A 57671-nucleotide genomic window follows, 5' to 3' on the forward strand; every position below is an offset into this window, starting at 1 on the left:
GTTCGAGTCCCGTCCGGACCGCCATTTGGCTCGGTAGCTCAGTCGGTAGAGCAGAGGACTGAAAATCCTCGTGTCGGCGGTTCGATTCCGTCCCGAGCCACTTTAGTAGTTTTAGAGTGTTGCCGACTTAGCTCAATTGGTAGAGCAACTGAATCGTAATCAGTAGGTTGGGGGTTCAAGTCCTCTAGTCGGCATTTCTTATTTTGAGCCATTAGCTCAGTGGTAGAGCATCTGACTTTTAATCAGAGGGTCGAAGGTTCAAGTCCTTCATGGCTCACATTTATGCGGGTGTAGTTTAATGGTAGAACTCCAGCCTTCCAAGCTGATAGCGTGGGTTCGATTCCCATCACCCGCTTTTTATTTAAAGGGCCTATAGCTCAGCTGGTTAGAGCGCACGCCTGATAAGCGTGAGGTCGATGGTTCGAGTCCATTTAGGCCCACCATATTTATTTAAAAATTATTCCGCAATAGCTCAGCGGTAGAGCAATCGGCTGTTAACCGATAGGTCGTAGGTTCGAATCCTACTTGCGGAGCCATATAGAGAAGTACCCAAGTGGCTCAAGGGGCTCCCCTGCTAAGGGAGTAGATCGGGTAACCGGTGCGAGGGTTCGAATCCCTTCTTCTCTGCCACGGCCCGTTGGTCAAGCGGTTAAGACACCGCCCTTTCACGGCGGTATCACGGGTTCGATTCCCGTACGGGTCATATTAAGAGTCAGCATATGCTGGCTCTTTTTACATGTTTTCTTTAGATTTCATCTATCTCCACTTTATGCCGCTATTTAAGCGGAGTAATGCCCTTACCTTATTTCTTTCTTCAGAAAAAACACTGACTATCTTCACAGTATTTATGTGAATCAATTCACAAAAACATCACAAAAAAAGAATAGAATAAAAAACATTTATGCTAAAATGTAATTGTTCAGAAGAAATTACACAGAATATAGAATGAATGGATTTATAAAGAAAACATAGAGAAAAAAGGAGAGTTTAACATGAAACAAAAAATTAATCGTGTTGTTTTAGTCGGAACTGGTGCCGTTGGTTGTAGTTACGCTTATTCAATGCTTAATCAAGGAGTAGCAGAAGAACTTGTACTCGTTGATGTAAATGAAGCAAAAGCAGAAGGCGAAGCAATGGATTTAAATCATGGTATTGCTTTCGCTCCATCTCCAACAAAGATCTGGAAAGGAAGCTATGCAGACTGCAAAGATGCAGATTTAGTTGTTATTACTGCTGGACTTCCACAAAAACCAGGTGAAACACGTTTAGATTTAGTTGAAAAGAATACAAAAATCTTTAAGCAAATCGTTCGTGGAATTATGGATAATGGTTTTGATGGAATCTTTTTAATTGCTACAAATCCAGTTGATATCTTAACATATGTTACATGGAAAGAATCTGGCCTACCTAAAGAACGCGTAATTGGTTCTGGTACTACTCTTGATACAGCACGTTTCCGCTATATGTTAAGTGATTATTTTGACGTTGATGCTCGTAACGTGCATGCTTATATTGTTGGTGAACATGGAGATACAGAACTTCCAGTATGGAGCCATGCTTCTATTGGTGTTCAAAAATTAGAAAAAGTATTAAAAAATGAACAGTATAGTCAAGAAGATTTAGATGCTATATTTGTAAATGTTCGTGATGCTGCTTACGATATTATTAATCGTAAAGGTGCAACATTCTATGGAATCGGCATGGCTCTCATGAGAGTTACAAAGGCGATTTTAAATAATGAAAATTGTATCTTAACAGTATCTGCCCATTTAAATGGAGAATATGGACAAAGTGATATATATGTTGGTGTTCCAGCTATTATAAATCGTAGTGGTGTACGTGAAGTAGTTGAAATTGAAATGAATGCAGATGAACGTGAAAAATTTGATCATTCCGTAAAAGTGTTAAAAGAAACAATGAGTCCTGTATTATAATACTAAATGGGAAAGTATAGTTTTATTAAAAGCTTCTCAAAATTTTTCATTTTGAGAAGCTTTTTTGTTACAATTTTTTGTATTTACAATTAATTTTCCCTTTTCTTACATTCCCTTTACACATCTGATTTACTATTAATGTATATAACTGATGATTTTATCTAGCATCAATCGACATTGGTTAGTTAGAATTAGATACTTTTATAATATAGTTCTTTCCGTAAAAGGACGGGATTCTGTATTATGAAACGCTTTCAATAAATATGCAGAATAAATACATCTCGTTTTAAAGAGGTTATAACTCTCACTGTAAGACACATAGAGACATAATATAAGTTTATTGTCTATATTTTGAACATCTGCATTTTTTTATGAAATATAGTACGTGTTTTCCCCTCTAGTAAAAGGAATATGAAAGCCTTTTGTAGAATAATAATTATAGTATTTGAAATCTTATGTACTTGAGAGGTGAAAGCTGTGGTCTTGACTCATCCTACAGATTATGACATACATCTGTTCCACGAGGGAAGTCTTTACAAGAGTTATAATATGCTTGGTGCACATCTCTCTTCAGAAAATGGAATAGAAGGAACCGTGTTTTCTGTTTGGGCGCCCCATGCAACTACTGTTAGTGTAGTAGGAAATTTTAACAATTGGGTTGGAAAAGAACATCACATGATTAAAGTCACCGAGGAAGGAATATGGTCATTGTTTATTCCTCAATTAAGGGAAAACGAGTTATATAAGTATGAGATACAAACGTCATACGGTAAAACAATTCTAAAATCAGATCCTTATGCGTTTTATTCAGAACTTCGCCCCCATACTGCCTCCATAGTTTATGATATCGGGAAGTTTGAGTGGAATGATGACAAGTGGTTCCGTAATAAAAAACGAAAGTCAATTTATGAAGAGCCATTTGCAGTATACGAACTACATTTTGGAACTTGGAAGAAAAAAGATGATGATTCACTCTACTCTTATAGAGAAATGGTAGATCTATTAATTCCGTATGTATTGGAGCATCATTTCACACATATTGAAATTATGCCATTAGTGGAACATCCTTACGATCGTTCTTGGGGATACCAAGGTACAGGATATTATTCTCCTACAAGTAGATACGGTACACCAGAGGATTTGATGTACTTTATTGATCAATGTCATCAAAACGGATTGGGCGTTTTATTAGATTGGGTACCTGGACATTATTGTAAAGATGCACATGGTCTATATATGTTTGACGGAGAACCCACATATGAATATTACGATTTCGATGTTCAGGAAAATCCGGTTTGGGGAACTGCAAACTTCGATTTAGGAAAGCCCGAAGTGCAATGTTTTCTCATTTCAAATGCTTTATTTTGGTTTGAAAACTATCATATAGACGGATTTCGCGTTGATGCTGTAGCAAATATGCTATATTGGAACGCTAATGGGCAGTTCAGTCGAAATGAAAATGCCGTGTTATTCTTACAAAAGCTAAATGAAGCAGTTTATGCAGCGCACCCCCATGCATTAATGATAGCGGAGGATTCAACGGATTGGCCGCTTGTTACAGCTCCTACCTACGACGGGGGACTTGGCTTTAATTATAAATGGAATATGGGATGGATGAATGACATCTTAAAATATATGGAATGTGAGCCTCAATATCGCAAGCATCTTCATGATAAAGTTACATTTTCACAGCTATATGCATATTCAGAAAATTTTATTTTGCCTTTATCTCATGATGAAGTTGTACACGGGAAAAAGTCCCTCCTAAATAAGATGCCAGGGGATTACTGGAGAAAGTTTGCACAACTGCGACTTTTATATGGATATTTCATTGCGCATCCTGGCAAGAAGCTTCTATTTATGGGCGGGGAATTTGGGCAGTTTGATGAATGGAAGGATCTTGATGATTTAGATTGGAATCTGCAGGAGTTTGAATTACATCGACTGATGCAAGTGTATTTTAAAGAGTTAATGAGTATTTATAAACGCTCTAAGCCTTTATATGAATTGGACCATAAGCAAGATGGATTCAGATGGATTGATGCAGATAATCGTGATCAAAGTATCTTTTCGTTTATTCGTTATGGTTCAAAAGAAAACGAATTATTAGTAATCATTTGTAATTTTACAGAATATGTTTATGAAAATTACAAAGTTGGCGTGCCATTACATGTTTCATACAATGAAATTTTAAATAGTGATGATATTCAATACGGCGGCTCTGGCCAAATAAATAAAAAAAGATTAAAACCAGTCAATAAGGAATTTCACAGTCAACCAGCTTATGTTGAAATGACAATACCGCCTTTTGGCATTTCTATTTTGCGACCAGTGAAAACAAGGAAGGGGAAGAGCGATGGCAATGAAAAAGAAATGCGTAGCAATGTTACTAGCAGGGGGAAAAGGTAGTCGGTTAAGTTCTTTAACAAAGAATTTAGCAAAGCCAGCTGTCCCATTCGGTGGAAAGTATCGTATTATTGATTTCACATTAAGCAATTGCGCCAATTCTGGTATCGAAACAGTTGGGGTTCTAACACAATATCAGCCGCTCGTTTTGCACTCCTACATTGGAATCGGAAGTGCTTGGGATTTAGATAGAAACGATGGAGGGGTTACTGTACTACCTCCTTATTCAGAATCCTCAGGCGTGAAATGGTATAAAGGAACTGCGAGTGCGATTTTCCAAAATTTAAATTATTTGAAGCAATACGATCCTGAATATGTCCTCATCTTGTCAGGCGATCATATATACAAAATGGACTATGATAAAATGCTTGATTATCATATGGAAAAAGATGCAGATGTTTCGATTTCTGTTATCACGGTACCTTGGGATGAAGCAAGTCGTTTCGGTATAATGAATACGAACGAAAATATGGACATTATAGAATTTGATGAAAAGCCTCAGGTGCCAAAAAGTAATTTGGCTTCCATGGGAATTTATATTTTCAAATGGTCTGTATTGAAAGAATTTTTAGAAATGGATGCACGAAATCCTGAATCTACCAATGATTTTGGTAAGGATGTTATTCCATTGTTATTAGAAGAAAACAAGAAGGTTGTAGCGTATCCGTTCGAAGGGTATTGGAAGGATGTAGGTACAGTTAAAAGCTTATGGGAAGCTAATATGGATTTGCTTAGTGAGGAATCTACATTGAATATGTATGATCGTAATTGGCGCATTTATTCTGTAAATCCAAATCAACCTCCGCAATATATTGCTCCATCAGCAACTATTGAAGAATCCCTTTTAAATGAAGGCTGTGTAGTCGAAGGGGAAGTTAAGCATTCTGTTTTATTTCAAGGCGTGTTAGTCGGAGAAGGATCTGTTATTACGGATTCCGTTATTATGCCGGATGCGGTAATAGGAAAAAATGTAACGATTGATCGCGCTATTGTAGCACCAGGTATGGTGATTGAAGATAATGCCATTATTCGTCCGTTAAAAAATGTAGAGGATGTAATACTAGTAGCTGAAGCTGAATAACATTTGAGAAGGAATGAGGAGGAGGATTTATGCTAGGAATAATAAATGCAACCAATGAATTTGATTCTTTAAGTAAACTAACGAAACATCGCTCATTAGCGGCGCTCCCTTTCGGAGGACGTTATCGGTTAATCGATTTCATGTTATCGAATATGGTGAATTCCGGAATACACAGTGTAGCCATTTTTACTGGACATGAGAATCGCTCGATTATGGACCATCTTGGCTCAGGAAAACAATGGGACTTAGACCGTAAACGAGATGGTTTATTTGTATTTACCCCAAATAGTAGATGTGGAAGAGTTGAATTTGGATCGTTTTTCCACCTTTTTCGCAACATCGATTATTTATTAAGAAGTAAGCAAGAATATGTGGTCATTTCAGCAGCACATATTGTAACCTCCATTAATTTTAAACCAATATTATTACGTCACATTGAAATGCAATCAGATATTACAGTAGTACAGTACCAGGATCGCTCTTTACAAACTTATATTATAAAGAAGGAATTGTTACTTTATTTAATTCAAGAGTATAAAGACGTAGAAAATATGAGCATTATGGATATCGTACGAAATAATCCTACTTCTCTTCGCATTCATCCATATGAAGCACAAGAATATGTTGCAATCATTGACTCAATCGAAAGCTATTATGAAAATAGTTTGGCTTTATTAAATCCAACTGTCTGGAAACAACTGTTTCATAATGAAGCCCCTATTTATACAAAAGTAAAAGATGAACCTCCTACAAGATATGGCAAGGATGCAAAAGTAAGCAATAGTATGATTGCTAATGGTAGCATTATAGGTGGGAAAGTAGAAAACAGCGTGTTGTTCCGTTCGGTGAAAATTGGAAAAGGATCTGTTGTTCGAAATAGCATTATTATGCAAAAGACTGTAATTGGAGAAAATTGCATTTTAGATGGAGTTATTTTAGACAAAGATGTAAAGATTGCAGATGGAACGGTTATAACAAAAGAAAACCAAGTCGAGTATCCATATGTTGTACAAAAAGGATTAGAACAAGGAGCGCTGATGAATTCGTGAAGATTTTATTCGCAGTATCCGAGTGTGTCCCCTTTATAAAATCTGGGGGATTAGCAGATGTAGCGGGCGCACTTCCTAAGGAATTAAAAAAACTAGACAATGATGTCCGAGTCATACTACCTAATTACAGTCTTATTCCTTGGCATATTAGACAAAATAGTGTTTTAAAAAAAGTCATATATGTCCAAATTGGTTGGAGAAAGCAATATTGTGCTATTTTAGAAACAAAGTATGATGGTATTACTTACTATTTACTTGATAATGAATACTACTTTAAACGTGATTCCTTATACGGTCATTACGATGATGCAGAACGATTTTCTTATTTTTCCAGAGCGGTGCTAAATTGCATTCCGCATCTGGATTTTGTTCCAGATGTATTGCACTGTCATGACTGGCATACAGCAATGATCCCTTTCTTACTTCGCGAGCAATATAAACATTTACCCATGTACGAAAACATTAAAACAGTTTTTACAATTCATAATTTGCAATTCCAAGGAATATTTCCTCGTAGTGTAATGGGAGAATTACTTGGTTTAGATGACAGATATTATTCAAATGATTATTTAGAATTTTATGGGAATATTAATTTTATGAAAGCTGGCATTGTGGCATCTGATGTAATTACGGCTGTAAGTCCAACATATAAAGAAGAAATTCAATATCCCTTCTTTGGAGAAAAGCTTGATGGTTTGCTTCGGGCGAATAACTACAAGCTTAAGGGTATTGTGAATGGGATAGATGATTCATTCTACAATCCTGAAACAGATGCATCCATTACATCACATTATGATGCGGATTCTTTAGAATCTAAGCAACTGAATAAAACGGCATTGCAACGTCAATTTGGGCTACCTGAAAAGGTACATACACCAGTCATTGCTATGGTGACACGTCTTACGAAGCAAAAAGGAATTGATTTAGTCCGTCATGTATTTCATGAAATGATGCAAGAGGATGTTCAATTTATAGTACTTGGATCCGGTGACCGTGAATATGAGGATTTCTTTAACTATATGGCCTATTTATATCCAGAAAAAGTTAAGGTGTATATTGGATTCAATGAATCACTTGCTCATCATGTTTATGCAGGGTCAGATATTTTTCTTATGCCTTCCTTATTTGAACCATGTGGGCTTGGACAACTTATTGCACTGCGTTACGGATCTATTCCAGTTGTAAGAGAAACAGGTGGATTAAATGATACTGTCCAGTCCTTTGATGAAATAGAAGAAACAGGAAATGGATTTAGTTTCAAGAATTTTAATGCTCACGATATGTTATATACGGTTCGACGTGCATTGTATTATTATCATCAACCGGACAAATGGACCAAGCTTGTAACAGGGGCGATGAGTCAAGATTATAGCTGGAAAGCATCAGCACAAAAGTATCTATCCCTATATGAAGAACTAGTTGACAGGAGTGAATAGGATGTTCTCAAGTAAAGAGGGCTTCAAAGCTGCATTTTTAGAAAAGTTGGAAACGACGTATGGGAAAAGCTTTAAAGACTCTACGACTCGTGATCAGTACAACACACTAGGTCATATGGTGCGAGAATATATTAGTTCACGATGGATTGATACGAATGAAAAAATCCGAACAGATAACAATAAACAAACCTATTATTTATCCATTGAATTTCTACTTGGAAGATTACTTGGTAGCAATTTATTGAATTTAGATATTTTAGAGATAAGCAGAGAAGGGTTAGCAGATCTAGGAATTAGTTTAGATGAATTGGAAGAGAACGAATCAGATGCAGGATTAGGAAACGGCGGTTTAGGGCGCCTTGCAGCTTGTTTCTTGGATTCACTTGCATCACTTAACCTTCCAGGACATGGTTTTGGTATTCGGTATAAACACGGTTTATTTGATCAAAAAATAGTGGATGGATACCAAGTTGAGCTGCCAGAACAATGGTTACGAAATGGGAATGTATGGGAACTGCGGAGACAAGATCAGGCAGTGGAAGTTAACTTTTGGGGACAAGTAGAGTCCTCGAACGTGAATGGAAGACTAGAATTTTATCATAACAATCCGGAGACAATTATGGCGATTCCGTATGATGTACCTATTGTTGGGTATCATACGGATACCGTGAATACACTTCGTCTGTGGAGTGCGGAGCCTACGCCATTCCCGCCGAATAATAAAAATGTACTCGTTTATAAGCGAGAAACGGAATCTGTATCTGAATTTTTGTATCCAGATGATACGCATGACGAAGGAAAAATACTTCGTTTGAAGCAGCAATATTTTCTTGTTTCTTCTAGTTTACGAAATATTATACGTCTGCATAAGGATCGCAATGGTACATTAAAGAATCTACATGAAAAGGTAGCCATTCATATTAACGATACACATCCCGTGCTTGCTATTCCTGAATTAATGCGAGTGTTGCTAGACGAGGAACGCATGGATTGGGATGAAGCATGGTACATTACGATGAATACTATTTCATATACCAATCATACTACTCTCTCAGAAGCACTTGAAAAGTGGCCGATTCATATTTTTCAGCCACTTCTGCCACGTATTTTCATGATTGTGAATGAAATTAATGAAAGATTTTGTCGTGATTTATGGAATCGGTATCCTTATGATTGGAAACGAATTGAGAATATGGCTATTATCGCTGATGGTCTTGTGAAAATGGCACATCTTGCTGTTGTGGGTAGTCATAGTGTAAATGGTGTGGCACACATTCACACAGAGATTTTGAAGAAGCGGGAGATGCGATTGTTTCATGAGTTTTATCCAAATAAGTTTAATAATAAAACGAATGGAATTACGCATAGAAGATGGTTATTAAAAGCCAACCCGGAACTTACAAAGCTATTAGTAGATAGTATTGGTTCTGATTGGATAGCAGATCCAACAAAGCTCAAATCTTTATTAGCATATAAAAAGGATGCTTCATTTTTACAGGAATTCGAGGCTGTAAAGAAGCTTCGTAAAGAAAAGTTAGCACAGCGTATATTACAAAAGACAGGCATTGTCATTGATACACAGTCTATTTTTGATGTACAAGTAAAACGACTCCATGCGTATAAACGCCAGCTTTTGAATGTACTTCATATCATGTATTTATACAATCGGTTAAAAGAGGATTCAACGTTTACAATGCAACCACGTACCTTTATATTTGGAGCTAAGGCTTCTCCAGGTTATTATTATGCAAAGAAAATTATTAAATTGATAAATGATATCGCTGTTAAGGTCAACCATGATCCGCAAACAAATAGTGTTTTGAAAGTTATCTTTTTAGAAAATTACCGTGTATCTCTTGCAGAAGAAATTTTCCCAGCATCTGACGTAAGTGAGCAAATTTCAACAGCTAGTAAGGAAGCTTCTGGAACAGGAAATATGAAGTTTATGATGAACGGGGCGATTACTGTTGGAACTCTTGACGGTGCTAACGTCGAGATACGCGATGAAGTCGGGGATGAAAACATATTTATTTTCGGGCTTACAGCTGAAGAAGTGCTACATTATTACAGCAATGGTGGATATCGATCAAGTGATTATTATCATCATGATCTACGAATTACAAAAGTTGTGAATCAGTTTGTAAATGGATTTTTCTCTGATGGGGATGATGAATTTGGAACCATTTATGATTCTCTCATCACACAAAATGATGAATATTTTGTATTACGAGATTTTGCTCCGTATATAGATGTGCAGGAAAAAGTGGGAAAAGCCTATCAAGATCGCAAGAAATGGTTAGAGATGAGCATAACGAATGTTGCAAAGTCAGGATATTTCACGAGTGATCGTACCATTAAGCAATATGCAGATGAAATATGGAATATCAAACCGATTTTTTGAGGGAACAGGTGCCTATAAGCACCTGTTTTTTTTATGCCCATGTTTGTATAGCATTCATGTAGGATGAAATATCATGATTTTTAGTAATGGATCCTAAGTTAGAAGTAAAGGTTACGGCATGATTTATATGGTAATACTCCCATATACGATTGATTTTTTCAATCTTCACATTTCTTGGGGGCAAAAGAGGAACAATATCAAATAAATTGACAAATCGAATGCTGTTTGCAACCTGTAGGTTATAATAGTTTCGAAATGCAAGATCTCCTACTTTTGGAGCACCGAAGTTATAGAGAATATATTTGCTAAACGAAGTATTGACTCTGGCATCTAACATGTGGAGGACAGCAAGTGCTCCCCCTAAACTATGACCAGTTATCAGAAGAGATTTATCTGAGGAAAGAGTAGCTAGTGTATCCATAATGGTGTCACGACACGTTTCATATATAGAAAGAAAGCCACTGTGAACATTGCCGCTGTTTGGGGTATATGGATATTCCCGTTGATTGACTAAAGAATCTGCAATCCAATCTGGATCAGATTGTGTACCGCGAAAGGCAACAATAATATAATCATCTGATTCTAGAATAAAGCCAAACCATTCCAACGCCTCAATTGCCTTTGCCTTGAAGCCTAAAACATATTGAAATCCATCCGGAATAGAAAAGTGACCATCTTGTCTATTCTGCTCATAGGTTAATGCGCAGCAATTCGCAAGTAAAAAGCTTAGGTCTTTGTCGATGGTAGAAAATGTGAGCAAGGAAGAACCTCCCATATGAGTGTAGTGTTGCTTACATGAAAGCAACACTACATTATATGAAGGCTCAATATAATCCATTCGTTAGTCAATCAAACGTCCCAATCCGCCAAGAACGCTACCTTCATCGGTTTTTACTCCAGCCGATCCATTAATACGCTGTGCAAGACGACTCAATGTGAGGGATTGAACCCAAACGGTACCAGGTCCTTCTAGTGTAGCAAAAAATAACCCTTCACCACCAAACAATGCTGTTTTCACATTTCCTGCAAGTTGGATATCGTAGTGTACGTCTTTCGTTAATGCTACTAAGCAACCTGTATCAACGCGAAGTCGCTCCCCGCGTTGCAGCTCTTTTTGAAAAATTGTGCCGCCTGCATGAATAAATGCTAAGCCGTCACCTTCAAGTTTTTGCATAATAAATCCTTCGCCCCCGAAGAATCCAGTACCAAGTTTCTTAGTAAACTCAACGCCAATAGAAACTCCTTTTGCTGCACAAAGAAAGGCATCTTTTTGGCAAATTAATTTCTCATTGTATTGACTTAAGTCAATAGGGATAATTTTCCCTGGATAAGATGCTGCAAAGGAGACAGAACGCTTTGCATTATCGGTATTTGTAAATACTGTCATGAACAGGCTTTCTCCGGTTGCCATTCGTTTTCCAGCACCAAGTATCTTACCAAAAAGCCCCTTTTGTTCGGAGCCATCTCCGAAAATAGTTTCCATTGTAATGCCGTCTTCCATCATCATAAGTGCGCCAGCTTCGGCAACTACACTTTCTTGAGGGTCCAGTTCAATTTGAACAAACTGCATATCATCGCCATACAACTTATAGTCAATCTCATGGGATCTCATGGATTATCTCCTCTCTATTCAAAAATAAATGTACCAATTCTATTGTAACGAAAGAACAACCGAGAAAAAATGAATTTTTTGTTAATATTTCCATTACACACATTATTTGTTTGACGGAATTTATTTAATTATGATACATTAAAAGTACTATTGAACTGCATATACTGGTACGGAAGTAGGTCAAATTTCTCATGTTCTTAGCATGCTAGACTTGAACAATTTCTTTATTTTCTTCCTTCGTATGTAGCGCAATTAGTTTTATTTTTTCAATTTTAGGAGGTAATACAATGCAAGTGGGTAAAGTAAAATGGTTTAATGGTGAAAAGGGCTATGGATTTATTCAAGGAGAAGACGGTAATGATGTATTTGTGCACTTCTCTGCTATTCAAGGTGAAGGATTTAAAACTTTAGAAGAAGGTCAAGAAGTTACTTTTGAAGTCGTTGAAGGAAACCGTGGACCTCAAGCTGCTAACGTTGTAAAAAAATAAAAAGTTATGAGCATTTCGCTTTGGTGAAATGCTCTTTTTGTAGGGATTGAATCATATTGATTCAACTAACTACCAGCGAAATAGGAATGGGCTGGTAGTTAGCTCTACTTTTTTTATAACGAAACTACTTATGTTTTATCTTGTTGTTTGTTGGAGAAACCTCATCATTGTCTAACATTTGTTCATATGCTTCATGATCATCTCCCAGATATGCTTTTGGATTCTTCCCATATATATCTGTTCCGATAAAATTTTCAAAATCCTCAACAACACCTCTAGGCTCATCACTATCTGTATACATCGTATTAAATTCTTTATAGTCTTGCCCACTTAAATCTGAAGGAGTATCAGAACTTCCATAACTTGCTACATCTTGCCATGCATCTTCTTCATCATAACCGATAAAGGAGTCTCGTTGTTTCTTCGTTACTACAGGTGTAATGATTTCTTCTTCTACTGGTCTGCTATCTTTTAATAAGCGATCGTTGGCGTGTTCCTTAGTTGTTACTGCAGTTGGCATGGCTTCTAGTCGCTCAAGTGGTATGATTTCACCGGATACTTCACAAATGCCATAATTGCCAGCTTCTATTCGTGCTAACGCATACTTAACATCCTCTAGTTGTTTATGGTGAAATTCCAGTAAACCAAAGTCTTTTTCCCGCTCGTACAATTCAGTGGCAATATCTCCAGGATGGTTATCGTAAAGGGAGAGTTCTCCTATGGATTCACTATGCGTTTGTCGATCTTCAGTTTCACGATTAGAAATACTTCTTTCTAGTTCTTCCTTTTCATGGGTTAATACTCGTTTAAAATGTTCAATTTGTCTTGGAGTTAGCATTAAGGCACCTTCCTTTTTTTTATATTGGTACTAGTATTTGCAACCGTATCAAAATTATAAGGAAAGGTGTTGAAACGAAAAAAAGGCAGCTATCTCTAGCTGCCTTTTCCATTGAGTCGTTTAGTATAGGAAAAATCCAAGTAACAGACCTATAGCAAATAAAAACCCAAAGATTGTGTTCATTTTTGAAGTGGCAATCATTGCTGGCATCATCTCGGCAGGCAAGCTTTTTCCGATAAATCCTCTTACTGCAGAAATGGCTTGCGGAAGGCTTAGGAATACGACTAAGATCCAAGGAGATACAATTCCACTAAATAGTAGAAATAACGCCCACGCATAGGATATGAAGAATATTGTTCCTAAAACAAAAATTGCATTTTTTCTTCCCACAAGAATAGCTAATGTTTTCCGACCATTTTCTTTATCTCCGTCAAGATCGCGAATATTATTCGCTAATAGAATCGATCCAATTAAAAGAGAAGCTGGTATGGCAATTAAAATTAAGTTGCTTGTAACTTCCCCTGTTTGAATAAAGAATGAAATTCCGATAATAACAATCCCCATAAATAATCCCGAAGTAAGTTCACCAAAAGGTGTGTAGGCAATCGGAATGGGACCCCCTGTATACAAATATCCAACTATAATACTGACTATGCCAACCAATGCAAGCCACCAGCTACTTTGTATACAAATAATAATTCCTAATAACAAAGCAGATGCAATGCATCCATACGCTAAATATAGGACGGTAGTCGGTTTAAATCCTTCGCGGACAATCGCACCGCCAATGCCGACGGATTTTTCATTGTCCAGTCCTCTTTTGAAATCAAAATATTCATTAAAAAGGTTCGTGGCCGTTTGAATGAGCATACATGCTAGTAGCATAATGATAAATAAAGGAAGATTGATTTTCATTGATCCCATCATTTGCAAAGCATATACAGTTCCGATTAAAACGGGAACAAAGGATGCAGTAAGGGTATGAGGACGAAGTAAGTTCCACCATACTTTAAAACGACTTTGCTTTGTTGTAGTATGCGTTAACGAAGAATTCGCTTCTGCTTTCATATGTTTGAATCCCCCAGTTCATAATAAGTACACAATTAAGTGTAGGAAAAGCCATGAGTAGTGTCAATGTTTAATTTATAGGAAACGACATGGTTTCTTACTAAAATGCTAATGATTGACACGGCTTTTATTAGGGGTGTAAATTAAACTTAAGTAGAGTTTTTTCGTAAGGAGGAGACACATATGATCGATATGAAACAACACAGAATGCAGCAATCGCTCCTCACTGCTGTAGATACACGAGAAGAAATGATTATAAGTACGGTTAAACAAGTGGAATGGATTGATCCACTCCTTTTTTATGCAGCCGGACGAAAATTAGGATATAAGGAGCGCTTTTATTGGTCCGATCCTACCCAGCGTATTACCATGGCAGGAATAGGATCTGTTTTAACATTTACTGCATCTTCAAAAAAGCGTTTTCATGAAATTCAAAACTTGTGGGAGAAAGTAAGTATAGACCACTCTCCATATGCATTCGGAACGGGACCGCTGTTGTTCGGTGGGTTCACGTTTGATCCGTTACAGGAAAAAACAGAAACGTGGAACTCATATTCCGATTCCACATTATGGCTACCGTCCTTTATGATTACATTAAAGGATGGTGAAGCGTGGTTAACTATAAATAAAATTGCACGTAAAGATGATCACGCACAAGATTTGAATGAAGAAATGAAAGAAGCAGTCCATCATTTACTTCAGCTAAGTAAGGAGCCATTATCTGATCATACCGTTTCTTATATACGTAAGCACGAGGGAAAGCTTGAGGACTGGGTTCAAACAGTAACCGCAGTTCAGACGGAAATGGAAGAAAAGAATGTTCCTAAGGTTGTTTTAGCGCGCGAAATGAAATTGGAAACGGATCGTGAAGTAGATTCAGCTAATGTGCTGGAGGCACTTCGAATCGGTCAACCTGGTTGCTATGTATTTGCGGTTGATTATAATGGATCATGTTTTTTAGGAGCAACTCCTGAGCGATTAGTTAAAAAGGAGAGAACAAAGTATACTTCAATGTGTCTTGCTGGCTCAATTGGTCGGGGAAAAACGGCAGAAGAAGATGAACGAAATGCAAAAGAATTATTATATGATGAAAAAAACCGAATTGAGCATGGATATGTTGTTGATAGTATACGAAAGATGATGGAAGAAGTATGTGAAAACATAGTCATTCCGCAAACACCGGGTATTATGAAAACAAAACATTTGATTCATTTGTATACACCCGTTGAAGCAAGTGGTACAAGCAGTTTATTGACTATGGTTGAAAAGTTGCATCCAACTCCTGCGCTAGGTGGAACGCCTCGTAATGAGGCGATGAGAATGATTCGTCAGCAGGAACAGATTGATCGTGGTTTATATGGCGGCCCAATTGGCTGGTTAGACAGCGAAGGAAACGGAGAATTTGCAGTAGGCATACGTTCGGGTTTAATTAAAGGAAATTATATTACTTTGTTTGCAGGATGTGGCATTGTAGCAGATTCGAAGGCTGAACTCGAATATGAAGAAACAAAAATGAAGTTTAAGCCTATGCTTACGGCCTTAGGAGGAAACACAGAATGAGTCATACAGAAGCATTGACCTATTATTTGGGATCGTTTGTTGATGAACTCGCGTACTTACATGTACGCGATGTTGTCATTAGCCCTGGTTCCCGTTCAACACCGTTAGCCTTGTTAATGGCTGAGCATGCAGACATTACTACATATTTACATGTAGATGAGCGTTCAGCTGCTTTTTTTGCACTTGGTATGGCAAAAGCAAAAAAACAGCCTGTTGTCTTGCTTTGTACTTCAGGTACGGCAGCAGCAAATTATTTTCCTGCTGTATGCGAAGCATTTCATTCTCGTGTACCACTTTTAGTATTAACCGCGGATCGTCCTCACGAGCTGCGCGACGTAGAAGCACCACAAGCAATGAATCAGATTGAGCTTTATGGTTCATTTGTAAAAAAATCATTTGAACTTGCACTTCCTGAGTCATCAGATAAGATGTATCGTTATATCCGTTCTTCAGCAAAGCGAGCTATTATGCTTAGTAAAGACGTACCAAACGGACCTGTTCATTTAAATTTTCCAATTCGTGAGCCGCTATTACCGGATTTTTCATTACCAGATATATGGAATAAAGGGAAAGTGTCTAGTCTGGAAATGGATGAAACAAGTATTCGTGTTCCATCTAAGCATTATGTTGAGACTTTAGCAAATCGCTTAAGTTATTTGGATAAAGGAATAATCGTTTGTGGAGATCAAAATGATCCCTTGCTGGCACAGGCTGTTACGGAATTGGCCCGAACATTACAATATCCAATTCTTGCAGATTCATTATCACAACTTCGATGCGGATACCATGATAAAACATTTATTATCGATTGTTATGATACGTTTTTACGAAATGAAAGCATCTCATCCAATTGGAAACCTGATGTAGTCATTCGTCTCGGCGCAATGCCTGTTTCAAAAGCACTTTCACAATTTATTAGCAAGCAAGATGCAGCTTTACATATTACGGTTGACGAAGCTGTCGCATGGCGAGATCCAGGGCGTATAACGAATGAAATGATTCATGCGAATGAAACACAATTTTGTAAGGAATTAGCGGAAAAGACTAAAGAGAAAAGGGAAAGCAATTGGATTCGCTCTTGGAAGATGATCAATCAAGTGTCCAAGAAACATCTTCTTGCCGTTCAAGATGATGAACACCCATTTGAAGGTAAGGTTATTACAGAAGTTGCACATTTGCTTCCAGACAAGGGAGCGTTATTTCTGAGCAATAGTATGCCAATTCGAGATGCAGATACCTTTTTACTCAATGAGGACAAGGAGCTTACTATCTACGCAAATCGTGGTGTAAATGGAATTGATGGTGTTATCTCCACTGCACTTGGTACAAGTATTTCGTCTGAACCTCTTGTTCTTGTTATTGGTGATTTAGCCTTTTATCATGATTTAAATGGCTTGCTTGCGGCGAAACTTCATCAACTGAATGCGACGATTGTTATCGTGAATAATGATGGAGGTGGAATCTTTTCTTTTCTTCCACAGCATGAGCAACAGAAACATTTTGAAACATTATTTGGAACGCCGCTTGGTTTAGATTATGAACATGTAGTTAAGATGTATGGCGGTACATTCAGTCGCCCGCAATCATGGCAGCAATTTCGTGAATACGTGAAGGATGGAATAGCCCTACAGGGACTCCATGTTATCGAATGGCGGACTGATCGTGAAAGTAATATGCGTATGCACCGTGATCTTTGGACAACCATATCGAAGGAAATTGACAATGTGTTGCGGCATGATTAAACTTGGCGGGGTTATGTACGATGTGGAAGAGATTGGCGAGGGGGAGCCCCTTCTTCTTCTGCACGGTTTTACGGGAAGCAAAGAAACATGGCAGTCCTTTCTTTCTTCATGGAGCAAACACTTTCGTGTGATCGCCGTTGATTTGCTAGGACATGGAAAAACGGAGCATCCAGTAGATGAAGCACGGTACAATATAGAAGTAGTTGCACAGGATTTATGTATGTTAGTAGATCGTCTGCATGTAGAGCAGGTACATATTCTTGGTTATTCCATGGGGGGAAGGCTTGCCATTACATTTGCAAGTTTGTATCCTAAGCGGGTTTGTTCCCTCGTTTTAGAAAGTACGACTGCAGGTTTAGAAGAAAAGGAAGAACGGAAAGCACGTGTGCAAAAAGATCGTAAGCTAGCAGATTTTATTGAAACAGCTGGTATCCCCGCTTTTGTTGACAAATGGGAAGAGGTTCCATTGTTTGCTTCGCAAAAACATTTATCAAAATCATCTCGTGATCGTCTTCGTAATGAACGATTGCGAAACAATGAGATTGGACTTGCAAATAGCTTACGAGGTATGGGGACAGGAGTTCAGCCTTCCTGGTGGCATCAGTTACATAAGTTTCAAATGCCTGTATTACTTCTTTGCGGTGAATATGATAAAAAGTTTATAGGGATTCTATCACGTATGGAACATATGCTGCCAAATGCAAAGTTTATACAAATTTCTGATGCAGGCCATGCAATTCATGTGGAACAACCGGAAAAGTTTGATACAATAGTAATGGGATTTTTGAATAGTTTGACGAATTAGGAGGTAATTTGATGACAAGAGAGTGGAATATTCAAGGTTCATATGAAGATATCATTTATTCTACATACAATGGTATTGCTAAGGTTTCTATCAATCGCCCTCATGTGCATAATGCATTCCGACCAAAAACCGTTATGGAAATGATCGATGCATTTGCGCGTGCTCGCGATGATGAAAATATTGGCGTTATTATTTTAACAGGTGAAGGCGGACGTGCATTTTGTTCCGGCGGAGACCAAAAGGTTCGCGGCAATGGTGGATACGTTGGAGATGATCAAATCCCTCGCTTAAACGTGCTTGATTTGCAACGCCTAATGCGTGCAATTCCAAAACCAGTTATTGCGATGGTTGCAGGTTATGCAATCGGCGGTGGTCATGTTCTTCATATTGTAGCTGACTTAACCATTGCAGCTGAAAATGCTGTCTTTGGACAAACTGGTCCGAAGGTAGGAAGCTTTGACGGTGGATATGGTGCTGGTTACTTAGCACGTATCGTAGGACATAAGAAAGCACGTGAAATTTGGTACTTATGCCGTCAATACGGTGCACAGGAAGCTCTAGATATGGGTCTTGTAAATAAAGTAGTACCATTAGAACAATTAGAAGATGAAACGGTACAATGGGCAGAAGAAATTCTAGAAAAAAGTCCGATGGCAATCCGCTTCTTGAAGGCTGCATTTAATGCTGATACGGATGGTCTAGCAGGTATTCAACAATTAGCAGGTGATGCAACACTTCTTTACTATACTTCAGATGAAGCAAAAGAAGGACGCGATGCCTTTAAGGAAAAACGTTCACCAGATTTCGGACAATTTCCTCGTTTTCCTTGATGATAAGATAATAAGGACTGGTGCTCATTTGAGTGCCAGTTTTTTTGTTGGTATATAATAATACATATAGAAAATGGTTCTAGAAAGAAGGGGATAGGATGAAAATGATGCCAAACTGGTTAAAGCAGCGTGCTTTTTTAACACCGGAGCGAATTGCACTCGAAGAGGGAAATCAGGTACTGACCTTTCGTGATTTAGATAAACGGGTAGCTTCTCTTGCTGAGCATCTTTCTTTCGCTGGAGTAGGCAAGGGACATCATGTTGCCGTTTTAATGAGAAACAGTATTGAAATGGTATATGTAATCCATGCACTATCATACATAGGCGCAATTGCTGTTTTACTAAATACACGGCTTTCACAGGAAGAGCTTTTTTGGCAAATAGAGAATGCTGAAGTACATCTACTTATAACAGATGACAATCAGCATATCATGGTAGATAACCATCGTATATATAAGTATACATATGAACAGCTACTTGCTTTACCTTCCGTTGCTGTTCCTTTTATGGAAGAATTTGCGGAAGAGGAAACGATGACAATCATTTACACATCAGGTACCACTGGTAATCCAAAGGGTGTGAAGCTAACCTATGGAAATCATTGGTGGAGTGCGGTTGGATCTGCCTTAAACTTAGGTCTTACAGAGAAAGATTGTTGGTTAGCTTGCTTACCGTTTTTTCATGTGGGTGGGTTATCTATTTTATTGAAAAATGTTATCTACGGCATGCGCATTGTCATCTTAAAACGGGCAGATGCAAATCAAATTAATGAGAAGTTGTTACAATGTGATATTACGATGATTTCTGTTGTTTCAAAGGTTCTTACCGATATGATTCGGTTACTCTTAAATCAAGATTATCCGAAAACCCTTCGCTGTGTATTGCTTGGGGGAGGTCCTGCACCGAAGCCGCTTCTTGAGGCTTGTGTAGAAAAGCATATTCCTGTATTTCAATCGTATGGTATGACTGAAACTGCATCGCAAATTTGTACATTATCTAGCGATTATATGCTTTTAAAGGTAGGATCAGCTGGGAAGCCTTTATTTCCTTGTCAATTTCGAATTGAAAAGGATGGAAAGACGCTGTCAGCAGGTGAAGCTGGTGAAATTGTAGTAAAAGGCCCAAATGTAACAAATGGATATTGGAAACAGGATGATGCGACGAAACAGAGTATTGTAGATGGATGGCTGCATACAGGAGATATCGGATATTCAGATGAAGAAGGATTTTTATATGTATTAGACCGCCGCAATGATTTGATAATTTCGGGCGGGGAAAACATTTATCCTGCACAAATCGAGGAGGTTCTTCTTGCTCATCCACTCGTTTTAGAGGCAGGCGTGGTGGGGATTGACGATGAAAATTGGGGACAAGTCCCAGTCGCTTTTGTAAAAGTAGAAAAGGAACTAACTGAGAAAGATCTATTAGTATTTTGCCAAGAACGGCTTGCCCGTTATAAAGTTCCCAAACACATTTACTATGTTAATGAATTACCGCGCAACGCATCCAATAAGCTATTACGCCGTGAGTTGAAGGGACTCTTACGATGAACATTCAGCGCGTGACACTCTATTACACAAATATGAACCTGGTTACTCCGTTTCAGACGAGTTACGGCTTGTACAAGGAGCGAGAAAGTATTTTAATCCAATTACATGATGAAGACGGTAGAAGCGGCTGGGGAGAGGTTGTCGCATTCTCACAGCCTTGGTATACAGAAGAAACAATTCAAACTGCATCGCATATGCTAACTGACTATTTAATTCCTGCCTTGCTTCGAACTCCGCTTGCACATCCGAGTGATGTTCAGAAACTATGGCAAGTAAAACGTAATCATATGGCGAAGGCGGGCATAGAAGGTGCTCTATGGGATTTGTATGCACAACAGACAAATCAATCGTTAAAAGGTGCACTAGGTGGTTTAAAAGAGGAGATTGAAGTTGGGGTTGTGATTGGGCTGAATTCATTGCCTGTAATGCTACGACATATTGAACAATATGCAAGAGATGGCTACAAACGATTTAAAGTAAAAATAAAACCAGACCGAGACTATGAAATTGTTTCAGGTATTCGTAAGGAATTTCCAGACATCCCTCTCATGGTAGACGCGAATTCAGCTTATACCTTAAATGACCTAAATAAGTTGAAGCGATTAGATGAATTTAGGCTGATGATGATTGAGCAGCCGCTTGGGGATCATGATTTTCTTGATCATGCTACTCTTCAACAGCAAATTGAAACGCCTATTTGCCTAGATGAAAGCATTCATACACTAGAAGATGCAAGGGTAGCCATTCGGTTAGGGAGTTGCCAAATTATTAATGTAAAACCGGGACGGGTCGGTGGGTTAACAGAAGCAATTCGTATTCATGATTTCTGCATGGAACAACATATTCCTGTTTGGTGCGGAGGAATGATTGAAACCGGAATTTCTAGAGCTCAAAATATAGCCCTCAGTACTTTGCCTAACTTTTCGATTCCAGGAGATATTTCCGCATCGGCACGTTACTGGGAAGAGGATATTATTTGTCCAGAGGTTACGGTGAAAAACGGAAAGGTAACTGTTTCAACTCTAAACGGGTTAGGCTATGAAATAAATCAAAAACGATTAGAAACCATTACGATGCATACGCGTCATTTTACATAAGAAAAGCGCATGACATCATGTCATGCGCTTTTCCTCTACTAAGGAGTATTAATGATATCCCTTTGCTGAGTTTTTAGTAATCTTTTCTTTGAAAACGGTATAGCTCCATATTTGATAACCGATAACAATTGGTACCATGATAATAGCTACAACGAACATAATTTGTAGGGTTAACTGGCTACCTGATGCATTGTATAATGTTGTACTAAATACATCATTAATGCGAGAAGGAAGCATTCTTGGGAACATTCCTGCAAAGCCTGTTGCCATAAACATAGTGATTGTTAAAGCTACGGAAGTAAAGGCTAATCCGATTTTTTTCTTTGCCACCATCCAGATAGCAAGTATGCTTAGAAGCATAGCTAGGATTGGTAGTAAATAAAGAACTGGGTATTGATTGGAATTTTCAAATAGCTTAGTTCGATTTGCAGTTGCAACGAAGAAGATAGCAAGCAAGATGGCTGAAACCATAGATGCTGGTCTTGCTATCTTATAGGACCGATCTGCCACTTCTCCTGTTGTTTTCAATATCGTCCATAGTGCACCTGAAAGAGTGAAGATTGCGACGAATAGAATACCACCAAGTAAACCATAAGGATGAAGAAGACTGAGTAATGTTCCTTCATATCCATTTTGACCAATTAATAGGCCGTAGTATAGATTCGCAAACGCTACTCCGAATAATAGGGCGATTAAAAAGCTGCCAATGGCAAATGCCCATTTAAATGTACTTTGCCATTTTGGTGATTCTTCTTTATGCATAAATTCAAGACCTGCTGCACGGAAGAAGAGTGAAAATAGTATAAGCATAAGCGGCGTATATAAGTAGCTAAACATGTTTGCATAGGTAACTGGGAAGGCCGCAAATGTTGCACCGCCTGCTGTAATTAACCAAACTTCATTACCACCCCAGAAAGGTCCAATTGATTCTTGAAGCTGATTCCGTTCCTGCCGATCCTTTGTTATGAAAGGAAACAGCATTCCTGTTCCAAGTGAATATCCATCAAGTACAAAATACACTGTCCAAATTACTCCCCAAAGACCGAACCAGATGATGGCTAACATATCATGAGACATAGTTTACATCCCCCTCTTCAGAAGCAGTAACGGCTTCAGGTCCCTTTTTTGCATATTTCAGCATTAAGTACACATCTGCTACAAGTAGTAAGGTATAGAATACAACTAAACTAACAATTGAGAATATAATTTGTGACATAGAAATTGGTGAAACGGATGCGGATGTTTTCATCAGTCCGTATACAGTCCATGGTTGACGTCCAGCTTCTGTTACCATCCATCCTAAGTTAATTGCTACGTAAGGAAGAAGAACTGACCACATCGTAAACTTTAAGAATAATCTTGAAGTTTCAAGTTTTCCTTTTCTGTATAAATAGAAGCCAAGCCATGTAAGAAGCATAAAGTATACACCAAGAACAACCATTGCACGGAAACTGTAATAAACAATGTTAACGTTTGGACGTTGATCTTGCGGGATATCTTTAAGACCAACAACTTTGCCGTTAAAGCTACTTGTATAGAAGAAGCTACCTAGACCTGGTATGCTAAGACCTTCAATATTTTTTTCGTTTTTCACATCAGGGAATTGAATGATATTGAAAGGTTGTCCAGTACCAGTATCCCAAATTGCTTCCATCGCTGCACCTTTTGCAGGCTGTACTTTCGCAGCATTTACGCCGGATTCATGACCGATAAAAGGAGTTGCTGTTGCAGCAAGAAGTCCAAAAATCAATGCGTATTTAAATGATGTTTTAAAGAATGGAACATTATTTTTACGTAATAAGTGGTAAGCACTAATCGCCATTACAAAGAAGGAACCAACGATGTATGCACTTACAACTGTATGGAAGAACATGTGCCAAGCATATGAATTAGAAATAAGTGCCCAGAAATCATTTAGTTCAGCGCGGCCATTTCGAACCACGTATCCAACCGGACGTTGCATAAATCCATCTGCTGTAATAATCCACACTGCAGATAAATTTGTTCCGATAGCTACCATCCACATGCTGAAAGCTCTGAACTTAGGGGAAATTCGATCTTTCCCGAATAACCAAATCCCCATGAAGGTAGATTCTAAGAAAAAGGCTGCGAGAGCTTCAATTGCGAGTGGAGCTCCGAAAATATCTCCCATATATTTAGAATACTCAGACCAGTTTGTACCAAATTGGAATTCCATTGTAATACCAGTGATAATACCCATTACAAAGTTAATAGTGAATAATTTCCCCCAAAAATCTGCCATCTTTCGGTACATAGGGTTAAGAGTTCGTGCATGTTGTGTTTCCATAATCGCTACGAGAATAACGAGTCCTAAAGTAAGCGGTACAAATAAGAAGTGATAAAATACAGTAACAGCAAATTGAATGCGACTTAACATAAGAACATCCATCGTCTAACTTCAACTCCTTCTTTTGTTTATCTACACTCATTTTATAGTGAAAAAGGGTGTTGAAAACGTTTTATTTGTTACAAAGTTATGTGGAAAAATCGACGGAATTATGTCTTTTACCAGAATCAGAATTATTGCTTATTTTATTTCATAGTTGACAATCATTTCTATAAGAGAGAACATGAAAATAGGAGGGATAAATAATGGCGTTGCTAGATGAAATTTTAACATTCAACAAGGGGTTTGTAGAAAGTAAGGAATATGAACTATTGAGATCGAATAAGTATCCTGAGAAGAAACTTGTTATCATATCATGTATGGATACACGTCTCGTTGAACTACTACCAAAAGCGATGAATATTCGAAATGGCGATGTGAAAATTATTAAAGTGGCAGGAGCAATAGTTTCTCATCCGTTTGGAAGTATTATGCGCAGTATTATGGTGGCAGTATATGAATTAGGTGCTGCTGAAGTATGTGTGGTTGGTCATTATGATTGTGGCATGGCAAGCATACAAGCACAAAAAACGATTCAGAAGATGAAGGACCGAGGCATTTCTGAAGATAAGATTGAAACGCTTCGCTATTCAGGTATCGACTTAAATCGCTTTCTTCGTGGCTTCTCAAGCGTGGAGGATAGCGTAAAACATAGTGTAGAAACGATTCGTAATCACCCTCTCTTACCAACTGATGTTCCAGTACACGGTATGGTGATTGATCCAAAAACAGGCAAATTAGACGTGATTATAGACGGCTACGAACATTAAGGATGCTTGTGTTTTTTCTCGGGAACAGGGTCAAATCCACCGGGATGAAACGGATGGCATTTTGAAATTCGTTTGATAGTAAGCCAGCTTCCTTTAAGTGCACCATGGACTTTAATTGCTTCCACACCATAATGGGAGCAAGTCGGGTAAAAACGACAGGATGGTGGTGTTAATGGAGATATAAAATTCTGATAAAACTGAATAATAGAAATAAGAATTTTTTTCATAGTAAAAACTCCTTTCAAATACAGTTATCATAGCACAAGTTATATTGAAAAATCATGTTTCGTTTCTTTACTATTTGTAAAAAATCTTATATCATATTATGTGTATCGGAATTGTTTAATTTTGATTTATTAAGGAGAGACCAATATGCCATCAGTAGAAAGCTTTGAATTAGACCATACCATTGTAAAAGCACCTTATGTCAGACATTGTGGTGTTCATAAAGTCGGAAGTGACGGAATTGTAAATAAATTTGATATTCGATTTTGTCAGCCGAATAAGGAAGCAATGAAGCCAGATGTTATTCATACACTGGAACATTTATTAGCATATAATTTACGAAAATATGTAGTGAAATTTGGTCACTTTGATATTATTGATATTTCTCCTATGGGGTGCCAAACTGGGTTTTATCTTGTAGTAAGCGGTACACCAACTGTTCGTGAGATTATTGACTTGCTCGAAGACACAATGCGTGATGCAGTTACTGTAACTGAAGTACCCGCAGCTAATGTTTTGCAATGTGGGCAGGCAAAACTGCATGATCTAGAGGGTGCAAAACGTCTTATGAATTACTGGTTATCACAAAATAAAGAAGAACTAGAAAAAGTATTTGGCTAATAGATGATGTTGAAAGGCTATCTTCAGCACAGTCGTATCTGTGTATGAAAGAATAGTCTTTTTTTCATTTTGAAAGAAAATATCAAAACTTGTATGTTCACCCTAAAAGTATAGGAAGGGAGATTGTGCATATTTCTCTTTCTCTAGGCAACAATGAATAGGAGTTTTATCTTATGGGACAACATGATTTGACAAGCCTGTTCGGTCAGAGTTTGCTTTTATGAGTTGTTAAAAAGGGAATAACGTTTAAACACCATTTTTCTTATTAGGCAGATGTTACAAAAATATGCTACAATTCACTGTAAGAATTCGTAATATTAGGAGCGCATTTGCATGTATACATTTAAAGATTACTACCAGAATAAAGTGGAGTTATCATTTGATGATCGTCCTTTTTCTCAAGCACCTAAGCATGTATGGGCGATATGCCGTTATAATGACAAGTGGCTGTTAACACAGCACTTGCGTCGTGGCTATGAATTTCCCGGTGGAAAAGTAGAAGAAGGTGAAACACCTGAAGAAGCTGCTGTCAGGGAGGTGCTGGAAGAAACCGGTGGAATCGTTTCACATCTTGATTATGTTGGACAATATAAAGTGTCTGGAAAAGATAAAGTAATTATTAAAAACATATATTATGCAACGATTAGTAAGCTTGTTAAGCATACACATCTGGACGAAACGAATGGACCAGTTTTGTTGGATGCGATTCCGGCCTATATTAAAGATGATCGGCGATACAGCTTTATTATGAGAGATGATGTGCTAGTTCGAAGCTTAGAGCAAGTACACAAAAGTTTTCATGTTATGTAAGAAATGGACCGTTACTCAGAAATGGTGGGAACCTTTATCTGTGACGGTCCATTTTTTATTTGAACTTTATTTAATAATCATTTTTTCAAATAATGCAACGAGAACGTACATGATAGCAGCAAATAAGCACGTGAGCAGTACGCTCATGAGCACAAGCGTGAAATTGAAAATTTGAAAGCCGTAATGAATTAAGTAACCTAAACCTTGTTTTGAAACAAGCAATTCTCCAAAAATAACTCCGACCCAAGAAAGGCCTACGTTTACTTTTAAAGTAGATATAATCGTTGGAAAGGAAGCAGGGAGAACTGCTTGCTTATACACTTGCCAACGATTGGCACCGAATGTTTGAAGAACCTTTATATAATTCGTGTCAACCTCTAAAAAGGCTGAGTAAATTACAAGAATGGTAATGATGATAGAAATCAGTACCCCCATTGCAATAGATGATGTTTCATTAGGACCAAATAGTACGATGATAATTGGTCCGAGTGCGACTTTAGGCATAGCATTGAGTACGACTAAATAAGGATCTAAAATCTTAGCTAAAATAGGAATCCACCAAAGTATGGTAGCAATAATGGTACCGAGAAGAGTTCCTAGAATAAATCCAATACAGGTTTCAAATAGTGTGGTAGATAGATGGGGCCAAAGCGTACCATCTTGTAACTTACTACTAAATAAGTGAAAAATATTAATCGGTGAACTAAATAGAAGTGGATCAATCCAATCTAGGCTGCTCGCAACTTGCCATAGATAGATGAATCCAACAAGCAAAAGTACTTGTATAAATAGGATGGTATATTTTACTGTAAGGTTCTGTTTTTTATACATGCTGTGTAATAGTTTCAAATTGAAGTGATTATCCCTCAATAGCTTCAAGCTCCTTCCAAATAGTTTGAAATAAAGGGAGGAAGGAAGGGTGAGAACGCGCCTGAAAGGGGGGTAAAGTACGTATATCCTCAGGAATTATAACCTCTTTCGCTACTCTTCCAGGTCTAGCTTGCAGTAGAATGATACGGTCACTCATCGCGATCGCTTCCTCTAAATCATGAGTAACGAGGATGGACGTTTTTTGAAATTGCTTCAGCAGGGAAAAAACGAGTTCTTCTAATTTAAGCTTTGTCTGATAATCAAGAGCGGAAAATGGTTCATCTAATAATAGTAGCTTCGGATGAGTTGCTAACGTACGGACAAGAGCCGCACGTTGACGCATTCCACCCGACAAATGATGAGGATACAAATGTTCTATGTTTTGTAATCCAACCTTGTTTAATAATTGGATAGTGTAACGTTTATTTTCTTCATTATAGGTATTCGTGATGCGAAGTCCAGTTACAACATTTTCTTGTATTGTTTTCCAAGGAAATAAGTAGTCTTGCTGTAACATGTAGCCGATTTTGGATGATGGTTTTGTAATAATTTCCTCTTCAAGTGTTACAGTACCGCTTAATGGTACTAGTAATCCAGAAATTAAAGAAAGTAATGTCGTTTTCCCGCATCCGCTTGCTCCAAGAAGCGAAACAAATTCTCCTTCTTGGATAGATAAACTTATATTAGCTAGCACAAGACTTGCTTCATCTTTAGTAAAGTACCCATGGTAAAGCTGGTCAATGGATAAAAAGCTCATTATGCATTTCCCCTATTTTCTTATCACTTTTTCAGCAATCGCTGGATCAACTAAGCTTTGATAGTCGACCTTATTTGGCAATTGCCCAGCTTCTTTCATAATTTTTTGAAGGTTATTCCACTCTGCTTCATCTAAAAGTGGATTAGTTGCAAATGATTGCTGATCCTTATATCGTTGTATGACTTTTGTAATAATCTCCTTTGGTGTATCGGGAAATTGTGATTGTACTGTATTTGTAATTTCTTCTGAAGTATGAGTGTCTACCCATTGTTGTCCTCTATATAAGGCTTGTGTAAATTTTTCTATCGTTGCTTTATGGCTAACTATATAACTTTTCTTTGTCATAAAGGATGTATAGGGAACATTTCCAGATTCTGCACCAAATGAAGCGACAATATACCCTTTTCCGGACTGCTCAAAAATACTAGCTGTTGGTTCAAATAATTGAACGTAATCACCTGTTCCAGAAGCAAAGGCGTTAGCAATATTCGCAAAGTCAATGTTTTGTATGAGAGTAAGATCCTTTTGTGGATTTAGATTATGATTTTTCAGAACAAATTCTCCTACCATTTGCGGCATACCACCTTGGCGTTGCCCAAGAAACGTCTTGCCCTTTAAATCACTCCAATGGAATGTATCTGTTTTAGAACGAGCCACAAGAAATGTCCCATCTGTTTGGGTTAGCTGGGCAAAGTTAATAACAGGATCCTTTGCTCCTTGATTGTATACATAAATGGATGTCTCTGAACCAACGAGTCCGATATCTATACCATTTGAAAGAATGGCAGTCATTGTCTTATCACCGCCAGCAGTCATTTGTAGTTCTAAATCAATTCCTTCTTCTCGGAAATAGCCATTATTTATGGCTACATATAGGGGAGTATAAAATAAGGAATGGGTGACCTCGCCGACACGAATCTTTTCATTGACTGACTTTTGATTGCAAGCTGCTAAGGTACTCAAACAAAGTAGCATAATTAAAAATAGAAAGAGAAGCTTTCGCAATGCTGTGCACCTCCTAGATAGAATCTACTGTTACTGTATGAACTGAAGCAAAATTGTGTGAATGCCTATAAAAAAAAGTGTGATTAAAATGTTTCATCCCGCTATTTAGTAAAGTGCATCGTTTGTTTATCGAATATTGTCAAAATGTTTTTTTAAATATTTTTATAATATAAGTCGACTATTAAATGATAATCATGATAAAATAGGGTTGTGAAATATCACAATTAAAATTATGAAAAGTTGATAAAGGCAAACCTGTTGAAAAATGGGGACGCAAAGTCACAGATCTAAGGTAGGAATACTACGATGGCTGGTCTGCCGCTTACGGAGGTAGCTAATGTTGATGAGTCAATCAAGAATGATTGGGGAAGAGACGCACGGAGCCTATCTTGACATGGAGTGGTTAGCATTGATTATGGAGGCAAAAAGTTTAGGGTTAAGCTTTGAAGAAGTGAATGAATTTCTACAAGTAGCGTCTACTAAGTAACGCAGTGTAGGATAGTAGATAAAACAACTACGAAAAGCATCTCTAGCTAGAAGCACGGTTACATGCTATAAATGTTGAGCAGTCATTTGACTGCTCTTTTTTTTTGAAAAAAAAACACCGTCTACAGTAATTCTGTAGACGGTGTTTTTAGTTATTAGAAAGGACCGCCTGCTGAAATGATGTCTTCAGAAACATTAGCAAATTTCTTGAAGTTTTCTTTGAATTTGCCTGCAAGTTCCAAAGCAGTTTTCTTATATTCTTCTTTGTTAGCCCATGTCTTTTCTGGTATTAATACTTCATCAGGAACACCAGGTACATGAAGTGGAATTTCAAGTCCGAAAATGCTATCTTTGTTTGTTTCCACATTAGCTAGTTCACCGTTAAGTGCTGCTTGAACCATTGCACGAGTATATTTAAGATTCATACGTTTTCCTACACCGTATACTCCGCCAGTCCATCCTGTGTTTACTAAGAATACTTCGGCATTATGTTTTTCAATTTTTTCTCCAAGTAGTTCAGCATAACGAGAAGCTGGAAGCGGTAAGAAAGGAGATCCAAAGCATGTTGAGAATGTTGCTTGTGGAGAAGTAACTCCACGTTCTGTACCAGCAAGTTTGCTTGTATATCCGCTTAAGAAGTGGTACATTGCTTGTTCTTTAGAAAGTTTGCTGATTGGAGGCAATACGCCAGATGCATCAGCTGTTAAGAAAATAATTGTATTCGGATGACCTGCAACACTTGGTAAGACAATATTATCAATTGCTTCCATTGGATAAGCAACACGAGTATTTTCTGTCAATGATACATTATCATAATCTGGCACGCGAGAATGTTCATCAAGAACAACGTTTTCTAAAACAGTACCAAATGTGATAGCATCGTAGATTTGAGGTTCTTTTTCACGTGATAAATTGACAACTTTTGCATAGCAACCGCCTTCGATGTTAAATACACCATTATCAGACCAGCCGTGTTCATCATCCCCAATAAGTTTACGGTTTGCATCAGCTGATAAAGTTGTTTTTCCTGTTCCAGAAAGACCGAAGAATAAAGCAACGTCGCCTTCTTGACCAACATTAGAAGAGCAGTGCATAGAGAAGATGTCTTGTTCAGGTAGTAAGAAGTTCATAATAGAGAAGATACCTTTTTTCATTTCGCCTGCATATTCAGTTCCTCCGATTAGAACGATACGTTTTTCAAAGGAAGTGATAATGAATGTTTCTGAATTTGTTCCATCCACGCTTGGATCAGCTTTAAAATTAGGCGCTGAAACAATTGTAAATTCAGATTGATGATTTACTAATTCTTCTTCAGTAGGACGAATAAATAATTGCTCTGCAAATAGATTATGCCATGCATATTCATTGATAACTTGGATTGGCATTTGATATGCTTTATCTGCTCCAGCGAAACCGTTAAATACGAATATTTCATCTTTGTTTTTTAAGTATTCTAACACTTTAGTATATAGCTTATCGAAAGTTTCTGATGAAATTGGTTGGTTAACTGAACCCCAGTCAACTTTGCCTTCCGTAATATCATCTTTAACGATAAATTTATCTTTAGGAGAACGTCCTGTGTATTTTCCCGTCGCAACAGAAACAGCGCCTGCAGAAGATAAAACACCTTCTTTTTTCACTAGTACTTTTTCAACTAATTGCGGAACGCTTAGTTGAACTTGTGCATTGCTTCCATTGACTAATTCTTGTAATTCAGTTTGGATATTCACAGTACTCATATACCTACCATCCTTTATGTGATTTATGAAATATGCTCCCTTTTTCTACAAAGAGTATAACATATTAAAATAAATAATGTATACTATATATTGAAATTTGTTTCTGCCTTTATTAGGTTATTCTATCCTTACTTTATTCGACAAAATTAGTGAATATCATTCAATAAAATATGAAATTTTATTGACAATATACGCATATTTCTTTAGTATAATGTTTGGACGGATACTCTCTTATCCTGAGCTGGCGGAGGGACAGGCCCCATGAAGCCCAGCAACCTCACTCTCAAAGTGAAAAGGTGCTTAACCTGATGCAAGGCTCGTAATCAGCCTTGAACGATAAGAGTGAAAGGCAAACATGAGTAAATTTTAACCTTTCCTCGAGGGGAAAGGTTTTTTTATTTTTAAAATTGGGTATTGTAAGTAAGCCACGTATTCTGTAGAGATGAGTTCCGTACATAATAGAAAAGGGGGGTTACTAATGAGTAAGAAACGTCGTCTATTTACTTCTGAGTCTGTTACTGAAGGACATCCAGATAAAATTTGTGACCAAATATCTGATAGCATTTTAGATGCAATTCTAGAGAAAGATCCGAATGCGCGCGTAGCTTGTGAAACATCAGTAACAACTGGTTTAGTGTTGGTTGCAGGAGAGATTACAACTTCTACCTATGTAGACATCCCAAAAATTGTTCGTGATACAATTCGTGATATCGGTTATAATCGTGCGAAATATGGATTTGATGCAGAAACTTGTGCTGTACTTACTTCTATAGATGAACAATCCGCTGATATTGCAATGGGAGTCAATCAAGCATTAGAAGCTCGAGAAGGAACGATGACAGATGCGGAAATTGAAGCAATCGGGGCTGGCGATCAAGGATTAATGTTCGGATACGCTTGTAATGAAACAAAAGAATTGATGCCTCTTCCAATTGCTCTTGCACATAAATTATCTCATCGTCTAGCAGAAGTTCGTAAGGATCAAACAGTTCCATACTTACGACCAGATGGTAAGACGCAAGTAACGGTAGAATATGATGAAAATAACCATCCTGTACGAATTGATACCATCGTCATTTCAACTCAGCATCATCCAGAAATTACACAGGAACAAATTCAACAGGATGTGAAAGAATTGGTCATTAAACCAATCGTGCCGGCTCATTTAATTGATGAAAAGACAAAGTACTTCATCAATCCGACGGGTCGTTTTGTAATTGGTGGACCGCAAGGAGATGCCGGTTTAACAGGACGCAAAATTATTGTAGATACGTACGGTGGATATGCACGTCATGGCGGCGGTGCATTCTCTGGTAAAGATCCAACAAAAGTAGACCGTTCAGCAGCCTATGCAGCACGTTATGTTGCAAAAAATATTGTGGCTGCAGGTCTTGCTGATAAGGCAGAAGTTCAGTTTGCCTATGCAATTGGCGTTGCACAGCCAGTATCCATTTCAGTCGATACGTTTGGAACGGGTAAAGTATCTGAAGAATTGTTAGTGGATTTAATTCGCACTAACTTTGATCTTCGTCCAGCTGGAATCATTAAAATGCTTGATCTTCGTCGCCCAATATACAAGCAAACGGCTGCTTATGGTCATTTTGGTCGTACTGATGTTGTTCTTCCTTGGGAACAAACGGATAAAGCAGTAGATTTAAAGAAGCAAGCAGGTCTATAAAGTGAAACGTCCCTAAAGGGATTATATAAAAAATAAGGGGACCCGAAAGGAATGATTATTTCCTTTCGGGTTCCCTTATTTCATATGACTATCATTCTAGATAACTTGTACTTTAAGCCGTAGTATTTTCAAGATAGGATAGGGCCCTTCTTCTAGCAGTGTTAATCGTCCATAAAACCATCAGTTAGTTTCATAAGAATATCGGTCCCTTTTGATGCTAACCCATTTATTTTTGTATCTTCAATCAAATGCTCCAAGATGTGTAAATCAGTTTGCAAATGCATAATGACACTTACAATGATGTAAACGGTCGCCATATGTTCTTTTTTATATTTCGATTTATATACGTTTTGCATAATGCGCAAGGATTGCTTAGTTTGTTCAAGCTTAACTTCTAATTGCGTTATGATTTCATTCGGATCACCATGAACAGCAAATAAAAGAGCTTCATATAAGGGTAAAGGAGCTTCATCTCGTTTTGTTATTTGCTCAGAAAGTAGCTTTTCAAATTCTAACTGACCTTCAGATGTAATTGTATAAATGGTTCTGCCTACGCGATGCTCATCTTGAATAGTGTTTTTTACTTCAATAAAATGATGCTTTTCTAGTTGTTCAAACGCGTAATAAAGTGACCCTTTTGTAATTTTCATATAATACTTCATATGAGTTGTTGTAAGAAGCTGCTGAACTTCATAAGGATGACGATCTTTTTCCATAAGAAGCCCAAGCACAACAAGCTTGACATTCAAGGCTTTTCCCTCCTACTTACGGATCGTACAAGCCAGGAAAACTTTTAAATTCAACTTAAAACCTCTCTACGTGGGAAAGATGAGATCTCTCACGTAAAGGGAATCTGCCTTTCAATTTTTATTGTTCAGTGGCTTGTGCATCTCTATTTTTATCCTTACTTGGAACTGTAACGCGGGCATTTCCCATCAATATAATGGTTATGAATGCTGCAGCAATTGCAAGCAGTGCTAGTGCAAATACATAGGAAATGGATGAAGACATTGCTGCAACAATTTTATCTAGAATAGGAGTAGGAATTTTACTTCGCATACTCGCTTCAAAAATCGAACGTGTATCCCCAATAGAAGCCAATGGGTTTCCGGCCCCCATACCTTGAAATGCTGTCTTTAAATTAGATGAAAATACATTACTTTGAATGGATCCAAAAATCGTAACCCCGATCGTCATGCCTAACGAACGGAAAAAGGCGTTCGTTGAGTTTGCTGAACCACGAAATTGTGGTTCAATATTATGGACAGAAGAGGTTGGAAGCAAGGAAAAAGAAAACCCTACGCCAAATCCTGTTATTGTCATATACACAGTTAATAGTGTGCGTGCCGTTTGTGGTGTAATTGTACTAAGTAAGTACATACCAGTAAAGAAGGATATAACAGAAAGTAGCATTAAATTTCGATAGCTAGTTTTGGTCAGAAAGATCCCTGCTATCGCACTCCCTACTACAGACCCAATCATCATTGGTGTGAGAACGAGTCCGGCATTTGTAGCAGAGCCGCCGTATACAGCTTGAACAAAAATCGGAATAAATACTGTTAAAATGATGAAGGTTGCACCGTATAAGAATGCAATAATTTGAGACGTGGCAAAGATACGTCGTTTAAACATCCAAAATGAAATAATCGGATCTTTTGCTTTTGTTTCCGTAATAAGAAAGATGACAAAGAATAAAGCAAATGATGCGAAAAGTGCTATGATTTGCGTAGAATCCCATGCGTATTTATTTCCACCTAGCTCAATGGCAAACATTAAGCTGACAACTGATATAACTAGCGTGGCCGCTCCTGTCCAGTCAATTTTTTGTTCTTTAGGAGGAGTCGTTTCTTTATAAGCACGTAAAATAAAGAATAGGGAAAGGACTCCGATTGGGACGTTAATATAGAATACCCAATGCCAGCTAAAATGTTCCGTAATGTATGCACCTAGTAACGGTCCGAATACGCTAGCTGAACCGAATACAGCACCTAAAAGTCCTGTCATTTTGCCACGTTGTTCAACAGGAAAAATATCAAATACAATAGTAAATGCTATCGGAAGTAAAGCTCCGCCGCCAATCCCTTGAATCGCTCGGTATATGCTAAGCTGTGTAATACTTTGGGCTGTTCCGCACAGCGCAGATCCGATTAAGAAAAGAAGAAGACCAAATACGAAAAAACGTTTACGACCATACATATCGGATAATTTTCCGAAAATTGGCATACCAGCCATAACCGTAACCATATATGCAGATGTAACCCAAACGAATTGATCCAGGCCACCTAAATCAGATACAATGGTTCCTATTGCAGTGGCTACAATTGTATTATCCATTGCCGCCATTAAGATACCTAATAATAAACCCGCAATAACGAGCCGAAGATTACTTTCTTTTGAAACCATATGTTTGTCTCCTTTTATAGCTTAATAAATAGTCTAATTAGACTATATACGTATTATAGTTTAATTAGACTATTTATCCTAATTTTTTATTATGCCCTGCAACGAAAAAAATTGGACCGGAAAACAGATGGTTACTTCTGCTTTTCGGTCCAATATCATTGTTATATAGAATCGTATGGTGAAAATTAGGCTAGTAATTCTGCAACAGGAACACGAATGGTATCTTCATAATGACCAAGAAGATTTTCAAAGATGCTATCCCAACTTTGCGTAAGTGCATATTCTCTTGCGGCTATACTCATATGTTTGCGCTTTGCATCATTGTCTAACAAAGAGAGGATGGCGCCTGAGAATTCATCTACTTGTTTGGGGGTACATAGATAACCAGTTTTATTCTCAGAAATAATATTTTTTACACCACCAGCATTTGCTCCTACAACGGGTGTTCCGCAAGCAAGGGATTCTAGCACTACATTTCCGAATGTTTCCGTAGGGGATGGAAATACCATTGCATCTGAAGAGGCATACACTTGTGCTAATTGATCTCCTTTTAAATAACCTGTAAATGTTACCTGTTTCTTAAATTCTTCTTTTAATTCTGCTGCCATTGGACCATCTCCAACGATGAGCCAATGCACTTGATCTCCGCGCTTTTCGATGATGTCCTTCATCACTTTTCGCAGTGTTTCAATATCTTTTTCTGGTGCAATTCGTCCTACGTAAGAAAGGATATGTGGTGCTGAAATATGATACGTTTCACGAATGGTTTGCTCTGCATAATTGGGATGAAATAAATTACAATCAACTCCGCGACTCCAAATGTGAAGATCGCGAAATCCTTTCTTCTTCAATTGTTTTAGTGTTTCATAAGAAGGAACGAATGTTTTTTGAAGGGAACTATGGAACCATCGTAAGTAATTCCATAACATAGTAGATAGGAATTCCATTTTATAGTATTGCAAATATGCATCAAAGTCGGTATGGTAGGATCCTACTAATGGAATATTTAATTTTTTTGCATAGTACATACCGAATAGTCCCATATTAAACGGAGTTGCTACGTGGATAATATCTGGTTGGAATTCAAGTAATTCTTTTCGTAAATAAACAGGATTTGGAATAGCTAGACGACATTCTGGATAAATTGCTAAAGGGATACTTTTAATTTTCTTCACATTCACCATTACGTTTTCTTCCATGGTATTTTGCGGAGCAAACACGTAATATTCAATGCCTTCACGTTTCAAGTATTTTGTAAAGCGATCCAACGTTTTCGCAACTCCATTTACTTGAGGTGCAAATGTATCCGTAAAGATTGCAATTTTCATCCATAAACCCTCCATCTTCAAAAAAATAGTGATAATTGAAAGTAAGAAATAATACCAGTAAGACTTCCAAGGCATAAGCCTGCAAGAACATCAGAAGGATAATGAAGACCAAGATATATACGTGAAATACCTACGCTAAGTGCAATTGGAGCAAGAATGAAAATGAGTACTGGCATACATAAAATGAAAGGTATAACTACTGAAACTATTGCGGTTGTATGCCCTGATGGGAAAGAATGGTCTTGTAAAGGGTTAATTGGATATTTTGTACCGTCTACGCTTAAATAAGGTCGTTTTCTTGGGTATAGCTTTTTCAAGAGCTGTACAGGAATATGACTAATGGTAAGCGAAATAGCACTGGCAATGGCTGCTTGATGTAAGCTTCCTCTTGAAAATAGAAGAAGTACGAGAACGGCAGAAATTGCAAATGTAGCCCCGCCCATATGAGTAACGGTGCGGAAATAACGGTTTAACGCTTTTTTTTCAAAATAGCGATTAATCCCCTTAAAAATATGACATTCTATCTCATATAAGGCGCTGATTGATTTTGACATCATCGAACAGTACCTCCTTACTAAAATTATATTTGGAATTCTCTTACCATTTTAATAAGAATATATTGAGTAAGTAATAAGAAAATGTAAATACAAGTCTAAAGATATGTAAAAAAAACAGCAAGCAGAGCAGATGCTTTACTTGCTGTTTTGTAGTCCTTTATAAAATTGTCCCTTTTCGACGTATTCGCGGCGAATTCGTGCCATATCTTGTTTGTCTGCCTCTGTTAATTCACGTATGACTTTAGCAGGACGACCAAATGCAAGTGAGTTAGGGGGGATAATTTTTCCTTGCGGCACGAGACTGCCAGCACCGATAAAGGCACCCTCACCAATGTCTGCACCATCTAAAATAATCGACCCCATTCCGATTAAAGCATCTTTTCGAATTGTGCAGCTATGTAGTATAACCTGATGTCCAACTGTCACATCGTCTTCTAACAGAAGTGGATATTTCGGACTTTGATGGAGTGTACATTGATCTTGCACATTTACGCGATTCCCAATAATGGTTGGGGATACATCTCCGCGAATAACGGTATTAAACCAAATGCTCGCTTCTTCTCCGATAGTTACATCGCCTGTTATTGTAACATAATCAGCAATGAAAGCGCTTTTTGCAATATTCGGAGTTTTGTCTTTAAAGGGATAAATCATGACAGAATACCACCTTTCTTTTCAATTATTCATAGTGTAGCATACAGAAGTAAAAAGGGGGAGTTATCATGTGGAAATGGGAAGCTGACGAACCGAAGGCAGTGGTTGTTATCATTCACGGTGCGATGGAGCATCATGGGCGGTATCGGCCACTTGCTGATATGTGGCGAGAGAATGGGTTTCATGTTGTGTTAGGGGATTTACCAGGGCATGGAACTACTTCGAGATCTCGCGGGCATATTACCAGCTTTGATGACTATATAATGGAAGTTTCCAGGTGGATCAAAGAAGCAAAATCTTATCAACTCCCCCTTTTTTTATTGGGACATAGCATGGGTGGATTAATTGCGATTCGTATGATGCAAGAAAATAAAGTAGATGTCAATGGTGTGATTCTAAGCTCTCCGTGCCTTGGTATCGTGGCAAAGCCACCAGCTTATTTGCGAGCCATGTCAAGGGTGATGAATGTGGTGTATCCAAGTTTACTCGTACCGTCGAATTTGACGGTTGAGATGGCAACACGAAACAAGGATATTCGCGATGCAATGGAGAATGATTCCTTATATTTACGAAAAGTATCCGTAAGATGGTATAATGAACTGTTAAGAGGCATGAAGGAAGCTAACGAGAAACAAGAAAAATTTCCGAATGTACCACTTTTGCTCATGCAAGCATGTGAAGATAAAATAGTTGATAAAACCATCGTTCGAACTTGGTTTAATGAGTTGGAAATTGATGATAAAGCCTATAAAGAGTGGGAAAATTGCTATCATGAGTTGTTTAATGAATACGAGAGAGAGGAAGTATTTACACACGCATTTCATTTTGCACAAGCTCATTTAGCGAAGTAGAGGTGGTAAGTAATGAATGTACCGAATAACCCCATCACTTTGATGGCACAGGTGTATAAAGAGGTTATGCCAGTAGTACACGAGAAACTTGCTTATTGGACTACAAGAGCAACCGAAATTCCGAATATAGAACTACGAAAGCAAGCTCTAGGCAGCATAGCGGCGAAAACGTTTCATTGTGAGGGCGGAGGAATATTAGCCTTGCTAGCGGGAGAAAACCGTAATGAGTGTATCTCTTTTGTTGTTGCCTATCAAACGATAAGTGATTACCTTGATAATTTATGTGACAGAAGTACCTCCCTTGATCCGCTTGATTTTGAAGCAATGCATGAATCGATGCTCCATGCCTTAACGCCATCTCAGCCTCTTGTGAATTACTATCGCTACCGAGAAGATCAAGACGATGGCGGCTACTTACATGAATTGGTGCAGACGTGTCAAATTATTTTACAAAAATCGCATCACTACTCGAAAATTGCCCCAACCCTTCATGAGCTTGCAGGTTATTATTGCGATTTGCAAGTTCATAAGCATGTGAAAGTAGAGGAACGTGAAGGACGGTTACAAAATTGGTTTCATGCTTACGAAGACGAGCTTCCTGCAATGGAATGGTTTGAATTTTCTGCATGTGCAGGCAGTACGCTTGGCATCTTTTGTCTCGTATCTTATTCGTTCCATGAGAAATTAAGTGAGGAACATATTTTGAAAATAAAACAAGGCTACTTTCCTTACGTACAAGGCTTACATATTTTATTGGATTATTTTATAGACCAGGAGGAAGATCGAATCGAGGGCGATTTGAATTTTTGTAGCTACTATGAAAATAAGGAACAGACCTTGAAACGATTTCAGCATTTTGTACGTGAAAGTGATGCGCACGTGCGCGGTTTGCCTGATGCGAAGTTTCATCAGCTTCTTAGTCGGGGGTTACTTGGCGTTTATATGTCTGATCAAAAGATACATGAGCAAAAAGAAATAAAAAAAATGGCGAAGAAAATTGTGAAGTTCGGAGGCTTAACGTCTTATTTTTTCTATATAAATGGGAAAATGTATCGGAAAAGAGCGCAATAATGTACTGCAAAAGTAGCCTAACGACTAGGACTCTAGTCGTTAGGCTATTTTCATTTTCTTTTCTCTATTGCAATAATAAACGGAGGATCATTTTGTTGATTGATAAATTCATAGCGAAGCACATGAGTTTTTTTCTGATCAAGCTCTTGTACAAAGGAAAGAATATGATCGCGCTCCGTCTTTCCTTCCGGATGTCCGTGATATATAACGAGTACAATGATTCCTTCCGGTGCCATAATAGAAAGGAGCTGAGTAATGGCATCAATCGTAGACGTAGGCTTTGTGACAATCTCTTTATCGCCCCCAGGTAAATAGCCTAAATTAAAAATTGCTCCTGTTATCTTACCATGTGTAGGTTTTGGTATATGGTTAATAAGATTACTATGACTGTCGTGAATTAGTACGACGCGGTTTGCGATACCTGTTTCGTCTAAACGTTTTCTCGTTTGTTCTAACGCTTGCGCTTGAATATCAAATGCATATACTGTTCCATCTTCTCCGACAGTTTCTGCTAGCATACATGTATCGTGTCCATTCCCCATAGTTGCATCCACGCACACATCGCCTGGTGAAATAGCAGATCGAAGCAGAATTCTAGCAAAAGGCAATATTCCTTCTAATTTCATTTTTCGTTCACCTTATTTTCGAATTTTCCTTGCCAGCTTCCTCGTCGTTCAAATTCAGCATCAATGGAGTTAAGTACTTCCCATTTCTTTAAACTCCACATCGGTCCAATCATTAAATCAGGCGGGCCATCTCCTGTAATGCGATGAATAATAACAGATGGTGGGAACAGTTCAAGCTGATCGACAACAAGATTTACATAGTCTTCTTGGGAGAGAAATTGGAGTTGTCCTTTTTCATATTGTTTTACCATAGGAGTTCCCTTTAAGAGGTGCAACAAATGAATTTTCAGACCTTGAATGTCGAGTTTTGCTACTTCTTTGGCAGTTTCCATCATCATATCGTACGATTCAAGTGGTAAACCATTAATAATATGTGAGCATACGCGAATATTATGTTTACGTAGTTTTTCTACGCCTTCTACATACGTCTTAAAATCATGAGCGCGGTTAATAAGAAGAGCGGTCCGTTCATGGACCGTTTGTAAGCCGAGCTCTACCCAAAGATACGTACGTTTGTTTAAGTCAGCAAGATATTCAACTACATCATCAGGTAAGCAATCTGGACGAGTTGCAATGGAAATACCAACAACGCCTTCTAATTCTAAAACAGGCTCAAATGTTTGCTTTAATACTTCAACAGGTGCATGAGTATTTGTAAAAGCTTGAAAGTAGGCCATGCATTTTCCGTTTTTCCATTTTTCATTCATTTTTTCTTTTACTTTGTAAAACTGAGTCACAACATCTTCTGCTCGGTTCCCTGCAAAATCGCCAGAGCCAGCAGCACTGCAAAAGGTGCAACCACCGAATGCAACCGTACCATCACGGTTCGGGCAGTCAAAGCCAGCATCCAAGGAAACCTTAAATACCTTTTCTCCAAAGTGCTGCCTTAGATGATAATTCCATGTATGATATCGTTTATTATCATTGCTATATAGAAATGGATTTTCCATGATATTTCCTCCATATAAAAAAGTGACGATCGAAAAACAACCATCATTATAACATATATACTCATAACAATACCTTTTTCCGGACACAATAAGGTGAAACTTCCCATCACCTTAGCGTGTTAGGAAAAAAGGAGGTAGACCCATGACAGATCGTTCTTCATTGGATCAATGCATTAGCAGTGCACAATCTGTACTTGAAACTAGCAAAGAACAAGTAAAAACGGCTATGAAACAAGAGCATTATAATGATATCGATTATTCCGATGCTCAGTTTCAGCTTGAACAGGCTTTGCTATCACTCGAATCGATGATGCATAATGCAAATGCTGAGCAGCGCGAGCGAATTGATCGAATGGTTGCCAATATACGAAATGTGCAACATCAAATGATTATAACGCCACATTAAATGGAAAAAGGAGCATAATGATGACAAAACGTTCTAAACAAAATAATCCTGAACAAAAAACGAATAATGGTACGAATCCAGAATTTACAAATCAATCTGATCCAATTGTACAAGCAAAGCAACGGAACCACGGAACAGGTCAGCCGCAAAAAGCGAAGCAGTAAGGAAAAAGATTGTAAAAAAGTCTCGCCTATGGCGGGCTTTTTTACGGTAGATTCGTTAAGAGAAAATGCGATTTTTCCGAATAATTTGTCTACACGTTAATCTGTTGTCATCGCTGTGAAAAAGACATACAATCGGTATGTTGTGGAAAAGTGAGGGGGAGAATCGATGCCAAAACGAGCGTGGTTATTAATTATTGGAATGATTATAAATGTTACTGCCTCTTCTTTTTTATGGCCTTTTAATACGATATATATTCATACTTATTTAGGAAAGTCTTTGTCTGTTGTGGGAATGGCTTTGATGATTAATTCGCTTGCTGCAGCAATTGGAAATCTGGCAGGTGGTTATATGTTTGATAAATGGGGAGGATACAAGTCTATTCTAACTGGAATTATCATCACACTCGTTTCTGTTGCAGGGCTTGTTATAATTCATAGTTGGCCTTTATATGTTGTGTGGCTAGCCGCGATTGGTCTTGGATCAGGAATGGTTTTCCCCTCCATGTATGCAATGATTGCTACCATTTGGCCAGAAGGTGGGCGGCGAGCATTTAATGCTTTATATGTTTCACAGAATTTTGGTGTAGCGCTTGGCTCTGCTCTTGGAGGTCTGGTTGCATCCTTACGTATTGATTATATCTTTCTAGCAAACTTAATTCTCTATGCTGCCTTTTTTGTGTTAGCAGCAATTGGATTTAAAACGATTCAAACAAAGGCCGTTCATGTAGAAAATGAACCAACAATGCGAAGCCTTTGGAAAATGACTCCGATGTTTCAATCGCTGTTAATATTATGTACTGCATATATGATGTGTTGGGGTACTTATGTACAATGGCAAGGTGTCATCCCCTTACATATGCAAGAATTACACATTAGTTTGCAGTCCTATAGCTTACTATGGACTGTAAACGGTGCGTTGATTGTGTTAGCACAACCATTTATTCATTGGATTGTTCAGACAATCAAAGCATCATTAAAGCAACAATTTATCATTGGAATATCTATTTTTATCATTTCCTTTGCTCTTGTCAGTCAAGCAGAGAGTTTTCGTATGTATATGATTGCAATGATTATATTAACATGCGGCGAAATGTTTGCTTGGCCTGCAGTACCTACCATAGCCAATAATTTAGCTCCTACAGGTAAGATTGGATTCTATCAAGGTCTTGTGAACAGTGCAGCGACAGGGGGAAGGATGCTCGGACCATTGGCAGGCGGAGTTATTTTTGACGTATTTCATATTCGTGTATTATTCATCTTTATTTTGGCTACACTAATCATAGCAATTTTTATTACAAGCGTGTATGATTACAAGCTTGTACATAAGAAAATAGAGAGGAAAATCTCTGTTTGACTGGATTTAGAACATAATTTAAAATAGAGTATAAGAAAATAGTTAATGACAGTGATAAGGAGTAGTAGCGATTTCAAGTGGATCAGAGAGTTGACGGTTGGTGCAAGTCAATCTAAGCTTAGTCGTGAACTCACCTTGGAGTAGTAATCGTGAATGAGTAGCGATTATCGTTGCATCCACGTTACGGATAAAGAGCGAATGCAAAATTGCATTAACTAGGGTGGTACCGCGGGAATATACAACCTCTCGTCCCTTTTGGGATGGGGGTTTTTTTGCATTCCAACGGAAATAGAATGGAGGGTATTGTGGTGAGTTATAATCATCAAGAAATCGAGAAGAAATGGCAAATGTATTGGGAAGATCATACAACGTTCCGTACAACAGAAGACAAAGAAAAGCCTAAATTTTATGTGTTGGACATGTTTCCTTATCCGTCTGGTGTAGGACTTCATGTAGGACATCCAGAAGGGTATACAGCAACAGATATTTTAGCTCGTATGAAACGGATGCAAGGCTATAATGTACTTCACCCAATGGGTTGGGATGCATTTGGTCTTCCTGCAGAGCAGTACGCTCTGGATACAGGTAATGATCCCGCAGAATTTACGGTAAAAAATATTAATACATTCCGCAGACAAATTAAATCACTTGGTTTTTCTTATGACTGGGATCGTGAAGTGAACACGACGGATCCCGATTATTATAAATGGACGCAATGGATATTCATTAAGATGTTTGAAAAAGGGTTAGCATATGTTGACGAGGTTGCTGTGAACTGGTGTCCTGCCCTTGGAACGGTACTAGCAAATGAAGAAGTAATTGATGGTAAGAGTGAACGAGGTGGCCATCCGGTAGAACGACGTCCGATGAAGCAATGGGTGTTGAAAATTACTGAGTATGCCGATCGTTTATTAGAAGATCTGGAAGAACTAGATTGGCCAGAAAGCTTAAAAGAAATGCAACGAAACTGGATTGGTCGTTCGGAAGGTGCAGAGGTTCATTTTACAATTGATGGAACGGATGAAACGTATACGGTATTTACAACTCGTCCCGATACTTTATTTGGTGCAACATACTCTGTGCTAGCTCCAGAGCATGAGCTTGTAAGTAAAATTACAACACCTGAACAAAAGGATGCAGTAGAAGCTTACTTAGATAAGGTGAAAACAAAAAGTGATTTGGAACGTACGGATTTGGCAAAGGATAAGACAGGTGTGTTCACAGGTGCCTATGCGATTAATCCTGTTAATGGTGAAAAAATGCCAATCTGGATTGCTGACTATGTGCTAATTAGTTATGGATCTGGTGCTATCATGGCTGTTCCTGCTCATGATGAACGTGACTATGAATTTGCGAAAAAATTTGATCTTCCAATTAAACAAGTGGTAGAAGGCGGAGATATTGCGAAAGAAGCTTACACAGGTGACGGCGCTCATATTAACTCTGGTTTTCTAAATGGACTTGGTAAAGAAGAAGCGATTACTAACATGATTGACTGGCTTGTTGCAAAGGGTGCAGGGGAAAAGAAAGTAACGTACCGCTTGCGAGATTGGTTATTTAGCCGTCAGCGCTATTGGGGAGAACCGATTCCTGTTATCCACTGGGAAGATGGTACGATGACAGCTGTACCAGAAGAAGAATTACCATTGCTTCTTCCTAAAACAGAAAATATTCGTCCATCAGGAACAGGGGAATCACCGCTCGCTAATATAGAAGAATGGGTTCAGGTTGTGGATCCAATTACAGGGAAAAAGGGTCGCCGGGAAACAAATACAATGCCGCAATGGGGCGGAAGTTGCTGGTATTTCTTACGCTACATCGATCCGCATAATAGCGAAAAATTAGCAGACCCAGAAAAGTTGAAACAATGGCTTCCGGTTGATACATACATCGGCGGTGCAGAGCATGCGGTTCTTCACTTATTGTATGCACGCTTTTGGCATAAATTCTTGTATGATATCGGTGTTGTTCCAACGAAAGAGCCATTCCAAAAATTATTCAATCAAGGAATGATTTTAGGATCAAACAATGAAAAAATGAGTAAGTCAAAAGGAAATGTCGTCAATCCGGATGATGTAGTAGCGAGTCACGGAGCGGATACACTCCGCTTATATGAAATGTTCATGGGACCACTCGATGCATCGATTGCATGGTCTGAAAATGGTCTTGATGGATCCCGTCGTTTCTTAGATCGTGTATGGCGCTTACTTGTACACGAAAATGGCGAACTAAGTGAAAAAATAGTAGAAAAACCAAATAAAGCTCTTGATAAGGTATTTCACCAAATGGTGAAAAAAGTGACGGAAGACTATGAGGGCCTTCGATTTAATACAGCAATTTCACAAATGATGGTATTCTGTAACGATGCTTATAAAACTGATATCCTTCCAAAGGAATACATGGAAGGCTTTGTTCAGCTATTAGCTCCAGTTGCACCTCATCTAGCAGAAGAGTTATGGAATAAACTTGGACACACAGAATCCATTACGTACAGTGCTTGGCCATCCTATGATGAATCTAAGCTTGTCGAAGACGAGATTGAAATTGTTGTACAATTGAATGGTAAACTAAAAGCAAAGCTGATGATTGCTAAGGATGCAACAAAAGAACAAATGGAAAAAGAAGCTATGAAGGATGAAACAGTAAAAGAACAAATAGAAGGAAAAACGATACGTAAAGTAATTATAGTACCAGGTAAGCTTGTTAATATCGTTGCCAACTAATAGTGCAAATGCCCTCCTATTTTTAAAACATAAGTCATTGCTTTTTCACACATACTAAAGATGACTTAATGAAAAGAGGAGGGTTGCATCATGGCAAAAGGAAGAAGTAACAATAGTGGTCAGAAACAACCAAACTTCAATGACTCATCGAATTCTTCAAAAGAAAAGCAAACGCAAATAAAAAAGCATGACAAGGAAAAATAAATAGGATTGTAATGGAGGGAGAAGTTTTAATACTCTCTCCTTTTTTTGTTCATCTTTTTGTAACAATCTGTTGATAAAAAGCAAAGGGGTATATGGTTGTCAATATGGTGGGTGGAATGAACGAATACAAAGGGGAATTACAATTTTCTTGAGAATGTCTGTTTCTTTTGCATATAGTAATAGTAATGAATGCAAAGGGGCATATGAAAATGGCTAACATACAAAACATAGAGATTAATCGAAATATAGGAACAGTGAATATAGGAAATCATTATAATCTAACATCACTTTCTGTTTCAAAAACGAGTAATGGGTCTGGGGCATCTAATACAGGAGTATATGTAAATGGAAGACGTATCGTAGATGATAGGCCTTCATTTGTACCAATTACGAATGAACCCTTATTGGAAGACTAGCATACATTAATAGAGAAAATGAGAAGAAAGGCCGATTTATATGACGGTAGTCATTAAGAAATTTGTTATCGTAAATAATTACGGTGTTGTGCGTATAACAGATCACGTAAATGAAGTGAAAGCAGATGCTACGAAATCTAATAACGGAACAGAAGGACCCGTTATTGCTGATTTTGTGAACGGAAAACGAACCGTCTAGATTATAATGAAGATTCTTTCATAACAAATGCCATCCTCTGAAAGCCAGCAAATTGCTGGCTTCTTTTACTATATGTAAAATTTTTCGCTACCTATCATAAAAGGCTATTGTATTAATAGAATAAATTAAAGAATCCATTCGCGAAGGGAGGGGGAATGGATGGGAAGGACTATAAAAGTTGATATTACGGAAAAAGTAGTTGCAAAGTTTAAAAATCACTATTTAGAATTATATTCCAATAAATTTATGATTGGAAAATACTATATGAATTCAGAAGATAAGCATTATGTACTAGAAAATGGCTATATATTTGAAAATGGCCGTTTTTATCGTCTTATTGATACACGCAGAGATGTGAATCCTTCTGTAAAACGGTCCGATGTAAGGTGGTGTTTAGATGATACGAGTAAAAGTATTTGATGAAAGTCATGAAAAGGATTTGGAAGAATCGATTAATGGTTTTTTGAAAAAAATTACAGAAGAGAGTGTAGTGGATATTAAATATCAAGTAGCTGTTTCTAATAATGATGAGGAAAATCAAATATACTGTTTTTCGGCCATGATTGTATATAAAGGATGACAGAAAAGGAGTGCGTCGTATTCCTTTTCTGTCATCCCTTTATTTAGAACGTGCATCTTTTCCAGCAGACATTCCTGCAATTCTTCCTGTTACGAGAGCAGCGGTGATATTGTATCCACCTGTATAACCATGAATGTCGAGGATTTCCCCGCAAAAGTACAAGCCATTCATTAACTTAGAAGCCATTTGTTTTGGATGAATTTCCTTAATGGACACCCCGCCCCCTGTTACGAATGCTTTTTCAATAGATTGCGTTCCGTGCACAGCAAAGGAAAAACCTTTAATATCGCGTACAAAGGCGCGTAACTTTTCATGAGAAGCTTGGCTTGCATTTGTACTATCAAGTAAATCATTTCGCCCAAGAAGGAACAGTAAGTATCGTTCTGGTAACATTCCTTTTACTAAATTTTTTACATTTTTTTTCGAATCTTCCTGTATTCGTTGTAGAATTTGTTGAAAGAGCTCATCTTCTTTTGTATCTGGGTACGAATCAATGCACATCATAATTTGGTTAACCTGAAATTTTTTCATCGTTTTAATTACATATTGACTACATCTTAGTGCTGCTGGTCCAGAAAGACCGAAATGGGTAAAAATCATGTCCATTTTATGGGTAATGACTGTTTTCCCTTTTGGATTTAAAACGCTGATTGCAACATTTCGGAGGGAAATCCCTTGTAACACGCGTTCTTTAATAAAAGATTCATTAGATAGAATCGGAACTTCTGTCGGAAATAGCTCAGTAATATGATGACCAGCTTTTTCTGCCCATGCATATCCGTCCCCAGTTGAACCCGTATGCGGAACAGATTTACCTCCAACTGCTACCACAACGTGCCCTACAGGGATTATTTCGCCGTTTTGCAAGACAACAGCTGAGGTTTGCCCATTGTGATACTCTATCGTTTTTACGGATTGGTTTGTACGCACATGAATATGAAGCTCATGCATTCTTTGAAGAAGAGCATCTACTACGGATTGTGATTTATTAGAAACAGGAAACATTCTTCCGTGATCTTCTTCCTTTAATTTCACGCCTAGTTTTTCAAAGAATTGAATGATATCTTCGTTATTAAAAATGGAAAAGGCACTATATAAAAAACGTCCGTTTCCAGGAATATGCTTTATAATTTCTTCTTCTGGAAGGCGATTCGTCACATTGCAACGTCCACCACCTGATATAGCGAGCTTTCTTCCTAGTTTTTCTCCTTTATCGAGCAGCAAGACGGTAGCTCCTTGTTCAGCAGCTCCAATGGCTGCCATAAGACCAGACGGTCCCCCGCCGATAACAATTACATCATAGTTCATTTTTCTCACCCTTGTCCGTTCTTTTGTAAACAAGGATAGCACGAAAAAAGGAAAAATAGAATTAGCTCTTTTCTTTCCTAACTCTTCGTTTTTTTACGCTTATCGTATATAGAAGTTTTATGATACAATACAAAAGTTAGATTTTAATATACGTGGGGGATCTTTAAATGTCCGATTCCAAATTTGTACGTGGAACACTTATTGTAACGTTCGGAACCTTTTTCGTGAAATTTCTTGGTATGATTTACGTCTTTCCGTTTCATCAGCTTGTTGGCACCAATGGTGGAACCCTGTATACATATGGCTACGTTCCTTATCAGATTTTTCTAAGCATAGCAACAGCAGGAGTTCCTTTAGCTGTTTCTAAATTTGTATCGAAATACAATGCTCTAGGAGATTATGAGACGAGCAGACGAATGTTTCGTTCAGGAATGAAGCTTATGATTTTTATGGGTATGCTCTCCTTTATTGTTCTTTATATGAGTGCACCTCTGTTCGCTAAAGCGATGCTAGGAGATAAAACATTAGTAAATAGCCCGCAAGATGTAACCATGATTATTCGGCTTGTTAGTTTTGCTCTTCTTGTTGTCCCTGCAGCTAGTTTGATTCGAGGATTCTTTCAAGGTCATCAGTCCATGGGGCCAACCACTGTTTCGCAAATTATTGAACAAATTATCCGTATTGCTATTTTGTTAATAGGAAGTTATATTGTGATTCGGGTATTAAAAGGCTCGGTTGCTACTGCTGTTGGTGTTTCTACGTTTGCAGCTTTCGTATCTGCTGTGGGGGCATTAATCGTATTACTGTGGTATTGGGTGAAACGAAAACGTAATTTGGACGAGCTACTAGCGTCACAAACGGTAAAGCCATCCGTTGTCAGTACCCCGCAGCTTTACAAAGAATTATTTGCTTATGCTCTTCCTTATGTTGTGGTCGGATTAACCATTCCGTTATATCAACAAATTGATACACTAACGTTTAATAAAGTGATGGAAGCTGCTGGAAAGGCGGATATTGCGGAGCATGCCCTCGGTATTTTTACAATGTGGACGCATAAACTCATCATGATACCCGTGTCACTTGCGACCGCTTTTAGTTTAACGCTCGTTCCAGCAATTACAAAGTCATTTACAGAAAATAAAATAAAAACGCTGCATCATCAAATTCAGCAAACCTTTCAAGTAAACATCTTTTTAACATTACCTGCTGTTGTGGGGATTTCTGTTCTTGCCTATCCTCTTTACCGTGCCTTCTATGAAGCGGATCCGCTTGGTGGGCAGATTCTTATGTGGTATGCACCTGTTGCTTTATTATTCGCGTTATTTTCGGTTACTGCAGCTATATTACAAGGGATTAATCAACAAAAACATGCCATTATTGGCCTAGTAATCGGTATTATATTAAAAATCATTTGTAATATTGTGCTGATTCGGTATTTCGACGCGATTGGTGGCGTTCTTGGAACTGGTATTGGATTTGCTGCATCGATTCTATATACCAATAAGCAAATTCGTAAACATGTGAATTTTAGTTTTGTACGTGTATACAAACGAACCTTCCAAATCTCTGTTATTACATTCCTTATGACAGTAAGTGCCAAGGTAGTATATAGTGGTTTATCCACTATCATTCCTTACACAGCAAGTCGCTTGGATGCATTTCTTATCGTAATAATTACTGGTATTGTCGGAGTTGCAGTCTATGTGTTTTTAGCTATTCGGACTGGGGTTGCTTCCCGTGTGTTTGGGGAAGAACTACTTCATAAGCTAATTAATAGATTTAGACGAACAATTAAACTTACAAATAAACAAGCGTAATAATGCGATTACGCTTTGTTTTATTCGAAAGGAGAGCCTATGAGAATTGATAAATTCTTAGCAAATATGGGATACGGAAGTAGAAAAGAAGTAAAAAAGCTTTTAAAGGATGGAGCAGTTCGTATTGACAGTCTTCCCATAAAAGATGCGAAGGCACAAGTAAATGTGGATGTTCAGGAGGTTACTGTATACGGTGAACTTGTTGAGTATAAGGAGTTTATTTACTTAATGATGAATAAACCACAAGAAGTGATTTCTGCAACGGAAGATGAAGAGCAACAAACGGTTATTGACTTGCTTCAGCCAGAGGATGCTGTGTTTGATCTGTTTCCAGTTGGACGTCTAGATAAAGATACAGAAGGTTTCCTTCTTCTTACGAATGATGGAAAACTTGCGCATCAGCTACTATCACCAAAAAAGCATGTACCGAAAAAGTATTATGCAAGAGTCGAGGGACTTGTGACGGAGGATGACATTTCAGCTTTTCATAGGGGAGTCATGTTAGAGGACGGTTATGTGACAAAACCAGGCGAATTAACCATCTTACGCGGTGATAGCATATCAGAAATTGAACTCGTAATCACAGAAGGAAAGTTTCATCAAGTGAAACGCATGTTTGAAGCAGTTGGCAAAAAGGTGGTTTATTTAAAACGAACAGAAATGGGGCCTCTCTTACTTGATGAAGAGCTAGAGCTTGGTCAATACCGAGAATTGACAGAAGAGGAACTTCAACTACTTAAAGGTGAATAGGTTATATACAAAAGATAGAGATGATTCAAAAGGGAAGCCCATTGCCTTTTGAATCATCTCTATATAAAAAGACTCTACCAAATCTTTATATTACAAGTAAATACGGGAATAATCCTAATTTTTATAAATAAAAAAGTATTTTTAAGAAGAAAGTCTCACTCTCTTTCCTGTTGTCGTCCACTTTCCACGACTAGGGCTGTAAACCAAATCATTGAACTGCAGCACATTTAGATCTCGTTGGATGGTTCTTGGCGTTATGCCAAACTCATCCACTAAATCCTGGGTTGTGACAGTGCCCTTTTCATTGATGTACATATAAATCGACTTAATCCGTGTTAACATACGAGAGGTTGTAAATTTCAAAAAACCACTCCTCCACGAGTTTTATAGTGACTCAACTAGGAAAAAGAATATCTTTTTGTTTTTATTTTACTCCATATCATTCATATCATGCTCTTTTTTTACCTTTTTTAACAGAAAATTAATCTATACATTTAAATGTAAAGGTTTGATATAGAGCTAAACGATAAGATATATTATATTTCTACAAAAAACGTCTCAATCCTACCTTTTGTTAAATCATCGTGAATGTATTTGTTTGCGTATTTTTAAAGAGTGAGGCAAACACTTTACATATGTTCTTCGTCCATTTAGCATCCCCTTGTTAAGTACGATTATAGCTATGCGACTACTTCTATTTTACCACGAATATTGGCGAAATAGACAATCGTTTGCTATGATGAAAGATGAAATTAAGTAAAGTAGGTGACTTCTATATGAAAATTAATTGGATAGAAGAAGTGGAAAAAAGAAAAGATGCATTACTTGCAGATACGCAACAATTTTTACGAATTAAAAGTGTGCTTGACGAAGAGGATAGCCAAGAAGGTGCGCCGTTTGGCAGAGGCATTGGGCAAGCACTTACGTATATGCTTCAAACGGGTAGTAAAGACGGATTTCGTATGAAAAACTTAGAAGGGTATGCTGGCCATCTGGAAATGGGACAAGGCGATGAGCTCCTTGGTATTCTATGTCATGTTGACGTTGTGCCAGAAGGAGACGGGTGGGCAAGTGATCCGTATGCAGCAAATATTCGTGACGGAAAAATCATTGCACGAGGTGCAATTGATGATAAGGGACCAACAATGGCCGCTTACTATGCAATGAAAATTGTAAAAGAGCTCGGCCTGCCTTTAACGAAGCGAGTGCGCATGATTCTTGGTGCAGATGAAGAAAGTCATTGGCGCTGCGTGGATCATTATTTTACACATGAAGAAATGCCAACGATGGGATTTGCTCCTGATGCCGATTTTCCTATCATTAATGCGGAAAAAGGAATTTGTGATGCGTATGTAAAGCTGACTGCATCTGAAAAGAGAGAGGCAATGGCACTGATTAGCTTTTCGTCTGGTAGAAGATTAAATATGGTACCCGATTTCGCTACAGCACAAGTACGGACAAGCGATGTACATAGTATAGAACGATTTAAAATCTTCTTACAACAAACGAAATTGGAAGGACAAGCTTCCACAGAAGATGGAATTGTTTCATTTGAAGTAAAAGGGATATCTGCACATGGCTCGACTCCAGAACAAGGAAGAAATGCTGGTATTTTGTTAGCTACATTTTTAAATGGAGAGCAATTGGACTGGGCTGGTACTTCGTTTGTCGCGTTTGTAACCAAGTATTTTGAAAAGGATACGCTCGGAAAAGAGCTTGGTATATCATATAGCGACGATATTACGGGAGAATTAACGGTGAATGTAGGTCTTTTGAACTACAGTGAGCAAGAAGGTGGAACACTTGGTTTAAATATACGATATCCTGTGACAACTGATGCAGTAAAAATGCTGAAAACGTTGGAAATCGTTGCAGGGGAGAACGGGTTTTCATTAGGCGAGGTATCGGATTCAAAGCCGCATCATGTTGATAAGGACCACGTGCTAATTCAAACGCTTGCGCGTGTTTATGAGGAACAAACAGGAGAGAAAGCTAGCTTGTTAGCAATTGGCGGGGGAACATACGCTAGATCACTACAGGCGGGAGTTGCATTCGGCCCGCTTTTCCCAGGTAAAGAAGAGCTTGCTCATCAAAAGGACGAATATATTGAGATTGATGATTTAGTAAAAGCAACTGCAATTTATGCACAGGCTATTTATGAATTGGCTAAATAATAGCAGTGACGTAAGCAGTTACTAGAAATCGTACTTAATTGTGAGATAATCCAAAATGAACATAGAGTCTTGGATTATCTTCTTCTTTGTTTTGGGAAGGGGGAAAAATATGGAGAAATCCATACAGAAGGAATCGAAGATTAGTACTATGTTTCGATTCTATTATTTTTTCATTTTTTTTGGATTAGGGGTACTGTTACCTTTATTGGGGGTATACTTGAGTAATACCTTACATTTATCAGGAACACAAATTGGAACCATTACTTCAGTCGGGTCCATTGTTATGATTTTCATTCAACCGTTATGGGGAATGCTATGTGATTACACACAAAAGCCTCGTGGAGTATTATTTGGTACATTGCTGGCTACAGGTATCATTGGCTTTTTGTATTCAACCACTGCTTCCTATCCAATTCTAGTCGTTATCGCTGTTGCATTAGCATTGTCACAAAGTGCAATCATTCCGATTTCTGATAGCATTGCTTTGAATTATGTTCAAAAGGGGAAGGATAACTATGGAAGCATTCGTTTATATGGTTCCCTTGGTTTTGCCTTTGCAGTTCTCGTTGCAGGAAGAGCTTCTCAAAGCTTTGGAATGGGTATTATTTTTTACTTGTTTGCAGCATTTATGTTTGCCGGAGCGGTATTGACGTGGATCCTTCCAAAACAAGGGTCAGGCTTACATGTGAATCTTGTGCAAGGGTGTACAATACTTTTAAAAAAACGTGAATTTTTATTATTCTTAGGGAGTACGTTTTTTATCTTTGGACCTATTAATGCGAATAATACATATTTTGGTTTGTTAATTATGAAGCTGGGCGGAACATTGACTGTTGTTGGGATTATGTTTTTGCTTTCTGCTGGTAGTGAAGCGCCGTTTATGAGAATCTCTTCCTTTTGGATGAGTAAGCTCGGCGTAGATCGTATTCTTATTTTGTCAGCGTTGGTTTCGGCCATTCGTTGGCTGTTTTATTTCTTTGAGCCGTCATTATTGCTTATTTATATTACTACCATTGCTCAGGGCTTATCGATTGGGTTTTTCGTGCCAGCTGCCTTGCAATATGTTCGTAACCTTGCTTCAAATTCTATGCGATCGACAGCTGTTGCATTGTACGCAGCAGCAGGAAGTGGATTTGGAACATGGTTTAGTACTATACTCGCAGGTGTTCTCATGGATCAATTTGGAATACCATTTGTTTATCTATGCTTCTTTATACTCACGGTAGTCGGATTATTTCTGTTAGTTCTTCTATTTAAAAAGAAAGTAGTCTCCTCAAAAGTATGCAAAAACGATATAGTATAAAGAGCAATAAATGTATATAGATTACAAAACGACGGGAGAATCACGTTGTATGCCAAATCATTATTTTTTTGCTATTCCTATACCACCGAATGTTAAAGAGCAGTTGTTTCAATGGCGATTGCAATATGAACGGCAACTTTCCTTTCGAACATGGACACATAAAGACGATTATCATATAACGCTTGCCTTTTTGGGAGAAGCAACTACGGCCTTATCTGCTTTTCAACTAGAGGACGTTCCTGTCTCTCGCTTTTCTCTAGGTATAGAAGGTTTATATACATTTGGAATGGAACATCGTCCGCGTATATTATGGGCGGGGGTTGAGCATAGATCAGAGATTATTACCCTGCAAACCTATGTATATGATGCGTGTGAAAAGTTAGGATACCAGTTAGATAAACGTCCCTTTCAACCACATATAACGCTTGCTAAACGTTGGATAGATGCACTACCTTTTGAGAATAAGATGCCGATTAATCCCTTAAAATTTACGGTGGATCATTTCTCTTTATTTGTTACTCATATGGAAGAAACACCAAAGTATGAAGAAATAGCTACATTTCCTCTTTTTTATAAATCATGAGATAATGAAAACGTTTACGAATGAAGAGAATATAATGTAGTATAAAAGGCTTAAATAACTAATGTTTTACTTATTTGAGTTAGAGGATGGTGAACACAGCAATGATTAAAGTCGACAACGTATTTGAAGCATATTTAGATCGGATGGACTTTATTACCATCTTGCTGCCGAAATCGTATGGTGCTTCAAGTTCTTTTCGTCTCAAACACCATGAATTAGAATGGAATCTTATCATACAAAACATTATCGAATTCCCGGAATTTACAAAATATGAATGCAAAATAGAAACGCCTTTAAAAATTGGAGAGACGTATGTTGTTGTGGATGAACGAAATAATGAAATCGAGTTGCACATTGGAGCAGTTATTCGAACTGAACAGTTTGATGACCTCTATTATTATGATGGAAATGATTTAGGTGTTACATTTTCACCAGACAAAACCGTATGTAAAGTGTGGGCTCCCACTGCTACAAAAGCAAAAGTACGCTTTTATGATTTAAGTGGTTTTAGAGAGTATGAAATGGTTCGAGAGCGAAATGGAGTTTGGATCGCGGAGATTGCTGGAAATTGTGAGGGAACTTATTATACGATTTGTGTGTATATTAATCATAAGTGGCGAGAAGCGATTGATCCATATGCGAAAGCTGTATCAAGTAATGGAATCTACGGAATCATTATTGATATAGAAAAAACGAGAGGGCAGGAAAATGAAATTGTGTTGCCTCCGTGTCCATTAACGGATGCTATTATATATGAAGCACATATACGCGATTTTACCATTCATCCTGACAGCGGAATTGTTCATAAAGGAAAATATAAAGGTCTAACGGAAGAAAGAACAAAGGGGCCAGAAGGAACAAGTACAGGGTTAAGTTATTTAAAAGAGCTAGGTATTACACATCTTGAATTATTACCATTTAATGATTTTGCTGGTGTGGATGAGTTATTTCCGCAATTAAGTTACAATTGGGGTTATAATCCGTTGCATTATAATGTACCCGAAGGAAGCTATGCGAGCGACCCAGAAAATCCGTATGCACGGATATTAGAAGTAAAACGGATGATCCGTAATCTTCATAAACATGGAATTCGTGTGATTATGGATGTGGTTTATAATCATGTTTACATTCGGGAAACCTCTTCCTTCGAAATGCTTGTCCCGGGATATTATTTCAGACATGATCATGATGGAATGCCTTCAGATGGGACAGGAGTTGGGAATGATATTGCTTCTGAGAGAAAAATGGTTCGTAAATTTATTAAAGACTCTGTGTTGTTCTGGTTAAAGGAATATAGCATTGATGGATTCCGATTTGATTTAATGGGAATCTTAGATATAGATACAATGAATGAAATTCGTCATGAAATTGACCGTATCAAACAAAATGTGATCCTTCTTGGTGAAGGGTGGGATATGGATACGCCATTATCATTGGATAAGAAGGCTACACTTCGTAATGCAGCAAAGATGCCAAATATTGCGCAGTTTAACGATGCATTTCGAGATACGGTGAAGGGGAGCACATTTAATAGCTATGATCGTGGTTATGCATTAGGGGATGGAGCTTGTATCGAGCATATGAAAATGTTTATTGCGGGGAGTATTCCTATGCAGCTAGACAAAAATAGTCCATTTCTGGAGCCTTATCAAACGATTAATTATGTAGAATCACATGATAATACCACCATGTGGGATAAATTGATAAGTAGTAATAGTGATGAAGAAGAGCATATTCGAAAAAGACGGCACCGCCTAGCAACTACCATTACGCTTCTTTCGCAAGGTATTCCTTTCTTACATGCTGGTCAGGAATTTTTCCGAACGAAGAAGGGGGTAGAAAATAGCTACAATTCACCTGATTATATTAATCAAATTGATTGGGAGCGTAAGGAATTGAATCTACATCATGTAGAATATATTAAAGGAATCATTGCTATCCGCAAAATGCACGGTGCTTTTCGGTTAACGTCGACTGATTTAGTG

54 protein-coding genes, 8 tRNA genes, 2 riboswitches and 1 other annotated feature (1 of these 65 running past the window's edge) are annotated in these 57671 nt (G+C 37.9%); of the genes, 42 read left to right on the forward strand and 20 right to left on the reverse strand.

Annotation, left to right across the window (positions count from 1 at the left end; genetic code table 11):
• Window positions 1-27: 27 nt before the first annotated feature.
• The 14 genes from ACAN53_RS00005 (at window position 28) to ACAN53_RS00070 (ending at window position 10307) form a co-directional block, all read left to right on the forward strand.
• Window positions 28-100 (forward strand) — tRNA-Phe (locus ACAN53_RS00005).
• A 21-nt stretch (window positions 101-121) separates the two neighbouring features.
• Window positions 122-194 (forward strand) — tRNA-Thr (locus ACAN53_RS00010).
• An 11-nt stretch (window positions 195-205) separates the two neighbouring features.
• Window positions 206-277 (forward strand) — tRNA-Lys (locus ACAN53_RS00015).
• 7 nt (window positions 278-284) lie between these two features.
• Window positions 285-355, forward strand: a tRNA-Gly gene (locus tag ACAN53_RS00020).
• Window positions 356-366: 11 nt separating this feature from the next.
• Window positions 367-443, forward strand: a tRNA-Ile gene (locus ACAN53_RS00025).
• Window positions 444-461: 18 nt separating this feature from the next.
• A tRNA-Asn gene (locus ACAN53_RS00030) sits at window positions 462-536 on the forward strand.
• A gap of 3 nt (window positions 537-539) precedes the next feature.
• Window positions 540-630: transfer RNA gene (locus ACAN53_RS00035), tRNA-Ser, on the forward strand.
• Window position 631: 1 nt separating this feature from the next.
• Window positions 632-703 (forward strand) — tRNA-Glu (locus ACAN53_RS00040).
• A 289-nt stretch (window positions 704-992) separates the two neighbouring features.
• On the forward strand, window positions 993-1934 hold the full coding sequence (locus ACAN53_RS00045) for an L-lactate dehydrogenase (RefSeq protein WP_379965177.1): 942 nt from the start codon (window positions 993-995) through the stop codon (window positions 1932-1934).
• Between the two features lie 477 nt (window positions 1935-2411).
• The gene (glgB, locus tag ACAN53_RS00050; protein ID WP_379965180.1) at window positions 2412-4343 is read left to right on the forward strand and encodes a 1,4-alpha-glucan branching enzyme; all 1932 of its coding nucleotides are present in this window, start codon (window positions 2412-2414) and stop codon (window positions 4341-4343) included.
• Window positions 4291-5421: a glucose-1-phosphate adenylyltransferase gene (locus ACAN53_RS00055; RefSeq protein ID WP_463323058.1), complete on the forward strand. Its 1131-nt coding sequence runs from the start codon at window positions 4291-4293 to the stop codon at window positions 5419-5421. The genes glgB and ACAN53_RS00055 overlap by 53 nt, the downstream gene beginning before the upstream one ends.
• Window positions 5422-5450: 29 nt before the next feature.
• Complete coding sequence (locus tag ACAN53_RS00060; protein ID WP_379965183.1) at window positions 5451-6470, forward strand: glucose-1-phosphate adenylyltransferase family protein; 1020 nt, start codon at window positions 5451-5453, stop codon at window positions 6468-6470.
• The gene (gene glgA, locus ACAN53_RS00065; RefSeq protein WP_379965185.1) at window positions 6467-7906 is read left to right on the forward strand and encodes a glycogen synthase GlgA; all 1440 of its coding nucleotides are present in this window, start codon (window positions 6467-6469) and stop codon (window positions 7904-7906) included. The genes ACAN53_RS00060 and glgA overlap by 4 nt, the downstream gene beginning before the upstream one ends.
• Window position 7907: 1 nt before the next feature.
• A complete protein-coding gene (locus ACAN53_RS00070) occupies window positions 7908-10307 on the forward strand; it encodes a glycogen/starch/alpha-glucan phosphorylase (RefSeq protein ID WP_379965188.1) in 2400 nt (799 codons plus the stop codon).
• Window positions 10308-10338: 31 nt separating this feature from the next.
• On the opposite strand, the gene ACAN53_RS00075 is transcribed toward ACAN53_RS00070, so the two are convergent.
• Complete coding sequence (locus ACAN53_RS00075; protein WP_379965191.1) at window positions 10339-11067, reverse strand: lipase family protein; 729 nt, start codon at window positions 11065-11067, stop codon at window positions 10339-10341.
• Window positions 11068-11148: 81 nt separating this feature from the next.
• Entirely contained in the window at window positions 11149-11919 is a 771-nt protein-coding gene (locus tag ACAN53_RS00080) for a TIGR00266 family protein (protein ID WP_379965194.1), read from the reverse strand.
• 287 nt (window positions 11920-12206) lie between these two features.
• Here ACAN53_RS00080 and ACAN53_RS00085 point away from each other — a divergent pair, with 287 nt between their 5' ends.
• Complete coding sequence (locus tag ACAN53_RS00085) at window positions 12207-12407, forward strand: cold-shock protein (RefSeq protein ID WP_379965197.1); 201 nt, start codon at window positions 12207-12209, stop codon at window positions 12405-12407.
• A gap of 124 nt (window positions 12408-12531) precedes the next feature.
• Here the strand turns inward: ACAN53_RS00085 and ACAN53_RS00090 are convergent, their stop codons facing one another.
• Window positions 12532-13245 (reverse strand): TraR/DksA C4-type zinc finger protein, encoded by a 714-nt coding sequence (locus ACAN53_RS00090; RefSeq protein ID WP_379965200.1) that lies wholly within the window; start codon window positions 13243-13245, stop codon window positions 12532-12534.
• Between the two features lie 120 nt (window positions 13246-13365).
• On the reverse strand, window positions 13366-14313 hold the full coding sequence (locus tag ACAN53_RS00095; RefSeq protein WP_379965203.1) for a 1,4-dihydroxy-2-naphthoate polyprenyltransferase: 948 nt from the start codon (window positions 14311-14313) through the stop codon (window positions 13366-13368).
• A gap of 183 nt (window positions 14314-14496) precedes the next feature.
• Between ACAN53_RS00095 and ACAN53_RS00100 the strand changes: the two genes are divergently transcribed.
• The 6 genes from ACAN53_RS00100 (at window position 14497) to menC (ending at window position 21897) form a co-directional block, all read left to right on the forward strand.
• Window positions 14497-15873 carry an isochorismate synthase gene (locus tag ACAN53_RS00100; protein ID WP_379965206.1) on the forward strand — a complete coding sequence of 459 codons (1377 nt, stop codon included), beginning with the start codon at window positions 14497-14499 and terminating at the stop codon, window positions 15871-15873.
• The gene (gene menD / locus ACAN53_RS00105) at window positions 15870-17615 is read left to right on the forward strand and encodes a 2-succinyl-5-enolpyruvyl-6-hydroxy-3-cyclohexene-1-carboxylic-acid synthase (RefSeq protein ID WP_379965209.1); all 1746 of its coding nucleotides are present in this window, start codon (window positions 15870-15872) and stop codon (window positions 17613-17615) included. The genes ACAN53_RS00100 and menD overlap by 4 nt, the downstream gene beginning before the upstream one ends.
• On the forward strand, window positions 17608-18420 hold the full coding sequence (gene menH, locus ACAN53_RS00110) for a 2-succinyl-6-hydroxy-2,4-cyclohexadiene-1-carboxylate synthase (protein ID WP_379965212.1): 813 nt from the start codon (window positions 17608-17610) through the stop codon (window positions 18418-18420). Before menD ends, menH begins: the two co-directional genes overlap by 8 nt.
• 11 nt (window positions 18421-18431) lie before the next feature.
• A complete protein-coding gene (gene menB / locus ACAN53_RS00115; RefSeq protein WP_379965215.1) occupies window positions 18432-19250 on the forward strand; it encodes a 1,4-dihydroxy-2-naphthoyl-CoA synthase in 819 nt (272 codons plus the stop codon).
• Between the two features lie 98 nt (window positions 19251-19348).
• The gene (locus ACAN53_RS00120; RefSeq protein ID WP_379965218.1) at window positions 19349-20800 is read left to right on the forward strand and encodes an o-succinylbenzoate--CoA ligase; all 1452 of its coding nucleotides are present in this window, start codon (window positions 19349-19351) and stop codon (window positions 20798-20800) included.
• Window positions 20797-21897 carry an o-succinylbenzoate synthase gene (gene menC / locus ACAN53_RS00125; protein WP_379965221.1) on the forward strand — a complete coding sequence of 367 codons (1101 nt, stop codon included), beginning with the start codon at window positions 20797-20799 and terminating at the stop codon, window positions 21895-21897. Before ACAN53_RS00120 ends, menC begins: the two co-directional genes overlap by 4 nt.
• A 48-nt stretch (window positions 21898-21945) precedes the next feature.
• On the opposite strand, the gene cydB is transcribed toward menC, so the two are convergent.
• Together cydB and ACAN53_RS00135 are read right to left on the reverse strand one after the other, a co-directional pair.
• On the reverse strand, window positions 21946-22974 hold the full coding sequence (gene cydB / locus ACAN53_RS00130; protein WP_379965223.1) for a cytochrome d ubiquinol oxidase subunit II: 1029 nt from the start codon (window positions 22972-22974) through the stop codon (window positions 21946-21948).
• On the reverse strand, window positions 22964-24307 hold the full coding sequence (locus tag ACAN53_RS00135; RefSeq protein WP_379965225.1) for a cytochrome ubiquinol oxidase subunit I: 1344 nt from the start codon (window positions 24305-24307) through the stop codon (window positions 22964-22966). Before ACAN53_RS00135 ends, cydB begins: the two co-directional genes overlap by 11 nt.
• Window positions 24308-24510: 203 nt before the next feature.
• Between ACAN53_RS00135 and ACAN53_RS00140 the strand changes: the two genes are divergently transcribed.
• The gene (locus ACAN53_RS00140; protein ID WP_379965227.1) at window positions 24511-25074 is read left to right on the forward strand and encodes a beta-class carbonic anhydrase; all 564 of its coding nucleotides are present in this window, start codon (window positions 24511-24513) and stop codon (window positions 25072-25074) included.
• Here the strand turns inward: ACAN53_RS00140 and yidD are convergent.
• Entirely contained in the window at window positions 25071-25301 is a 231-nt protein-coding gene (gene yidD / locus ACAN53_RS00145; RefSeq protein WP_379965229.1) for a membrane protein insertion efficiency factor YidD, read from the reverse strand. The two genes, ACAN53_RS00140 and yidD, sit on opposite strands and share 4 nt — an antisense overlap.
• A 145-nt stretch (window positions 25302-25446) precedes the next feature.
• Between yidD and ACAN53_RS00150 the strand changes: the two genes are divergently transcribed.
• Together ACAN53_RS00150 and ytkD are read left to right on the forward strand one after the other, a co-directional pair.
• Window positions 25447-25920, forward strand: coding sequence for an S-ribosylhomocysteine lyase (locus ACAN53_RS00150; protein WP_379965231.1), 474 nt, complete (start codon window positions 25447-25449; stop codon window positions 25918-25920).
• A 333-nt stretch (window positions 25921-26253) separates the two neighbouring features.
• Window positions 26254-26730: an RNA deprotection pyrophosphohydrolase gene (ytkD, locus tag ACAN53_RS00155; protein ID WP_379965234.1), complete on the forward strand. Its 477-nt coding sequence runs from the start codon at window positions 26254-26256 to the stop codon at window positions 26728-26730.
• 66 nt (window positions 26731-26796) lie between these two features.
• Here the strand turns inward: ytkD and ACAN53_RS00160 are convergent, their stop codons facing one another.
• Genes ACAN53_RS00160 through ACAN53_RS00170 form a run of 3 tightly spaced genes read right to left on the reverse strand, consistent with a single transcriptional unit; the run spans window position 26797 to window position 29362 of the window.
• Window positions 26797-27561 (reverse strand): ABC transporter permease, encoded by a 765-nt coding sequence (locus tag ACAN53_RS00160; protein WP_379970182.1) that lies wholly within the window; start codon window positions 27559-27561, stop codon window positions 26797-26799.
• Window positions 27562-27589: 28 nt separating this feature from the next.
• A complete protein-coding gene (locus ACAN53_RS00165; RefSeq protein ID WP_379965237.1) occupies window positions 27590-28357 on the reverse strand; it encodes an ABC transporter ATP-binding protein in 768 nt (255 codons plus the stop codon).
• Between the two features lie 12 nt (window positions 28358-28369).
• Window positions 28370-29362, reverse strand: coding sequence for an ABC transporter substrate-binding protein (locus ACAN53_RS00170; protein ID WP_379965239.1), 993 nt, complete (start codon window positions 29360-29362; stop codon window positions 28370-28372).
• A 238-nt stretch (window positions 29363-29600) separates the two neighbouring features.
• A riboswitch (cyclic di-GMP riboswitch) is annotated at window positions 29601-29685 on the forward strand.
• A 14-nt stretch (window positions 29686-29699) separates the two neighbouring features.
• Here ACAN53_RS00170 and ACAN53_RS00175 point away from each other — a divergent pair.
• Window positions 29700-29849, forward strand: a complete 150-nt coding sequence (locus tag ACAN53_RS00175) for an anti-repressor SinI family protein (protein ID WP_379965241.1) — start codon at window positions 29700-29702, stop codon at window positions 29847-29849.
• Between the two features lie 154 nt (window positions 29850-30003).
• Here the strand turns inward: ACAN53_RS00175 and pckA are convergent, their stop codons facing one another.
• Complete coding sequence (pckA, locus tag ACAN53_RS00180; RefSeq protein WP_379965243.1) at window positions 30004-31587, reverse strand: phosphoenolpyruvate carboxykinase (ATP); 1584 nt, start codon at window positions 31585-31587, stop codon at window positions 30004-30006.
• A gap of 228 nt (window positions 31588-31815) precedes the next feature.
• A riboswitch (SAM riboswitch) is annotated at window positions 31816-31930 on the forward strand.
• 135 nt (window positions 31931-32065) lie between these two features.
• On the opposite strand from pckA, the gene metK reads away from it, so the two are divergent.
• Entirely contained in the window at window positions 32066-33265 is a 1200-nt protein-coding gene (metK, locus tag ACAN53_RS00185) for a methionine adenosyltransferase (RefSeq protein WP_379965246.1), read from the forward strand.
• Window positions 33266-33426: 161 nt separating this feature from the next.
• Here the strand turns inward: metK and ACAN53_RS00190 are convergent, their stop codons facing one another.
• From ACAN53_RS00190 to ACAN53_RS00210, 5 genes are all read right to left on the reverse strand, one after another.
• Complete coding sequence (locus tag ACAN53_RS00190; protein WP_379965249.1) at window positions 33427-34014, reverse strand: PadR family transcriptional regulator; 588 nt, start codon at window positions 34012-34014, stop codon at window positions 33427-33429.
• Window positions 34015-34132: 118 nt separating this feature from the next.
• Window positions 34133-35668, reverse strand: coding sequence for an MDR family MFS transporter (locus ACAN53_RS00195; RefSeq protein ID WP_379965252.1), 1536 nt, complete (start codon window positions 35666-35668; stop codon window positions 34133-34135).
• 185 nt (window positions 35669-35853) lie between these two features.
• Window positions 35854-36996 carry a glycosyltransferase family 4 protein gene (locus ACAN53_RS00200; RefSeq protein ID WP_379965255.1) on the reverse strand — a complete coding sequence of 381 codons (1143 nt, stop codon included), beginning with the start codon at window positions 36994-36996 and terminating at the stop codon, window positions 35854-35856.
• Between the two features lie 17 nt (window positions 36997-37013).
• A complete protein-coding gene (locus ACAN53_RS00205; protein WP_379965258.1) occupies window positions 37014-37553 on the reverse strand; it encodes a phosphatase PAP2 family protein in 540 nt (179 codons plus the stop codon).
• A 135-nt stretch (window positions 37554-37688) separates the two neighbouring features.
• A complete protein-coding gene (locus ACAN53_RS00210; RefSeq protein WP_379965261.1) occupies window positions 37689-38207 on the reverse strand; it encodes a gamma carbonic anhydrase in 519 nt (172 codons plus the stop codon).
• 68 nt (window positions 38208-38275) lie between these two features.
• Between ACAN53_RS00210 and ACAN53_RS00215 the strand changes: the two genes are divergently transcribed.
• Entirely contained in the window at window positions 38276-39058 is a 783-nt protein-coding gene (locus tag ACAN53_RS00215) for an alpha/beta hydrolase (RefSeq protein ID WP_379965264.1), read from the forward strand.
• A gap of 12 nt (window positions 39059-39070) precedes the next feature.
• Window positions 39071-40129, forward strand: a complete 1059-nt coding sequence (locus tag ACAN53_RS00220) for a tetraprenyl-beta-curcumene synthase family protein (protein ID WP_379965267.1) — start codon at window positions 39071-39073, stop codon at window positions 40127-40129.
• Between the two features lie 50 nt (window positions 40130-40179).
• On the opposite strand, the gene mnmM is transcribed toward ACAN53_RS00220, so the two are convergent.
• Both mnmM and mnmL read right to left on the reverse strand, forming a co-directional pair.
• Window positions 40180-40755, reverse strand: a complete 576-nt coding sequence (gene mnmM, locus ACAN53_RS00225) for a tRNA 5-(aminomethyl)-2-thiouridylate-methyltransferase MnmM (protein ID WP_379965270.1) — start codon at window positions 40753-40755, stop codon at window positions 40180-40182.
• Window positions 40752-41705, reverse strand: coding sequence for a tRNA modification radical SAM protein MnmL/YtqA (gene mnmL / locus ACAN53_RS00230; protein WP_379965273.1), 954 nt, complete (start codon window positions 41703-41705; stop codon window positions 40752-40754). The genes mnmM and mnmL overlap by 4 nt, the downstream gene beginning before the upstream one ends.
• Window positions 41706-41847: 142 nt before the next feature.
• On the opposite strand from mnmL, the gene ACAN53_RS00235 reads away from it, so the two are divergent.
• From ACAN53_RS00235 to ACAN53_RS00270, 8 genes are all read left to right on the forward strand, one after another.
• On the forward strand, window positions 41848-42111 hold the full coding sequence (locus ACAN53_RS00235; protein ID WP_379965276.1) for a YtzC family protein: 264 nt from the start codon (window positions 41848-41850) through the stop codon (window positions 42109-42111).
• Between the two features lie 20 nt (window positions 42112-42131).
• On the forward strand, window positions 42132-42275 hold the full coding sequence (locus ACAN53_RS00240) for a glycogen biosynthesis protein GlgD (RefSeq protein ID WP_379965279.1): 144 nt from the start codon (window positions 42132-42134) through the stop codon (window positions 42273-42275).
• Window positions 42276-42441: 166 nt separating this feature from the next.
• On the forward strand, window positions 42442-43629 hold the full coding sequence (locus ACAN53_RS00245) for an MDR family MFS transporter (RefSeq protein ID WP_379965282.1): 1188 nt from the start codon (window positions 42442-42444) through the stop codon (window positions 43627-43629).
• Window positions 43630-43671: 42 nt separating this feature from the next.
• Window positions 43672-43886, forward strand: a binding site (T-box leader).
• A gap of 51 nt (window positions 43887-43937) precedes the next feature.
• Window positions 43938-46352: a leucine--tRNA ligase gene (gene leuS / locus ACAN53_RS00250; RefSeq protein ID WP_379965285.1), complete on the forward strand. Its 2415-nt coding sequence runs from the start codon at window positions 43938-43940 to the stop codon at window positions 46350-46352.
• Between the two features lie 413 nt (window positions 46353-46765).
• Window positions 46766-46972, forward strand: a complete 207-nt coding sequence (locus ACAN53_RS00255; RefSeq protein ID WP_379965288.1) for a spore germination protein — start codon at window positions 46766-46768, stop codon at window positions 46970-46972.
• Window positions 46973-47012: 40 nt separating this feature from the next.
• Window positions 47013-47171, forward strand: a complete 159-nt coding sequence (locus ACAN53_RS00260; protein ID WP_379965291.1) for a hypothetical protein — start codon at window positions 47013-47015, stop codon at window positions 47169-47171.
• A 159-nt stretch (window positions 47172-47330) separates the two neighbouring features.
• The gene (locus tag ACAN53_RS00265; protein ID WP_379965294.1) at window positions 47331-47591 is read left to right on the forward strand and encodes a DUF2553 family protein; all 261 of its coding nucleotides are present in this window, start codon (window positions 47331-47333) and stop codon (window positions 47589-47591) included.
• Entirely contained in the window at window positions 47569-47751 is a 183-nt protein-coding gene (locus ACAN53_RS00270) for a sporulation protein Cse60 (RefSeq protein ID WP_379965297.1), read from the forward strand. The genes ACAN53_RS00265 and ACAN53_RS00270 overlap by 23 nt, the downstream gene beginning before the upstream one ends.
• 39 nt (window positions 47752-47790) lie before the next feature.
• On the opposite strand, the gene ACAN53_RS00275 is transcribed toward ACAN53_RS00270, so the two are convergent.
• Window positions 47791-49059: a BaiN/RdsA family NAD(P)/FAD-dependent oxidoreductase gene (locus ACAN53_RS00275; protein ID WP_379965300.1), complete on the reverse strand. Its 1269-nt coding sequence runs from the start codon at window positions 49057-49059 to the stop codon at window positions 47791-47793.
• A gap of 167 nt (window positions 49060-49226) precedes the next feature.
• On the opposite strand from ACAN53_RS00275, the gene ACAN53_RS00280 reads away from it, so the two are divergent.
• Both ACAN53_RS00280 and ACAN53_RS00285 read left to right on the forward strand, forming a co-directional pair.
• Window positions 49227-50876 carry a putative polysaccharide biosynthesis protein gene (locus ACAN53_RS00280; RefSeq protein WP_379965303.1) on the forward strand — a complete coding sequence of 550 codons (1650 nt, stop codon included), beginning with the start codon at window positions 49227-49229 and terminating at the stop codon, window positions 50874-50876.
• Window positions 50877-50915: 39 nt separating this feature from the next.
• Entirely contained in the window at window positions 50916-51626 is a 711-nt protein-coding gene (locus ACAN53_RS00285) for a pseudouridine synthase (RefSeq protein WP_379965306.1), read from the forward strand.
• Window positions 51627-51767: 141 nt separating this feature from the next.
• Here the strand turns inward: ACAN53_RS00285 and ACAN53_RS00290 are convergent, their stop codons facing one another.
• Window positions 51768-51989, reverse strand: a complete 222-nt coding sequence (locus tag ACAN53_RS00290) for a DeoR family transcriptional regulator (RefSeq protein WP_379965309.1) — start codon at window positions 51987-51989, stop codon at window positions 51768-51770.
• A 413-nt stretch (window positions 51990-52402) separates the two neighbouring features.
• Between ACAN53_RS00290 and pepV the strand changes: the two genes are divergently transcribed.
• From pepV to pulA, 4 genes are all read left to right on the forward strand, one after another.
• Window positions 52403-53800: a dipeptidase PepV gene (gene pepV, locus ACAN53_RS00295; RefSeq protein ID WP_379965312.1), complete on the forward strand. Its 1398-nt coding sequence runs from the start codon at window positions 52403-52405 to the stop codon at window positions 53798-53800.
• A gap of 148 nt (window positions 53801-53948) precedes the next feature.
• Window positions 53949-55103 (forward strand): MFS transporter, encoded by a 1155-nt coding sequence (locus tag ACAN53_RS00300; protein WP_379970184.1) that lies wholly within the window; start codon window positions 53949-53951, stop codon window positions 55101-55103.
• A gap of 49 nt (window positions 55104-55152) precedes the next feature.
• Entirely contained in the window at window positions 55153-55686 is a 534-nt protein-coding gene (thpR, locus tag ACAN53_RS00305) for an RNA 2',3'-cyclic phosphodiesterase (protein WP_379965315.1), read from the forward strand.
• A gap of 101 nt (window positions 55687-55787) precedes the next feature.
• Window positions 55788-57671: the 5' portion of a type I pullulanase gene (gene pulA / locus ACAN53_RS00310; protein ID WP_379965318.1), read on the forward strand. 261 nt of this gene lie beyond the right edge of the window; the window shows 1884 of its 2145 coding nt (coding positions 1-1884); the start codon lies at window positions 55788-55790; the stop codon falls past the right edge of the window.

Source organism: Ectobacillus soli (assembly GCF_042610425.1).
Lineage (GTDB): Bacteria > Bacillota > Bacilli > Bacillales > Bacillaceae_G > Ectobacillus.

Coding starts and splice junctions, on each gene's coding strand:
- ACAN53_RS00045 (WP_379965177.1), top strand. CDS start 993: ATGAAACAAAAAATTAATCGTGTTGTTTTAGTCGGAACTGGTGCCGTT.
- ACAN53_RS00055 (WP_463323058.1), top strand. CDS start 4,291: ATGGCAATGAAAAAGAAATGCGTAGCAATGTTACTAGCAGGGGGAAAA.
- ACAN53_RS00060 (WP_379965183.1), top strand. CDS start 5,451: ATGCTAGGAATAATAAATGCAACCAATGAATTTGATTCTTTAAGTAAA.
- ACAN53_RS00070 (WP_379965188.1), top strand. CDS start 7,908: ATGTTCTCAAGTAAAGAGGGCTTCAAAGCTGCATTTTTAGAAAAGTTG.
- ACAN53_RS00080 (WP_379965194.1), bottom strand. CDS start 11,919: ATGAGATCCCATGAGATTGACTATAAGTTGTATGGCGATGATATGCAG.
- ACAN53_RS00085 (WP_379965197.1), top strand. CDS start 12,207: ATGCAAGTGGGTAAAGTAAAATGGTTTAATGGTGAAAAGGGCTATGGA.
- ACAN53_RS00090 (WP_379965200.1), bottom strand. CDS start 13,245: ATGCTAACTCCAAGACAAATTGAACATTTTAAACGAGTATTAACCCAT.
- ACAN53_RS00095 (WP_379965203.1), bottom strand. CDS start 14,313: ATGAAAGCAGAAGCGAATTCTTCGTTAACGCATACTACAACAAAGCAA.
- ACAN53_RS00100 (WP_379965206.1), top strand. CDS start 14,497: ATGATCGATATGAAACAACACAGAATGCAGCAATCGCTCCTCACTGCT.
- menD (WP_379965209.1), top strand. CDS start 15,870: ATGAGTCATACAGAAGCATTGACCTATTATTTGGGATCGTTTGTTGAT.
- menH (WP_379965212.1), top strand. CDS start 17,608: ATGATTAAACTTGGCGGGGTTATGTACGATGTGGAAGAGATTGGCGAG.
- menB (WP_379965215.1), top strand. CDS start 18,432: ATGACAAGAGAGTGGAATATTCAAGGTTCATATGAAGATATCATTTAT.
- ACAN53_RS00120 (WP_379965218.1), top strand. CDS start 19,349: ATGAAAATGATGCCAAACTGGTTAAAGCAGCGTGCTTTTTTAACACCG.
- menC (WP_379965221.1), top strand. CDS start 20,797: ATGAACATTCAGCGCGTGACACTCTATTACACAAATATGAACCTGGTT.
- cydB (WP_379965223.1), bottom strand. CDS start 22,974: ATGTCTCATGATATGTTAGCCATCATCTGGTTCGGTCTTTGGGGAGTA.
- ACAN53_RS00135 (WP_379965225.1), bottom strand. CDS start 24,307: ATGGATGTTCTTATGTTAAGTCGCATTCAATTTGCTGTTACTGTATTT.
- ACAN53_RS00140 (WP_379965227.1), top strand. CDS start 24,511: ATGGCGTTGCTAGATGAAATTTTAACATTCAACAAGGGGTTTGTAGAA.
- yidD (WP_379965229.1), bottom strand. CDS start 25,301: ATGAAAAAAATTCTTATTTCTATTATTCAGTTTTATCAGAATTTTATA.
- ACAN53_RS00150 (WP_379965231.1), top strand. CDS start 25,447: ATGCCATCAGTAGAAAGCTTTGAATTAGACCATACCATTGTAAAAGCA.
- ytkD (WP_379965234.1), top strand. CDS start 26,254: ATGTATACATTTAAAGATTACTACCAGAATAAAGTGGAGTTATCATTT.
- ACAN53_RS00160 (WP_379970182.1), bottom strand. CDS start 27,561: ATGTATAAAAAACAGAACCTTACAGTAAAATATACCATCCTATTTATA.
- ACAN53_RS00165 (WP_379965237.1), bottom strand. CDS start 28,357: ATGAGCTTTTTATCCATTGACCAGCTTTACCATGGGTACTTTACTAAA.
- ACAN53_RS00175 (WP_379965241.1), top strand. CDS start 29,700: ATGTTGATGAGTCAATCAAGAATGATTGGGGAAGAGACGCACGGAGCC.
- pckA (WP_379965243.1), bottom strand. CDS start 31,587: ATGAGTACTGTGAATATCCAAACTGAATTACAAGAATTAGTCAATGGA.
- metK (WP_379965246.1), top strand. CDS start 32,066: ATGAGTAAGAAACGTCGTCTATTTACTTCTGAGTCTGTTACTGAAGGA.
- ACAN53_RS00195 (WP_379965252.1), bottom strand. CDS start 35,668: ATGGTTTCAAAAGAAAGTAATCTTCGGCTCGTTATTGCGGGTTTATTA.
- ACAN53_RS00200 (WP_379965255.1), bottom strand. CDS start 36,996: ATGAAAATTGCAATCTTTACGGATACATTTGCACCTCAAGTAAATGGA.
- ACAN53_RS00205 (WP_379965258.1), bottom strand. CDS start 37,553: ATGATGTCAAAATCAATCAGCGCCTTATATGAGATAGAATGTCATATT.
- ACAN53_RS00210 (WP_379965261.1), bottom strand. CDS start 38,207: ATGATTTATCCCTTTAAAGACAAAACTCCGAATATTGCAAAAAGCGCT.
- ACAN53_RS00215 (WP_379965264.1), top strand. CDS start 38,276: ATGTGGAAATGGGAAGCTGACGAACCGAAGGCAGTGGTTGTTATCATT.
- ACAN53_RS00220 (WP_379965267.1), top strand. CDS start 39,071: ATGAATGTACCGAATAACCCCATCACTTTGATGGCACAGGTGTATAAA.
- mnmM (WP_379965270.1), bottom strand. CDS start 40,755: ATGAAATTAGAAGGAATATTGCCTTTTGCTAGAATTCTGCTTCGATCT.
- mnmL (WP_379965273.1), bottom strand. CDS start 41,705: ATGGAAAATCCATTTCTATATAGCAATGATAATAAACGATATCATACA.
- ACAN53_RS00235 (WP_379965276.1), top strand. CDS start 41,848: ATGACAGATCGTTCTTCATTGGATCAATGCATTAGCAGTGCACAATCT.
- ACAN53_RS00240 (WP_379965279.1), top strand. CDS start 42,132: ATGACAAAACGTTCTAAACAAAATAATCCTGAACAAAAAACGAATAAT.
- ACAN53_RS00245 (WP_379965282.1), top strand. CDS start 42,442: ATGCCAAAACGAGCGTGGTTATTAATTATTGGAATGATTATAAATGTT.
- ACAN53_RS00255 (WP_379965288.1), top strand. CDS start 46,766: ATGGCTAACATACAAAACATAGAGATTAATCGAAATATAGGAACAGTG.
- ACAN53_RS00260 (WP_379965291.1), top strand. CDS start 47,013: ATGACGGTAGTCATTAAGAAATTTGTTATCGTAAATAATTACGGTGTT.
- ACAN53_RS00265 (WP_379965294.1), top strand. CDS start 47,331: ATGGGAAGGACTATAAAAGTTGATATTACGGAAAAAGTAGTTGCAAAG.
- ACAN53_RS00270 (WP_379965297.1), top strand. CDS start 47,569: ATGATACGAGTAAAAGTATTTGATGAAAGTCATGAAAAGGATTTGGAA.
- ACAN53_RS00275 (WP_379965300.1), bottom strand. CDS start 49,059: ATGAACTATGATGTAATTGTTATCGGCGGGGGACCGTCTGGTCTTATG.
- ACAN53_RS00280 (WP_379965303.1), top strand. CDS start 49,227: ATGTCCGATTCCAAATTTGTACGTGGAACACTTATTGTAACGTTCGGA.
- ACAN53_RS00285 (WP_379965306.1), top strand. CDS start 50,916: ATGAGAATTGATAAATTCTTAGCAAATATGGGATACGGAAGTAGAAAA.
- pepV (WP_379965312.1), top strand. CDS start 52,403: ATGAAAATTAATTGGATAGAAGAAGTGGAAAAAAGAAAAGATGCATTA.
- ACAN53_RS00300 (WP_379970184.1), top strand. CDS start 53,949: ATGTTTCGATTCTATTATTTTTTCATTTTTTTTGGATTAGGGGTACTG.
- thpR (WP_379965315.1), top strand. CDS start 55,153: ATGCCAAATCATTATTTTTTTGCTATTCCTATACCACCGAATGTTAAA.